Genomic DNA, 52,304 nt, shown 5'->3' with positions numbered 1-52,304 from the left:
AGCCGTGGCGCGCTGATCAGCCCGGCCCATGCCGGAGAGCACGGCGACTAATGCCGCCAGCTACACCACGCCGCGGGACACGATCCAGGCGCATAGCTCAAACATTTCGTCCGGGAGAATAATGCCGGAGGCCCTAACCTTGGCATTCCATCAACAATACCCAATAGCCCTCCTGATCGAAGCGCATCTAAACACCTCCATTTCAGGCGTTAGTCGAGCCCGCATTGATCAGGGTCACCCTTCTTGGTTCGCAGGAGGAGGCGGTCGCCCCTCTACAATGGCTTCTTCAAGTGTCGCCCGTTCAGGGCCGACGGAAAAAGGGCGCACAAGGCGCGCCCTTCATTTCGATCGGCTATCAGCAGCGCCTTCACCTTTCGTTGTTAGAAGCGGTAGGTGACACCTGCGCCTATCAACCAGGGATCGAGCTCCGCCTTTCCCGTCTGCTTCGCGCCGTCCACTGTGACGTCGAAGTCTGGCTTGAGGAAAAGCTTCTTCACATCGAAATTGACGCCCCAATGCTGATCCACCATGTAGTCGAACCCGACCTGCAGCGCGGTGCCGAACGTGTTATTAACCTTGAGAGCATCGGCACTGCCGGCATGCTGGTTATAGAATATCGTGTAGTTCACGCCGGCGCCGACATAGGGCTTGAAAGCGCCGAAATTGGCAAGATGATACTGCAATGTGAGCGTGGGCGGCAGAAGCCAAACCTTGCCGACATTGCCCAGCGCGCCGATCGCTCCTTGGCCCTCAATGTTGGCATAGGTGGTGCCGAGGATAAGCTCCGTGGCGATGTTGTCCGTGAAGTAATAGGAGATATCGAGTTCGGGCGTCACAGTGTTCGAATATGAAAGGCCGGAGCCGGGCACTGCATTGACGTAGCCCGAATCCTCAGTAATGACCCCCAACGCGCGCAGGCGGACCTGCCAAGGATTTGGCCATTCCGTGACCGCGGCTCCAGCCTGCTGGACGCTCGCGGCTTGCGCAAGCTCGGCCGCCACGGCCTGCTGTCCCATCAGAATCAGGACGATCGCCGCTGTTACGCCCCGCGCCACGCCCATTCGCTTTCTCGCCATGATATTCTCTCCTTGCTCTTCAGAAATGATGCACTGAACTACGAAACTCTTGCAAAGTGCGTGAGATTGGCGGAGCGCTCTCAGTCCTTGCCGCAGCGCGTTTGCGGATAGTCTTGCACGTGTCGTGCCAAACGAGAAAATCATTTCACAACAATGACATGGCTCTGACTGCCGTGTGCCTCATGTCGACTTTGTCGCAGACCCGACAACGAGTGCAGCCGTGACCGCCCTGATAGAACCTCCTGTGCGAGCTCGGTGGGCACTGCGGAATAACAGTGAAGCTCACCGCCAACTGGCCGAGCTTCATCTACGTCGGCGACGGGGCGATTGACACCACGACGTCGCCGGTGTCGAGCACGGCACGGCCTGAGGAGCTCCGCGGCGGCGATCATCGAATGACTGCGTTTACGAGGGCTCCCATTCCTGGCCGACCGGTAGGCGCGCGAAAGACTGCTGCCTCATCCCTCCGCCTGGATTGAGCCGCAGGGATGGAATGGCGTCGTGCTTTGGACCGGCAGAATGGTCCTAACCAATTCTGTTCCGGCTATCTGTACAGAGATTCATCGATGCGCTTAGGCCGGGCATCCGCCCATCCGCGACCATCTGAGCATGAGCATCGATCCTTCACCACCATAGAGAATTGCTTCCCCATGAGAGAGGCCTCGCGGCGGACATGAGTTTGCGTCACTCTTCATGTCGAGGCCTCCGAGGATATAGGGATCGAGCCAGTGCAACAGCACGATAGGGCAGGAGCTGGGAGCTCTTGCAACTGCTGAGCTCGATGGACACGGCACATCGTGATCTGTCCGGCAGAGACGCAGGGTTCTGCACTGTCCGTTCATGAAGACTGTGCTGGTCTCCATAAGAGAAGTATTCTGATGCAGAGGGTGCCCGATTAGCTATTCGGAAAAAGGCGACATCCGAAGTGCAAATCGGGCGCCCCCCCTGAAGCGTCCCCCTCAATGTCGGATTTCGGACAGGATCGTAAATCCGCCAACCCTTTGTTTAATAAAGTTTCCTTCTCTGGCACGGCCTATGCATGGGACTCTGCGAACGCATCAGCGAGACGCCGTCCATGATCATGCGCACCGAAAATGCCGTCGCCGTAGTGAACACCGCGCTCTCGCCTGCCATCAAGCCGCCGAAAGGCCGGCGCGTCACGGTCGGGCCGGCGATTGGGCCGGCTTCAAACACCTTAATGGGCCTGCAAAGCGTCTCGCGTGACGGCGACGCCATCCAGACCAACGGAAAGACATACGTCGTTGCCCCACGTCGCCGGCATGACCCCTCGATTTCACCGCGCTGGAATGCTCCGGTCTACATTCGACGACCGAACGCGCTGGACAAATTCTCGCAAACCCGGTCGGGACCGGTGCTCCGAACGTCCGCGAGGGGGGGGCAGCGGCTGCGGCCGATATTCGCCGCGAACAAGCCGCCTAGTGGGAAAACTCTATAGGAGGAAGCAGTGGAGTTATCTTGCGTTGGGGTCGGTGCTGGCCCGTCCAATTTGAGCCTTGCGTGTCAGCTACACGAACAAGTTGGGAAAGGTGCGGTGTTCCTGGATCGGCAGGTCGACTTCCGCTGGCATCCAGGCAGTGCATTCGATTCCTCGGAGCTCCAGGTCAGCCACTTCAAGGACTTGGTCACTCTAGTGAATCCGCGATCAGCCTACACTTTCGTCAACTTCCTGCACGAGAACGGGCGTCTGTATCACTTCCTGAACGCACAGTTCGAAGCCGTGCTTAGAGTGGAGTTCGAACAATACCTGAACTGGGTCTTCCACAGGAACCCACTTGTGCGTGGCGGCGAGACAGTGCGCGAAATCCGCTTTGACGGCGAGTTTCGGGTGCGGACGGATAAGGCGGTTCTCGGCGCCAGAGACGTCGTGGTCGGCATTGGCAAGCAGGCGCAAATTCCGCCTCAGTTCCAGGGCTGGACTGGACGCAACCTGTTCCACTCATCTGTTTTACTGCACATCCACCCTGAGGTGCGGAGAAAGCATGTCTGCGTGGTCGGCGGAGGACAGTCGGGAGCCGAGGTGATGTTGCATCTTATCAGCCTGCCGAAAGAACGGCGGCCTGCCTCGATCAATTGGGTCTCGCAGCGCGAAAATTATCTGCCTCTGGACAACAGCCCGTTTACAAACGAGTTGTTCATGCCCTGCTTTTCGGATCGTTTCGCGGCCATGAGCGAGTCGCAGCGTAAGCTGCTCCTGCGGCGTTTCGTGCTTGCCTCGGACGGCATTTCAGAAAGCACGTTGCGGGCGATCTATCAGGCGCTCTACCGCCACGCATTTTTCGAGCCAAACCGATCCGACATCACACTGCGGCCGGGCTGCACCGTCTCGCACTGCATCAACGCCGGCGCGGGTCACAGGCTAACCCTGCAGCACGGCATGGTCGAGGTCGAAGAAGTCAGGGCTGATATCGTCGTGCTGGCCACCGGTTACGAGAACGCGATCCCAGACTTCTTGGAACCTATCGCGCACCGGCTGGAGCATATCGACAATGAATTAGCTATTCGCGAGGATTTTTCGGTGAGCTGGGACGGACCGCGTGACAGACGCATCTTCGTACAAAACGCGAGCCTCGGGCAGCGCGGCCTGGCCGATCCGAACCTAAGCCTGCTGGCCTGGCGCGCGCGCCGCATCCTCGATAGCCTTCTTGGGCGCGCGCCATGCGCGAACCCCGAGCATCCTGGCTTCATCAGCCATACGTCGATCGAGAGCTGGCCCACCCCCGTAGCCGAAGAAATGGGCAGCGGGATATGACTCGTAAACTTCTGATCATCGGCGGTGGCATCCTGGGAATGATGTCCGCCTCCGCTGCGAAGGCCGGAGGCTTCTCCGAAATCATCGTGACCGAACAAGTTCTTGGACCAAGCGGCGCATCGCATTATTCTGGGGGCGTGCATTTCCCCTACCATTGTCAAGGCCGTACCAGGTCGCGCACTCGAAAGAGCGCCGTGGTCTTGGGGGCCATGGCTGGGTCGGCGGTCAGCGGATGGTGCCGGCCTTTAACGATGCGTGTCGTGGCTGGACCGGGTGAGGCGGTTGATCCGGCCCAGTTTACCGAAGCCCTGGACCCGGCTGAGCATGACATAGGCAGTCACGCGCCGAGCTTCTGCGGACAAAATCCGTCGGAGCGGTACGCACTTAGCATCGCCGTCCCACATGCGTGGGCGTCTCCGTGGACCGCAACTAGCCAGCGCCCGACTGCCCTAATTGGGTCCGACCAACCAGTCTTTCCAACAGGAGGCTTTTCGCATGTTGACTGATACACAAAGAGACAAGTGGCAGAAAGACGGATACGTCAGGCTCGAAAGCTTCTTTGCGCCAGCGGCTCAGGAAGATATCTCTAATTTTGTCGAAGATGTGTCACGCTGGGATGTCAGCGATGATAAATGGCTCATGTGGTTCGAGAAGACGACGGACAATCGAAAGATCATATCCAAGATCGAGAATTTTCTCGACTTACATGATCCATTGCTTCTTTTGCTCTTAGAAGATCAGCGCATAAAGTCAGCAGTCGATGATTTGCTTGGAGAAGATTCGCGCAGGCTCAAGGAGTTGCTTATTTTCCACTACCCCGACAGCGGCGGCTATCTCCCGCATCAGGACATTTATCACATTCCACACAAACTCCCCGACCGGATGGTCCATGCGGTGGTTGCCATAGGCATCGACGATTCCGACCCGGAAAACGGCGGGCTTTTCTTCAGCCCCGGCAACCACAAAAAGGGGGTCTTTCCCATGGATGCCGGTGGGGTGATCTATCCTCAAGTCGCCGAAACGTTCTCCTGGGAACCCGTGGTATGGAAGGCTGGCGACATCTTCATCTTCGACAATTACGCACCGCACTACTCACGACCCAACAAAAGCAATCCTTCTCGGCGGACACTCTACTTGGTGTTCCAGCGTGCCTCAACCAGTGGGCCGACCCGCGCTGAATATAACGTGCTTAAGCGCGCCCTTAACCCGCCCGAGGGCAAAGTGGCCGATCTCGAGAATCTCAAGCCCCCAAATGGCATCTTCTATCGCGATTGAGCTCACGCAGCCAGGCGGAGGCATGCACACGAACTGATCGACCGCGCTCAAAAATGCGCGGACGGTATGGCGGTCTGATTTGCGGGCTCGCGGAGCATCGGACGCTTTGGAAAGTGGATTGTGGAGGTGGTCGCAGGCGGTCTTCTGTGTGCCTACAGCCCGACTAGCGCCCCCTTGGTCGCCCGCCTGCCGGCCCAGAGCTGCACTATCCTGGCCGGGCCGCCAACGGGTCGGGCTGCCGTTTCTCTCCATGAAGTGCACTTGAGGCTGTTCGTTGGCAGCCGAAGGTCCGTCCCACTCTTCAACAGCTTAGGTTCGTTGTCATGCGCAAATACACGTTTTCTCGAACGGAGCTGTCGCGGGCGTTCGGCATCGACACGGCCACGCTTGGAACGGGCAGCGCTCGCACCGGGTTTTCGTTTGGAAAGGTTGGACCGGGGGTCACATCCGAGCCCCATCGGCACGACGAAGTCGAGGCCTTCGTGGTCCTGTCTGGTGCGGGCAAGGTCACCACCGACCTTGGGGAAATCTCGGTCGAGGCCGGCGACGTCGTCCTGTTCCATCCTTTTGAAGCGCATGTGCTGCGCAATGACGGGAACAAAGACCTGGATTTCGTCGATGTCTACTGGCGAGACGGCGAGGCCGCCCTTGATGCCGCTGCAAAGACCACGGCTCCACGCGGGCCGACCTTCGTCTTCTCCGCGCCGCCAACGCCAAATGGCGATCTGCATCTGGGGCATCTTTCTGGCCCCTATTTCGGCGCCGACGTCTATACCCGTTTCCTGCGCATGAAAGGAGTCGAGGCGTATCACCTGACCGGAAGCGACGATTACCAGAGCTACGTCGCGACACGCGCCGCTAACGATCAATACACGCCTGCAAACGTGGCGCGCTACTACTCCGACGAGATTCGCGCCACGCTTGCACTTCTCGATTGTGACGTCCACAGCTTCCAAGCCACAATGGGCGATGACGGTTACCGCGAATTTCAAGCCGCGTGTTTCCGAACTCTTCTGAGCAGCACGGCGGTAGATCTGCGCCAGAGCCCTGCGCTTTTCGATGCTGTGACAGGCCACTATCTTTATGAGCCGGATGTTAGAGGCCTCTGCCCCGATTGCGGCGGCTCCGCCGCCGGCAACATCTGCGAGGAATGCGGCGCCCCAAACCTTTGCCATGACCTGGGTGCAGCGCGGTCACGGCAGTCTGCCGAAGCGCCGCTGGTCGGCTCCCTCCGCCGTCCGGAACTTGTCCTGGACCGCTGCTACGACAATATCGACCGGCATCTAAGGGCATCAGGCGTCCCGCTACGCATCTTGGATCTCTTCGCGCGCCTACGCCAACGCGGCGAATTTTCAGTGCCCATTACCCACCCCTCGGACTGGGGCCTGCCGGCCGAAGGGTTCCCGGGGCAAGTGATCTGGGTCTGGCCGGAGATGGCCTTCGGTTTTCTTTACGCAATCCAGGCGCTCGGCCGCTCGCTGGGTCGCGACTGGAAGGCGGAGGTGCCCGGCAGCGATTGGCAGATTGTCCATTTCTTCGGCTTCGACAATTCCTTCTACCACGCGCTACTCTACCCTGCTCTTTACGCCGAGGTCTTCCCCCACTGGACGCCGCGCATCCACTATCACGTCAACGAGTTCTACCTGCTCGACGGCAAGAAGTTCTCAACCAGCTGCCGCCATGCGGTCTGGGGCAAGGAGGTTCTGAGCCCAAAGACAGTCGACGTCGTGCGCCTCCATTTGGGCCTGACACGCCCGGAAGGGGAGCGGACGGATTTCACGCTGGACGGGCTGCGCCGCACCGAGAAGGAGGTCTTCCAAGGCATTTGGCTGAACTGGCTTGATGCGTTGGACCAGGAAATCAAGCAGGATTTTGCCGGCCGTATACCCGATGCAGGCGACTGGAGCCCAGTCGACCGCGCCTTCTTTGCTCGGATAGAGATCTATCGCGCGGCGATGGAACGGGCATATTCGGACGAAGGCTTCTCGGTCCGGCACGCGGCCGCTCAGGCCTGCGATTTCGTGCGCGATTGCGTGATCTACCGTCGGGCGCGAGACTATGCGGCTGCGCGATGTTTCTATCCAGCCCGTAATCGAACTTCGCTAGCCCTTCAGACGACGGCCGCTGCGATCATGGCACCGACAGTCGCTCCGTTAATGCCCCGATTCGCCAGAACGCTGGCGCGAGGCATCGATGGCGTCTCAACCGAAACATGGCCCCGGTCCGTCCAGCGCCTCGCACCCGGGACGCGCTTTGATCTCAGACCCGTGTTGGTGTTCTACGCCAAGTCCGGCAATCCTCACCTCGATGAGGAGGAAGCACTATGAGCCCAAAGCAGCACCAGTGAGCTGTCCCAATCTCGACCAGATCTGCGCGGCAACCAAATCCGACCATGCCAAATATGCTGTCACTGGGGCGACCAAGCCGCCATCAAACGGTAGATACTAGATTAGCTGACCTGAACCAGCGCGTCGTCGACAACCCTGGCCCGCGGCTTCGAGGACCGCTCGGCCGATCGCTCCCCAGCCCTTGCTGTTCGTGCCGCAATGCCGTGTGGGCTCGACTGCGCTGAACCAACCTCTGCGGCATCGGAATTCCGTCCTCCAGCGGGTCAAGGCTGTCATGCGATTCGACCCGCTTGGTCAACCTGGCGCCTGGAACGTGCGCCGATCACCAATGTGAATGCGAATGCCTGCGTGATGCTATCTTCTATTCTGTCCGGGACTGTACCAGCGCGGCATTCAGCCGAAGAACAACTGAAACTGACAATCGGAATGTAGCAGCTTCAAATTGGGGTTCGAAAGCGGGATTGCTCACAACCAGCGTTCACGATCCAGCATGGTGCACAAGCTTCCAATCAGACCCGCGCAACGCACAGCCCTTCGCCTGAAGTATTCGGCGAGGGCCGCCAAATCGCAAGCGTATCCTCCTTAACATTCACGAGGTCTTCGCCGTCGCGGGAGAGATAGATCCCTAAATTATTTGGGTGCTCCTCAGGATTGCGTGTTTGCTCGGGTATGACCGCCCTAATCGAGGAGCGATTCTACAATTCACATGTTTGGAGATCGCTCGCTAGGTACTCCGCCTGTGACCCTGCAAGCCGATGCTTCAGATGCCGCCCATGCAGAGATATTTCATTTCGAGGTAATCCTCGAGCCCATGGCGGGATCCCTCCCGCCCGATGCCGGACTGTTTTATCCCACCGAACGGCGCCGCTTCCGAAGACATCCGGCCGGTATTTACCCCGACCATTCCATATTCCAAGGCCTCGGCGACACGCCAGACACGCTTCAGGTTGGAGGCATAAAAATAGGCCGCGAGGCCGTAGATCGTTTCATTGGCGTCACGCACGACCTGATCCGCATCGTTGAAGCGAATAATCGGTGCGAGCGGCCCGAATGTCTCTTCTTGCGCCACGGTCATCTCGCTGGTGACACCGGTCAGGACCGTTGGTTGGAAAAACGTGCCATTCGTGCCGACGCGTTTGCCCCCGCATCGAATTGCGCCGCCTTTAGCTACGGCATCGGCAATATGGGATTCAATCTTGGCCAAAGCCTGCTTGTCGATGAGAGGCCCGATGTCCACTCCGGGAGCGAAACCGTCACCAACTTGAAGTTGGCGAGCCCGTTCCACGAATTTCTCGACGAACTCGTCGTGAACGCCCGACTGGAGGTAAAGGCGGTTCGCTGAAACGCAGGTCTGGCCGGCATTGCGGTACTTCGCTTGGATCGCACCGTCAACCGCGGCATCGATATCGGCATCATCGAAGACGATGAAAGGTGCATTGCCGCCGAGCTCTAGGCTGACTTTTTTGATCTGGGCCGAGCACTGGCGCATCAGTAAGCGCCCTATCTTAGTAGACCCGGTGAAGCTGATCTTGCGGACCTTGGGATTTGTGCAAAGTTCGCGGCCGACCGCGTCACCTTCGGATGCGTAGATCAGGTTGACGACGCCTTCGGGAAAGCCTGCCTGATGGGCGAGGGCGAACATTGCTCCAGCCACGAGCGGCGTCTGTTCAGCGGGCTTGAGGACGATCGTGCAGCCCGCCGCCAAGGCTGGCGAGATTTTGCGCGCCACCATAGAGGCCGGGAAATTCCATGGCGTTATCGTGCCAACGACCCCGATGGGCTGCTTGATCACCAGCATTCGGCGGTCCGTCGATGGTGCGGAGATCGTCTCGCCATAGACGCGATTTGCCTCCTCGGCGTACCATTGCAGATACGCCGCAGCATGCGATATCTCCGACTTGGCCTCGGCAAGCGGCTTGCCCATCTCCGCAGTGAGAATTGCAGCGAGATCGTCGGCGTGGTCGATGATCAACTGATGCCATCGCCATAGAACGTCGCTGCGCTCACGTGCCGTAAACCCTGCCCATCCAGGCTGCGCGACATAAGCCTTGTCGATCGCAACGCATGTCTCCTCGACATCCATGTCGGGTAGTTCTGCCAGCAGTTCGCCGGTCGACGGGTTGAGGACCTCGAAAGTCCGCTCGCTCATCCGCGTGCCAAGTGCCGGCAGGCGATCAATGGGGCCAAACAGGTCAGGGGATCTCAGGTGACGGATCATCGGCAGGCACAGGGGCAATATCCGATTCCTCCTCAACGCAGCAGGTGTATATAGCAGGTGCGGTGTGTATTCCGGACGTAAAGGTTCCTTATAGGGCCTCGGCCATACAGTTAGCAGACCACGGTACCCAAGTGGGAGGGAGAATACGCTACAGGACGCCTAGCGGTTCTACCAGTCGGGCTCGACCGGTCGGTTGTGCGGTGGCAGGTCCGGCCCGCGCGCAACCCTGCCATAGGTCTTCGCGGCCAGCGCCTTCACCGTCTCAGGCTCTGCGTCGGCCGGCCACCACCAGCACGGCGTTGTTCGGTCGGCGGTATTCGTTGCAGATCGTGAACCCCTCGGTGCCATCTCCTGCGTCCAGCCGTTCACCGGAATGCGGTAGGGCTGATTCGGCCGCAACTTCGCGTTGACCTTCCCGTCCAGCAGTTCGTCACTGTGCGCCAACGGCGCTCCTCCAGGATCGCGTTTCGCTCGCTCTCGATATCATGGTCGTTTAGCGGCCTCGAAGCCCATCATCTCGCCCAAAGCGAGTTGGCGGTGAGGGCGTGATTGTAGCCGCTGACTGAGACGGCTCCGTCGAACTCGCTGTCGGCGCGGTTGGGCGTCGCCCTGAAGATCAGACGCTCGAGGGAAGGGGCAAGTTCGGGTTTGCCCGGTGGCTCGTCGGCGCTGCGGACCTTGTGCCAGATCAGCATATGAGTGAAGATTTGCGCGGGTCATGTCGACCGCTCCATGACATCATCGAGCAGGAAATCCGTAATCTTGCCGCCTTCGGTGGCGGCCAGAGCCGGAGCGGTCGTCGCCAGGGCCAGGGCGGTGGCAGTGAACGCACCGGGGGCAGCGCCGAGCCAAATGAATCATGGGCCAGGGCTCACTCGAGCCTCATCTTGGGATGGGCCCAGGAGACCGGCGGCGGTGTTCTTGGGGAGGTGGTCAGCCAGAAGATCAACTATGAGATCGAGCAGGATCGCCGCACTGGCAAGTCCTCCGCTGGCAGCCTCAGCAAAGCTGGTTGAAATTTTCTCCTGCGAAGTCGCAAGAGTGGGCGTGTAGGCCCGGAAGTGCTCACTGCCGCTCGAAAGGGACGAGCAAAAGTGAGGGCAGCAGATTGCTGCATGGGTCGCGAATTCCTCATGAAACAAGTTGTTGGAAAGGAAGGCGGGGTTGGCCCCGCCTTTTTTATGCGACGCCCAAGCCGACGGCTGCAACGCTGCAGAAGGAATTTCAATTGCCGCAATCAAGCCGCGACCCTCTTGCGAGTTCGCTTCGTCGGCACCGGCGCTTCCGGCTCTTTCGGCGCTTTCGGTTTGCGGCCGAGCCCCATCGTTTTCGCCAGTGACGAACGCTTCGCGGCGTAGTTCGGCGCCACCATGGGATAATCCACCGGCAGGCCCCATTTGGCCCGATATTCACCCGGCGTCAGCCCATAGTGGGTCGACAGATGGCGCTTTAAAGATTTAAATTTCTTCCCGTCTTCAAGGGAGATGATGTAGTCCGGTGTCACCGACTTCCTGATCGGGACTGCAGGCGTAAGGGCAACCGGCTCTTGTGCAGAGATACCTCCGGCCGTCGCTCTCAGAGCCGCATGCACTTGGCCGATGAGGGCAGGGAGATCCCCCACCGGGATCGGATTGTTGGACACGTAGGCCGACACGACGTCGGCGGCAAGCTCAATGAGGGTGTCGACGTTTTTTCCGGCTTCTTCTGTCATGAAACTCTCCAGGCGGTGAAACATAGTCAGCGAAGCGTCGCTTCATAGGGCCGGTTGCCGCTGAAAGCAACAATGTCTCTGACTGCGTTATTGCCAATGCTCGTCCAGAAGCGACATCGATGCGCCATATTTCGCGGCGTGACCGCTGAGCCACTCGTTGTTGGCGACCCTGCCGAGGTGCGTGGCGCGTGCCGCTCTAACTTAGCGCCGAAGTTGCTAGTAGCCTCGAGGCTAAGCGCGCTGTTTTTGTCTCGCTTTGCTTCTTTGGACTGTGAAATCGAGCGATAGTGGTCGCTTGATGGTGGGCGTCAGGGACGATCGAACAAACGTTCATTGGCAATGGCCAAAGTGATGTAAGTTCATCGCCGGTGAGCCGCTCTTGCAAAGGGGCTGGGAACCGCCGCTGATAAACCTAGGACATCAATGTATTTCGAGGCGTTTCTTAGCCGGTCCTGGAGAGGCGGCAATGGCTGCGGATGACACCTGTTCCACGATATCAAACAGGGCGGCGACCGGCAGCTTCTCGCATCTGGAGCGGCTTCTCGCAAGTTGGCGCCGCGCCGAGAGGCCGGGCAAGGACAGCGAGCCGCCTGCATCAATCATACGCATCAACCAGCCAGCGACGCGTCCTCATACAGAATGCCGCGACCGGCCGTGTGATCTCGCGGATATCGCCGCGGCCCTCTGGATCAAGCCTCGGGATGTGCTTACGATCAACCAGGCCAGAAAGGTCGACGTCCTAAAGCAGGGAGTTTGCCACTATGCGCAGGCTTGCCATGCCCTTACGCGGCATTTTGCGGGGCCTGTGAGTTGGGCAAGCTCGGCACTTCGATCGGCGTGGCGTCACCCGGCTCATCGCCATCACGCGTTTCGGTCTGGTCCTACGCCGTGACGTTGACTCCGTTCGCGATGCCATTGAACTGCCGTGGAGAACGGCCGAGGCGGAAGGGCTGATCAACCGCCTGAAGACGATCAAACGTACCATTAGGCAGCTCCGGCTGCGAACTCCTTAGGCACGCATGCTGCCACTCAGCCGGCCTGATCACCACACGAAGCGAGGAAGAACCTGGTCAAGTTAAAAGCGACAATTGCCTCGACAGCAGGTCCCGGAAGGTTTATGCTGCCCGATGTTACCGCAATCCTGAATGGCGATTGAGTACCTTCACGCGTGAAGGGAGTGGAACTGCTTTGTCGGCCAAATTGTTGACGGAACGCCCGGCGCCCATTGTTGCTACATGTCTAGATTCTTGGGGCGTTTTGGATGATGCAATCCACCACCTCACTCCAAAGGGCAGTGGAATCTGGAACAATGTCGCTTTTGTACGCACGACATCCTTCGTGCCCGATTGGCATATTGTCTTTAACTCTGCTTCTCTTTTTGGGCTCCCTGTTGATATCGAGGCGAGCCCCAACAGGACAATTTTTGCAATCGGCGAACCGCCGACGAAAGCTCATCGTGCATTTCATGAAGGGCAGGGGAAAAATACTATCGTCCTGACGTCTGACGCAGAGCTGGTTGCTCGGCAGAATGCAGCGCGCCGATTCGTTTTGTCTCCACCGATCACTCGGTCTTGGTCTGTAAACAAGACATATGACCAACTTCTGGTCAGCGAAGTCGTGGATAAGCCACTTCGGCTCTCATGGATTACCAGTAACATCGCCCTGCTTAAAGGACATCGGTATCGGCTGGCGTTTCTGGAACGGCTAAGAAAGGAGCTCGATTTTGACCTGTTCGGCCGAGGTTTTCGGCTGATTGGAGATAAATGGAACGCACTCGCACCTTATCGTTACAGTATAGCGTTCGAGAATACTCGTGCTGATTACTATTTTACAGAGAAGCTTATGGACTGCTTCGTCGCTGAAACAATGCCGATCTATTACGGCAGCCCGGCAATCACGAGGTTCTTCCCTTCGGACTCTATGGTTCTGATTGACCCAGAGGACAAGAACGTAATCCAAAAAATTCAAGAAATCATCAACTCAGACCTCTGGAAGGAACGTCGCGGCGCAATAAGAGAGGCGAAGCGGCTAGTCCTCGAGAAATACAATACGTTTGCTTATCTCGCGGGCTTCATCGAAAGCGTTCAGGATAAACCCTTACCGCCAGAAATTATACACATCGAATCGCCTGAAGTTGATTTTGCAACAGACGAATGAATTAATCCAACGCTCGCTTCGCGTGCCCGGCGGTTGGTGGTCTGGCGAGATCGGTGCGGAGCGCTCGGCGGAGAATGCCTGCTGCGCAGACGGGCCGGCACGGGCGCACAAGGTCATGCGCCCCCGGCTGCCGCTGATCAGACGAACTGGGGAAGGCCAGGAACGGAATTGAGGACCTCGTCCACGAGTTCGTCGCCGGCATGTTCCTTGGCGCAGGCGATCGTCTCGTTGGCGAGGGCGGCGATCTTTGCCATGCTGAGACCCTCACCCATCAATTGCTGCCCGAGCCCCATAAGGCCGCCACCCTCTGGGTCGTCGCCATGATACTTCGCTACTAATTCCGAAGCTCCCGGAATGGCCTCGATCATGCGCGCGCCGGGACCGTCGGCCGCGTGGCTCCGCAGGAAACCCAGCATTAACCCAACGGCCTTCTCTGCGAGAGCCGGGCCGATGCCGGCACCAGTGGCGATGCGCGGTAAGATTTCTTCCATGCAGGGTCTCTCTCTCTTTGATTAGGTTTACAAGTGGCCGGTCCGGCGCCCCGCGCCCTTGGCCGAACCACAATGGAACTCCACTAAATAGGCCAGCGGAAGTGCTATTGCGCCTAAAACCGCCTCTGTCAACGCAAGCTGCGTCGGAAGTGCGTGTTTCGCAAACCGAAGATCATTGCAATTCACTTCAGTACGCATTGGCAACCGCACAGTTTGCGTTGGCTCGCTTATGGGCCAATGCCCCCCGCCCGTCAAATGATGACGACAACGTGGTCGGCGCCTAGGATCTGTGGATCAAGGTGAGGCAGTTACAGCGGGTGGACCTGCTCAAGCGCGGCGCCGTCGACACAAAGGGCTAGATTGGCGATACTGCGCGTGTTGGCCATGTCTTTCCTGGCGTGATGGGATGTTCGTAGAAGCGGAGCTATATGCCGGTGTGACGGTCCACCAAGGCGGAACGCCTATTCCGATACGAGATCCATACTGTCGTATAGACCGTCGCTGCTTAGGTGTTGAAACCGCCATCGCTGGTGACATCACAATGTGCAGTCGGCGGGTGTCGACAAGGCCGATTGCGTAATCAGCAGGTCAGGAGGAACGAATGAACCCTGACGTTTCAGAAGCTCACTTTTCGCAAGGCGTGCAGCGCACATCGTGCAAGAGATTGCCAGTCTTGCGGATGCTGTCGACTTTCTCAACCTTGGCTGGAAGATCGCAGTGACCGAATCTACGAAGCCGCCCTCAGGGCGTGCTTTGATGCATACAACCGGTTGCCGACCAGGGATACCCCTCCTCCCTGAAGTCCAATCGAGAAGAGCGATCCTTCCAAGAGGGTCCAGCTCAGCTGCGAAAACAGGTGTGAGACCCCTCAAGCTGATCTAGCTCAGGGCGTTCATGAGCCGCAGATCGCATAATGGCTGCGTGGACGACGCAGGAAGACCAATTATGAAAATCCTATTCAGTACGATGGCTGTCACCTTGCTGGCACCCACCGCCTTTGCTGCGGATTCGATCCCCACCGACCTCAGAGATACGGCATTGGCCACCTTCACGGCTTTGCCATCCACCACGCCGACAGTCGCCAACAACCCGATCACCCCGGAAAAGATCGCTCTCGGCAAGGCACTGTTCTTCGATCCACGCGTCTCGGCGTCAGGCGTCTTGTCGTGCAATTCATGCCACAACCTGGCCACCGGCGGCGACGACAATCACGAAACCTCGATTGGCCATGGTTGGCAGAAGGGACAGCGCAACGCGCCGACTGTACTGAACGCTGTCTTCAACATCGCCCAGTTCTGGGATGGTCGTGCCGAAGACCTGAAGGCTCAGGCGAAGGGACCGGTCCAAGCCGGGATCGAAATGGCCAATACACCGAGCCAACTCATCGCCACTCTCAAGTCCATGCCGCAATATGTCGAGTGGTTCGATGCAGCTTTTCCGGCTGAAGCCGATCGGGTCACCTTCGACAACTTCGCCAAGGCGATCGAAGCCTTCGAGGCGACACTGGTCACACCTGCCCCGTTCGACAGCTTCCTGAATGGTGATGAGGTTGCCATGACTTCCGAACAGAAACAGGGCCTGGTGCTTTTCATGGACAAAGGCTGCTCGTCCTGCCATGCCGGCATCAACGTTGGTGGGCAAGCCTATTACCCATTCGGCCTCGTGGAACGGCCCAGCGCCGAAGTCCTGCCGGACAAAGACAAGGGCCGATTTGAGGTCACCAATGCAGCCGACGATTCCTATGTCTTCCGCGTGGCGCCGCTGCGCAACGTTGCACTCACCGCGCCATACTTTCATACGGGCAAGGTTTGGGATCTGAAACAGGCCGTCGCCATTATGGGGACCACCCAGCTCGGCGTAGTACTGGCGGACGAAGAAGTTGACCTGCTTGTTGCCTTCCTCAACTCGCTGACCGGAGAGGCACCTGACGTCGCCTATCCCATCTTACCCTCAGAAACGGCGACAACGCCCCGGCCTGTAACGCAGATCTCAGGAAAATAAGGGCCAACTGGCTGCGGACTCGCAATCGAAAATGATTGGCGATTTTTACTTGGCGACACGAATTGCGACGTCCATCTCCGCGGGACGCTAGCGATACCCGGACCCTGCCACCTCGCCCGTAGTCTGCGCGATCAACTGGGGGCGGACAGACGCAGCACCATATATTGTCGCTGCCTGAGCGAACGCGCCAAGCAGTCTACTTTGAGAAACGACGCGTGTCCGATTTGTTCGAGGCGCGGGGCCTGTATGTCCCCAAGGAACGATATTATAGCGTAGTGCCACATTTATATTTCTGCGGGATTAAGACACGTGCCGTAGGGAAATTGCACATTTGCGCCGAGTGGCTCATTTCCAAGAGTGTGATCGGTTTGGCATATTCCCGGCCGACATCCGCCAGCCGGCAACTCCCCACACGGTGAGGAAGAGAAGCCTCACGCCTGCACTTTCTGCCGGAGCGCGCGTGCTGCAGCGACCATGTTAATGAGGGCAGGGCGGACCTCCTCCCATTTGCGTGTTTTGAGGCCACAGTCCGGGTTTATCCACAGTTGGCCGTCGGACAGTCGCTCGCGGGCAAGCATGACTAAGTCCGAAATCTCGCCGACTTCCGGGACGCGTGGTGAGTGAATATCATAGACGCCAGGACCGATTTCGTTCGGATATTTGGAGCTCGTGAAGGCGTCCAACAGTTCCATCTTCGAGCGCGACGTCTCAATCGAAATGACATCCGCATCCATTCCAGCGATCGCGTGAATGATCTCGTTGAACTCCGAATAGCACATGTGGGTATGAATTTGAGTCGCGTCCTTTACACCCGTTGAAGCGATCCGGAAACATTCGACAGCCCAGTCGAGATAGACTTTCCAGTCAGATTGGCGCAGTGGCAATCCTTCGCGAAACGCGGCCTCATCGATCTGGACCATCCTTGCGCCGGATCTTTCGAGATCCGTCACTTCGTCGCGGATGGCGAGCGCGATCTGGCGGCAGGCTTCGGAGCGGGGTACGTCGTCGCGAACAAAAGACCAGTTGAGAATGGTGACTGGGCCTGTGAGCATTCCCTTCACGGGCTTTTCCGTAAGCGACTGGGCGAATTGCCACCAGCGCACTGTCATCGGATTGCGCCTCGATACGTCGCCGAAAATGATGGGGGGACGCACGTAGCGCGACCCATAGCTTTGTACCCAGGCATGTTGGGTGAGCGCGAAGCCGGACAACTGCTCGCCGAAATGCTGTACCATGTCGTTTCGCTCGAACTCACCATGCACCAGCACGTCCAGCCCGATCTCTTCCTGCCAGCGAATTGCAGCCTCGATCTCCTTCTTCAGGAACGTCTCATAGTCGACATAGCTCAGCTGGCCCTTCGCATGAGCGGCCCGCGCCTTGCGTACCTGCGGCGTCTGCGGGAAGGACCCGATGGTCGTCGTCGGGAACGGCGGCAGCCCGAGTGAGCCGGCCTGGACTCTGGAGCGCTCGCCAAAAGCGCTCTCTCGTCGCTTCGCGCTGTCCTCAATGCTAGCGATCCGCCCCTGAACAAGCGGGTCATGGATCCTCGTGGATGTCACGCGCGTGGCGGCAGCCTCGGCAGACGCTTTCAACGCGCCTGCCACCGCATCCCTGCCTTGGGACAGGGCCCGGGCCAGCAAGACCAGCTCGTCGGTCTTCTGGGCCGCGAAGGCGAGCCACGACCTGATGTCCGCGTCGAGTTCCGTCTCCATGCGCAGATCAATCGGCACATGCAGCATCGAGCAAGAAGGCGCGATCTCGACGCGGTCCAAGGGCCAGCCGGCGACGATCGGTTTGATGCGGTCGAGAATGGCGGGCAGGTTCGCACGCCAGACGTTGCGGCCATCGATCAAGCCAAGCGAGAGCACCAGATCCTTCGGAGCGAGCCGAGCCACCGTTTCCAGCTGCTCGGGAGCGCGCACGAGATCAATATGCAGGCCGGCCAGGGGCAGAGAAATCGCGGTTTCGAGATTGTCTCCCAGCGACCCGAAATACGTAGCCAGCATGATCTTCAGCTCGGGCGCGGCTTTCGACAGCTGGCCATAGGCGAATTCGAACGCAGCTCGTTCGTTCGGGTTCAGATCGAGGACAAGCGCTGGCTCATCGATCTGCACCCAGTCGGCTCCCGACAGCTTCAGCCTCTCCAGAAGCTGCTCGTAAACCGGCAGCAGCCGCGGTAGGAGCGCGATGGGACCGAACCCCTCGGCAGGCGATTTCGCCAGCTTGAGGAAGGTGATGGGTCCAAGGATGACTGGGCGTGTGTGAATGCCGAGAGCTTTAGCCTCGAGGAAGTAATCGACCGGCTTCGATGACGAGAGGGCGAACGTCTGATCATCATCGAGTTCCGGCACAATGTAGTGGTAGTTGGTGTCAAACCACTTGGTCATTTCCATCGCGGTTACACCAGGTCCATGAGCCTCCTCCTGGTAACCAGCGTGTCCACAATCCTCCGTCTGACCCTGGTTGCCGCGCGCCATTGCGAAGTAGATGTCAAGTGGGACCTCGCCGCTATTCCAGCCGTAACGGGATGGAACGGCCCCGACCATGGCTGCGGTGTCGAGCACATGGTCGTAAAGCGAGAAGTCGTTCGACGGGATTTTCGACACGCCGCGATCGCGCTGCTCTTCCCAGCTAGCGGCACGGAGCGCCTTCGACGTCGTGAGAAGGTCGCCAGCGGACGATGTTCCGGACCAGTAGCTTTCAAGCGCGAATTTCAGTTCTCGCCGACGACCGAAGCGCGGCACGCCGAGCGTTGCTACAGGAATTTGCTGAGAGACAGTCATGTCATACCCCGATGATTGGGGCGTCGGTGACAAGGAAGGCGCTAGCAGGCCGGCATCAACGCCGGGTTGCAGCGGCCACCGAGACACCCCGCCCGTGGACGTAATTCGCGTGGCAGGTCTCCTGGCTCGCGGGGTCATAGCCTCTACCCGTCTTCCTGAGGGTATTCGCCTCAGTGACGTGTGTTGGCTCGCCGCTAACAGTTGCGGGGGCAGCGCCGGCATCGCACCGGCTTCCCTCTTAGCTCCGCTGCGGCAGCGCCGCACGCGAGAACCACGACACGCAGACAATCACAGCAGTTCGCTCTTTTGTCAATGACGCATAACGAAATGTTTATGTCGTTATGTGATCGCGCTTTTACGCCTTTGTCTAGCATTGTGAAATATTCAGTCTGCTGCCCGCATTCGGCATCGTGGGACGTGATCGCAAGTCAGGTCCGACGGACGCCGCGAGTTCTCCGTTACCTCAGGAACCTTACTGGCCTTCCCCAAGCTGAGCTTCTGGAAAATGCTGGTGACGATCTGGATGACGGTGAATGCCGTCATGGCAAGCACGCTTTGCACCGCTCCTCCAGCGAGCTTCACGGCAGCAGCATGGGTCAGTTCTCCGAAGCGAATGGCTGTCGCTATCAGCGAGCTTTGACAAAGTTCCGCCACTGCGGTCATCGCGTCAGTAGGGCGGCTGGTTAGTTGCCCGCGCATCTACAGCAACCCAGCCCCTTCCGCCTCGCGGCGCAAATTCTGCCTTGGCCTTGGGCCGATCTGCTGGATCACCAGGCCGGCCGCCAGCGAGCCAAGGTCGCCGCAGGTCTTGAGGTTGCGGCCCTGCGTGTAGCCATGCAGGAAACCGGCGGCGTAGAGGTCGCCGGCGCCGGTGGTGTCGACCAACTCCTTGATGGCGGTCGCCTCGATGACCACGGTCTCGTCGCCGCGCACGATCACCGAGCCTTTTTCGGAACGGGTGACGGCGGCAATCTTGCAGTCCTTGCGGATCTGAGCCAGCGCCTCGTCGAAGGATTTTGTCTGGTAGAGCGACTTGATCTCGTGGCTGTTGGCAAAGACGATGTCGACAGTGCCCGAGCGCATCAGCTCGAGGAACTCGTCCCGGTAGCGGTCGACGCAGAACGAATCCGACAACGTCATCGACACTTCGCGTCCGGCCTCGTGTGCGAGCTTCGCCGTCTGCCGGATCGCCTCCTTGGCGCGCGGCGGATCCCACAGATAGCCCTCGAAATAGGTAACCTTGGCGCCGGATGCCTTGTCGGCCTCGACATCCTCAGGGCCAAGCTCGACGCAGGCGCCGAGATAGGTGTTCATCGAGCGCTCGCCGTCGGGCGTGACGAAGATCATAGAGCGCGCCGTCGGCGGCTCGCCCTTGAGCGGCCTGGTGTCGAAGGCGACACCCTGTGCATGGATATCGTGCGCATAGATTTCGCCCAGCGCATCGTTGGAGACCTTGCCGAAGAAGGCGGCGCGTCCGCCGAAGCTGGCTACGCCGGCCGCCGTGTTGCCGGCACTGCCGCCGGAGGCCTCGATCGCCGGGCCCATGCGGCTGTAGAGCAGTTCGGCGCGGCGCGTGTCGATCAGGTTCATCGCGCCCTTGATGATGCCGTTGATCTCGAGGAATGCCTCGTCGCACTGGGCGATGATGTCGACAATGGCATTGCCGATGCAAAGCACGTCATAATCCGGCATCAATGTCTCCGCCAAAAAACCCGAGCCGGCTTCTCGCCACGCCTGCCAGGCGCGGGTCTGCCCGGTGGAAATGGGCTTTCCGCTTGCCGATCCGTTCGCCGGCGGCTCTCACGGGGCGGCGAGTCCTGCCTCGCGACGCAATTCGTCCGCCCTGTCTGTCTTCTCCCAGGTGAAATCAGGCTCTTCACGGCCGAAATGGCCATAGGTCGCTGTATTGAGATATATAGGGCGTAAGAGATCAAGCATCTTGATAATGCCTTTCGGTCTGAGATCGAACAACTCAAGAATGAGGCGCTCGATCCTGCTTTCCTCAACCCTGGCTGTCCCGAACGTGTTGACCATGACGGAAACCGGACTGGCCACGCCGATTGCGTAAGCAAGCTGCACCTCGCACACGTCCGCAAGTCCGCTAGCGACGATGTTCTTTGCGACATAGCGGGCTGCATAGGCAGCCGAGCGGTCAACCTTGGACGGGTCCTTGCCCGAGAAGGCGCCGCCGCCATGACGACCCATCCCGCCATAGGAATCGACGATGATCTTGCGTCCAGTGAGACCGCAGTCGCCGCGCGGCCCGCCGACTACGAACCGCCCCGTCGGGTTGACCAGAATTCTGATGCCTTCCGTCTCCAGGTGGGTCGGCAGGACAGGCTTTATGATTTCCTCAATGACGCCCTCGCGGACAGTCTCTTGCGAGACCTGCTCGTCATGTTGCGTCGACACGACGATGGTATCCAGGGCGACCGGGCGCAACCCCTCATAGCGCACTGAGACTTGGGATTTCATGTCAGGACGCAACCAGCCAAGCTGTTGTGCCTTCCGGACATACGCCTGCCGTTTCGTCAAGCGATGAGCGAGTTGGATCGGCAAAGGCATCAGGGTATCGGTTTCGCGGCATGCGTAGCCGAACATGAGGCCCTGATCTCCCGCTCCCTGCTGGAGGTCTTGCCCTCTTCCCTCGTCAACGCCTTGGCTGATGTCGGGCGACTGCTCGGTGAGGGCATGAACGACGGAGCAACGCCGGCCGTCAAAGCCGACGGCTTCGTCGTCGTACCCAATGTCGAGAATCGTATCGCGCGCAACTTGGCTGTAATCCACCTGGGCATCGCTGGTGATCTCGCCAGCCAGAACGACTATCCCTGATTTTACCAACGCTTCACAGGCGACGCGCGCCTTGGGATCTGTGCGGAGGATGGCATCGAGGATGGCATCCGAGATGTTGTCGGCCAACTTATCCGGGTGCCCCGCGCCAACCGATTCGGAAGAGAACACGAACTGCCTAGCCATGAATACCTCGCTTCGGATGTTGGATGTGGTATGGGCATTTTGCTTGGCCCACCTTACTTGTCGGAGATGCCCGGGACCTCGAACGCAGCGCACAAGTCGGCAACGTCTCTTCGCACGCAGGCATGGAGATCTTCGTCGTCTGGCCGCTGGAGGACGGAGTCAATGAAGCCAGCAATTTGCACCATTTCCACATCGCGCATGCCCATTGACGTCACTGCTGGCGCCCCCAGGCGAATTCCGCTTGTGACCGCCGGATGCCGCGGGTCGCCAGGCACCATATTAAAGTTTGTGATGATTCCTGCCTTTGCTAGTCGCTCGGCATAGGCCTTGCCCGATAGTGGCCGATCGCGAAGATCAAGGATCAGCATGTGATTGTCCGTCCCCCCGGTAACCAGGTCATAACCTCGCTCAAGCAGTGCATGTGCCAGAGCCTTGGCATTCTTGACCGTCTGTTGGCCGTAGCTTCGGAAGGACGGGTTCCCGGCTTCGTGCAAGGCAACCGCTAGCGCAGCGATGGCATTCATGTGAGGTCCGCCTTGCAGGTGAGGGAAGACCGCCCGGTCTATTCGTCTGGCGAGATTGTATTTGCTCTTTGTATGATACAGGGCCTGATAGCGATCTTCGTTCCTTGACAAAATGAAGCCACCGCGGGGACCGCGGATCGACTTGTGGGACGTGCTGCTGACCACGTCGCAATGGCCCACGGGATTCGGGTGCGCTCCCGCGGCAATCAGGCCGCTGATGTGCGCAATGTCGGCTACGAGATAGGAGTTCGCTTCCAGGGCAATTTCTGCCATTGCCGCGTAGTCAAAGACACGCGGGTAAGCGGTTCCGCCGACCCAAATGAGCCGCGGCCGTTCCCGCTTGGCTGTCTCACGCAAGCGGTCATAGTCAATCTGCTGTGTCTTTTCATCTAGTCCATAGGGCACGCGTTGATAGTCAGTTCCGGAAAAGTTGATGGCCCAACCATGAGTCAGATGGCCCCCTTCCGGAAGGGGCAAGCCCATGACTTTGTCACCGGGACTCAAAAGCGCACGATAGACAGCCTGGTTGGCCGGCGAGCCGGAATAAGGCTGGACGTTGGCATGCTCGCTGCCAAATAGCGTTTTCAGGCGCTCAATGGCCAGATCCTCAAGCTCATCAACGATCTCGTTTCCAGCGTAGTAGCGCGCGCCGGGGTACCCCTCGGCGTACTTGTTCGTGAAAATCGAGCCGTTCGCTTCCAGCACGGCCGAGGACGCAAAGTTCTCTGAGGCGATGAGCTTGAGGGTCGTCCGCTCCTGCCGCTCCTGTCTCAGAAGCAGCTCGTGGACGCGGCAATCAACCGCGGCTAAGGAAGACCGCCCGTGGGTATCCGGCTGTGCGATCGCGCCGTCTGCGGAGTTGTCCATGGTAGCTTCGCGCTCCAATCGGATTGACCTATTTCACGATCAAGCACGCGGTCCCTTTCGGCCGCGTGTCTCGTACCGCTTCGAGCCGCTGCAGGTCCTGTTTATGATAGCCGTCGCGATGGGGCAGGAGATCGACCAATAATTGAACCAGCCCGCCGTCGTTGGATCCTGCGTTGAGATGGTACGAGCGCCACGGAGGCTGTTCGTTGCAGCAAAGAAAGTCGGCTCTGGCGAGCAGCCGGACGTGTCGCGCAACCCGCTCTCGACACACGCTCAGAATCTCCGCTAGCTCGCAGACAGTTAGGTCCGCATGCGCACAAAGGCCCAGGATTCGAAGGCGGTCAGGATGCGCTGCCATGCGTAGGCGACTAACCAGTGTCATCATGGCTCAGGACCAAGTCCTACCGAATTTCTCATTCGCGTCCTCCACAGAAGTCGCAGCTTTTGAAGGTTGTCCAACGACCGGACAAATCTCGGTGGCTGTGGCGACTGCCGATATCGCCCTGTCGAACAACAAAGGGCGTCCTTTTGCCTTTAGCCGAAATTGCAAGCAGTTCGGCCAGTCGAAGACAAGCGGGGCCACGGTTTGGAACCACTGACCTCAGACGTTGCAATAAGCCTACCATTCACAGCGAGCCGGAGTTGCTAAGAGTCTATGAATTTCCTTGAAGGATCTGTTGCAACGTTTGCCCAGCCTGGCCTGCTCCCGGTTTGCAGCGGTCATGGTCAGGCGGTCCATCGCCTCTGCGAGCACGATCAGGAATTTGCCCTGCATCGCATCGCTGATCAGCTCCTGAAGGTCGGGACGCAACAGCGACCCGCCGCAGATCGCGCGGTGGGTATTGCTGTCGACGACTGTCCAGCCTTGCTTTTCAGCACGCAAGCAGCAGAGCCGCAACTGATCCTCGATCGAGGCGTCTCGGTGATTGTCAGTTGAGTAGCGAGCGCCAAGCGCGACCTTCATGAGGCGGCCCCTTACTCCGGGACGCGGTCTCGCGTCTGGCTATCCGTTTCGGCTTGAACGAAATCCCGTGCGGCCTGTCGTGCCAGCAGCCGGACCAGATTGACGAAGCGTCGATCGGGCTTCGGCGACGCAGACACAGCCGATTCGCGGGCCGCGCCGGCGACCACACGAAGCTTTTCGGCTGTTGCCGTTTCGGCGCGCTATGATCGCGTTCCTGTCCTGACGCGAAATACTCCGTTTCGCGACAATGATGCCAAGTCAGTGCTTCGACAAGCTGGAATTCTATCAATAGCGCGCGTCGCGCAGGAGCCAGTGCTGGCCGATGACGGGGCACCTTGTGCTCCGAAGAAGCCATGGCTATATATCCGGATAGAGAACGGAGGCACGCGATGGGCAACACTGCACAGAAGAGAGCCATCGAGAATTATCGCTCTCGCCTGGCTGAGCGCGGCATCGCGCGGTTCGAGATCCAGGCGTTCGACGCAGACCGCGATCTGCTGCGAACTCTTGCCCGAAAATTAACGGAGAGCGGGCCGGATGCCCGACAGCTTCGTCGGACCATACAGCAAGCCGTGGCGGGTGAGCCACCGAAAGCGGGCAGCATTCTCGCCGCCTTGCGTCGCTCGCCTCTGGTTGGCTCCAATCTCGACCTCAGCCGGCCGCGCGAAGAGGGGCGCAAGATCGACCTGTGACGCGCTACCTTCTTCATACCAATATCATCAGCAACGTCATAAAGCCGGAGCCTTCGGCCTCGTTGCTGGCCTGGATGGGCGCGCAGAAGGACGAAGACCTCTTCATTGCTTCGCTTACTGTCGCCGAAATTCGCCGAGGGATCCTAGAGAAGCCGAAGGGGAAAAAGCGCAGCAGCCTTGAAACTTGGTTCGAGGGCTCCGAAGGCCCGCAAGCGCTGTTCGCTGGCCGCGTGCTATCGTTCGACGAGAAAGCTGGCCTCCTGTGGGCGCGGCTGATGGCCAACGGCAAAGCCAGAGGCCGTTCGCGGAGCGCCCTAGACACAATCATTGCCGCTGTAGCCGAAGCCAACGAGTGTGTCGTAGTGACCGACAATGAAAAGGACTTCGAGGACGTTCAGATAATCAACCCGCTCCGTAGCTCTGGAAGCCAAGCGGGTGATGATAGCTCCAACGGTCCGGCCGATTCAATTTGAGGATTTCAGCGGCACGGAGTCCGAACGTCTCGTGTTCGCCTACCTTTAGCGATGGCTGGATTGATCTTGCTTAGTTCGGCCAGGGCGTCTCTTCCAGTTCCGCTTTAATGCCATCCCGGTTCATCTAGTCAGCTCGATCTACCAACAGTTCGCTCGCACGAGCGCCGCGGACAAGGCGCGATCGCAGGGACTGCGCGATACGCGTGTCGAGCTCGTCCATCTTACACTCGATCTCGTCTTCGAAGGCCCTCTCGCCAAACGCCACTGTAGTCCATCCCGCGTGCGCCTCGGGGGCCTTCTCATCGAGGGTTTCTCGCCACTGGTCTGGCGCGCTACCAATGGCAAGTTCGCCCGCTGGGAACTCGTCGGTGCACTCCCAGCTCTGGGCATCCACATCAACTGCGGAGCTCTTCATAGCCGTGTTCTGCCTTTAGCTGGCAGCTCTCGAGCTCGACGAGCAGCCGATCAGCGACACCCGCGACCTCAAGTTCGACCCGGTTGACTCGATAACACCCTATTGGCAGATTCAGTCGGGGAGGATCTGCCCACTCCGATCACAAGCCGATCTTTCGACCCCGTAGTCGGGAATTCTCCATGGACCTTCGTGAAGAAGGAATGCAGCGCCGAAAGCCGAAGCGCTTCCGATACATCGAAGCCCCTTCCGAGTCGGAGCCCCGATTAGGCATTCCTGCCACTCTATCTAGCCGACCCCGTTGCCGATCGGTGCGCACTGGTCGCCTACATCGCCCCGGCACGTGAAGATCGTCTCTGCTGACGCTCGTTGACAATTCAGGCCGCCTCCGGCTGGCGTTTGATCAGCGTCAGCGTCAACCAGCGCGCGGTCAGCGCCGGCTTTTTCGAGCCCTCGATCTCAATCGTCACGCCCAGCGCCGTCTGCACCCAGCCCGACGGCCTGACCTTGACGTCGGCCAGTACGAAACGGGTGCGGATGCGAGATCCGGTTTTCACCGGCGCCAGGAAGCGCAGCGATTCGAAGCCATAGTTGACACCCATCTTGCAGTTTTCGAGCGGCCGCATGGTCTCGAAAGTCATCGCCGACAAAAGCGAAAGCGACAGGAAGCCATGTGCGATGGTGCCGCCGAACGGCGTCTCGCGCTTGGCGCGCTCCGGATCGCAGTGGATGAACTGGTGGTCATCGGTGGCCTCGGCGAACTGGTCGATCATCCGCTGCGAGACCACCCGCCACGGCGACACGCCGACTTCCTTGCCGACGCTGGCCAGAAGCTCGTCGAGACTGATCGGTTCCAAGCTAATGTCCTCCATTTCAACCGTCCGAAGCGCGAGCGGCTTCATTCCGAACAGTGTCAGCCCATGCTGCACCGACTGCCGGCCATCCATCGGCAGGATGGCGCCGGTGAGATGACTGCCGTCACGGCTGCACAAATAGAACGTTCCGCCGGCAATCTCATTCGGCGCACGATGCAGCCGATCCGAACATGGCCGCAGACGGGCTGGCTTGTACCTCGGTCGCGGTGCGCGTCCTACAGGCCACCGAAAGCAGCTCGTCTTGCTACCGGTGAACATTCCGCCGGCGCCGCTATGCGGTATTGTCGCAGATTGATAAAATCAATTGTCTGGATAGGAACCATCCGTGTTTCGAATTTGGAGGAGTCCAGCAGACGGGATGGCTTGTGGTCCTTGTTGAACCGCGCCGGCCTCATTCACCAGTAGCACTGAGCCGGCAAGAAGCCCAGGTCAATGACATTGGGTGTCGACTCGGCAAAGCGGCATCAGATGCTACTTCATGATGCGGGATGGCGCTTGCTTCAAGAACCGCTCGGCCTGACGTGGAAGCCAGCACCGGATCTGGATTGTCGGTATGCGCGGATATCGCGCAGCACAGCGGCAACCGCAGCGACGATCGGATCTCAGCCGTTGCGAGCATGCCGATCTTGGTGGCGGCCACTCTGTTAGGCTGAAGCGTAGCGCGCATCTGATCCGCCACCGGACGGGGTTGCGTAACTTGGATTTCCAGGCGTGTTCATGGGTTTGCACCGTCAGCGCGCTGACAGCAAGGCAGGTGCGCACGCCACTGGAAGCGATCGTCTCGATCTCGCGGGCAATTCCAGCCCCACCGCTGGAGTCTGACCCGACAGCAACGAGCACATGCGGTTCTCGCATCAGCGCCACTGCTCTGTCTTTCGATCCATTCTCGCGTGCGCGCTTCTGGGGCGTCGTTCAGCGCAAAGTCGGTGACCACGGCTGCGCTTTCCGCGCCAGCCTCGAAAACGCCTTCGAGACGGTCAGGTTGATGCCGCCGATGGAGACCAATGGGATCGGCGCGACCTGGTGCTTCCACTCGCTGATGCGCTCGAGTCCTTGCGACGCCCATTCATCTTCTTGAGGCTAGTTGGATAGCCTGGGCCGAGCGCCACTTACTCCGGCTCGGCCACTGGCGCCGTTTCCAGTTCGGTGCGATCGTGGATCGACAGGCCGAGCTTCAATCCGACGTATTTCATCGTCAGCATCGGCGGCAGCCAAATCCCTTTGACCAAGATGGACGAAGTCGCAGCCTTCCTCGATTGCCGTGCGCCAATGTCGTTGACGCTCACTTGGCAACCATGGACCGCGCAGGCGTCGTTCGCGCGGCGGATTTCCGTCTGCAGTCCTTTCTCGTCCATATCCTTTATCCGGAGCTGCACCAGACTGACGCCGAGCGGCACCAGCCGGTCAATCCAGCCCGCACGTCCACGACTTCATGAGAAGACGGCCCTGCCGATCGTCGGTGGGTAGCGCGGTTCGAGCATTCCCGAGCTGAAAGCCTCACGGCCGGCATCGACCGCTTTGCCGAACGCACGCGCCACGCCGACCGGATCGGCCGCCCTCGGGACCGCCGTGTTCAGGAGCACGGCGTCAAACCCGAGCTCCATGACGGTCGCCGCGTACGACGGCCGTCCGAGCCGTGCATCCACAATCAACGGAATGTATGGGGAATGTCCGTGCATCAACTGGACCTCGGAGCTCAACGCTTCATCGCATTAGAATGAGCGTTCGAAACGCAGGATACCGCCGACACTGCTCTTCTTGTTGGCATTGGGCCAGTTCACTTCGGAAGCTTTCACCTTTCCGACGGCGGAGCCTCCGTAGCGGTCATAGTCGAGTTCAGCCGTAACTGTGAAATCTGGAAGGAACGCATAGGCGACGTTCGCAGCGACACCATAGTTCTTGAGCTGATCACCCGAGAGCTGAAGGTTGAACGAAGCTGACTCGGTGAGCTCGTAAGCGGCGCCAGCCCAGAAAGCCCAGTTCCCGCCCCAAGGTTTATAGAAACCGCGACCATGAGCGTCTACCGAATTCGTCGAGCCGTAGTTGAGCTGGCCATGGGAACCGTAGCCGAACATTCCGGATAGCAACAGTTCGTTGGTGACATTGATGTCGACACGGACCTTGGCGGCCACCGATTCGTAGTTGCTATCATAAGCTGCAACGCCGGTGATCGCTCCCCAGCCATGTGCGTATTTCAAGCCGCCTACCATGTGGGGAGCGTAGCTGTCGATTGTGCCGACCAGGTCCGAGCCTTGTTCCAGCGAAACCACGGCCGAAAAGCCGTTCCCTGCGTCCAAGTAGTACTGAACCACATTGGCATCGAAAGCGCCGTACGGAGCCGGCGTCTGGTTCAGTACATCACCCGCGCAGCCAATAAACATGTCGAAAGCCGACCGGTCCTTACCAACTCGCAGGCCACCAAGCTGAATCCAGGCGACAGTCAGGCTGCTGCCTCCGTTCAAGGCATAGGATCGAGAACTGTCCGAAACCGATGTCTGGTGGCTGCCGAAGTTCACGCGGGTTTCGGTGTAGGTCTTCAACGTCCCGCGTTCGGTCTCCTGGCCGGTCCAGGTTTTCAATGTGAAGCGTGTGTTGTTTTGCCACGCGCTCAGATGCTCACCAGTCCTCACATCCGAGGTTCTTGAATGGTCAAACAATCCGACGTTGTAACGGACAGAGCCGCCGATTCGCAGGCAGGTCTCGGTGCCTGAAATGTAGACGTAGCCCGAGCCGTAGACGTTGCAGATCTTGACGTACTCAGTCGGGTCAGGCTCGGCGGCGGTGGTGACGGCGCGAGCGTTGGAAACGGCAATCAGTGCCGCAGTTGAGCCGAGGAGGAGGCTCCTAATGGTCATTGTCGATCTCCGCTTTATAATAAAGTGATGGACGAGAGTGGTTCTGTGAACAACTTTGAAACGCGCGCAGTTTTGCTGCGCCGTCAGCTAAGCCCTGAAGGAAGGCCAACAATGTAATCTGGTCATTGTTGTCGAATATTTGTTTTAGCTGCCGATAACATAATTGCGGCCGAAATGGAGGTATGCCAAATTTTGTACAATCATCACAGTCAACTCAGCTGGTAGAGGTAGGCGTCACAAAGGGTCCTGCATCCGACCGCAAATGACGTGCCAGCCTGACGACCAGCTGCGGCTTGAAGCTCAATTGTGCGGGCGGACCTTGGTTCGCACTTCCTTGTTTTTGCCTTGCGGATCCACCCAAGCGCGAACGGCAAACGTTTCGGCTACAGTTCGACTGTTCGCTTCGCGACAGTTTCGTTCATGGGACAGCATTGTTTGTGGTGAGCCCGACGATGAGGCATCATGCGGCGGCACCGCTCGGCACCACGCCCTCATTTTGGCGAGCTGATGGTCAACAACTACGCGCTGCAGCCTTGCACCAAAGCCAGTAGGGCGCTGCCTTGCCATTGCGGCGGACAGGACTGTCGCGCCGAGCAGGTTCTCGTCCTGAAAGCGGCGCGCCACAGCTAATGCATCTTGCCAGCAATTCAAACGACGAGCTCATCGACATGGCAGAGTTCACTAAGGGGGCCGGCACTATCTGGCGAGCAAAATCTGGTCCCAAGCCCGTATGTCTCGCCCATTGCGGCAGCTGCGCTCAGCAGAATCTCCGAGGCGCAGGTGAAGGGAAGGGATGGGATAGTCGAACAAAAGGGGCGTGTGAGGGTCTGACGGATCACCATCATCAGTTGGTGACCAGGTGCTCAGACCATCGCTGTCCAGCCTAAGACTGAACGGCGCCCATTGCTAAAAAGATCTAGATTCGAGCCCAAACGGAACGGACTGACATAGCGCAAGGACCCAGGCGGGCGCGGTGGGTAGGGTTGGTTGTTATCAGTATGGGATTGTGCCTTTGCAGACCACGAAATATCGAGAGGCCCGGCTGCCTTGGTACACTATCTATCCCACTGTGTCGGAGTTCTCTGCGGCGGTCGGGGCCGAGGCTTATCAGGAATGGCTCGGGAACTTGCCGGCTGATGATCCGGTGTCACTCTATCTGCACGTTCCGTTCTGCCGATCAGCGTGCTGGTATTGCGGCTTCCCCACAACCATCACCCGCCATGATGCGCCCATCCTCAACTATCTGGCGGCGCTGCGTGACGAGATCCGTCTGGTTTCGGAGCGAGTGCCGCAGAGGCTGCCCGTGAGCGACATACATTTCGGCGGCGGAACGCCGTCTCTCATCGGACCCGCCGAGTTCCTCGCTTTGATGGAGTTCCTGCGACGCCGCTTCGCCATCTCGAAAACAGCTACGGTCGCCATCGAGATCGATCCACGCACGCTCACGCCCGAGATGGCGGAAGCCTTGGGAGCGGCCGGCGTGAACCGCGCGAGCCTGGGCGTACAGAGCTTCGATCCCATTGTTCAAAAAGCGGTCAACCGAATCCAGAGCGAGGCCCAGACATCGGCTGCCGTGGAAATGCTGCGCCGGCATGGAGTAAACCGGATCAACTTTGACCTCATCTACGGCCTGCCGCGTCAAACGGTGGAGTCGTGCGTCGAGACGGCGAGAGCGGCGGTCGCCATGCGCCCCGACCGGCTTGCCTTGTTCGGCTACTCGCACATCCCATCACAAATAAAGAATCAGCGCCTCATCGATGCGGAATTTCTTCCCGACAGCGCTGCCCGCGCTGAACAGTATGCGGCTGTCGCCGTGACGCTGATTGCCGCCGGCTACCGAGAGATTGGGCTCGACCATTTCGCCTTGCCGCAGGACGAGCTCGCGCTGGCACAGGAAACAGGTCGCCTGCGACGTAACTCGTTGGGCTACTCGGCCGACACCTGCAGAACTCTGATGGGGTTCGGCGCGTCCGCGATCGGCCGCATGGGCGAAGGGTACGTCCAAAACGAAGTTACACGGGATTTCTACATCCAGCACATCGCAGCTGGCCGACTGGCGACATCGAAGGGCCATCGCCTCACAGACGACGACCGCGTGCGAGCCGCAATCATCGAGCGATTAATGTGCCATTTCGAGGCTGACGTGCCGGCAATCTGTGCCGCCCACGGATCTGATCCGATCCGTCTTCTCGATTCAGCTGAGCGCTTGGCGATGCTGGCCGAGGACGGAATTGTGGACTGCGAAAACGGTTCTGTCCGCGTACGGCGGGAGCATCGCTTTGGGATTCGCGCTGTCGCTGCCGCATTCGATGCTTTCTCGATAAACAGGGCCTGATGTATACCCCCCCAAGTGAGGGCAAGCACACAACGCGGGAGCTAACACAGGGAGTATCTTTTGCCCGAGAGAACGAGCCGCCCATCCTGTGGTGCTGGGTTGCGTCACAATCGGCACTCGGCCGCAGGATTTGCGGCGGCGTGGGCGCCAAAATCTTGACTCGACTATCGCGAGGGCAAGATCGGAGACTGGCCTGGCGCTGCTATGGCTGACGCTGCATGACCGCTATTGGCCTGAAAGGGCCGCGTGGTCGAGCATGGTGTCGGCAGGGATCGCCTCGTTTCTCGTCCTCCTCAGATGACGCCTCAGAGACATCCATACCGCTGAAGGCCAGCAAATTTGTAGGTCGAGGCCACCTCTTGTCCTGGTTCCTACCCAACTGTTCCGCTGCTGAGCGAAATCCTTCAACTCCAAATCGGCCGAGCGTTTTTCCTCCTATTGCGTTGGTGCGTAAGGTTCGAACGAGATCCTCTGGGACTGCACCTCCCAGGTGTCGATCATGTTCGGCACACAAGGACAGGGCGGCATTGCTGCCGCCCTGTCCGCTGTAAGTGATAGGGCCTGGATTAAAAATCCATACCGCCCATCCCGCCCATGCCGCCCATGCCACCGCCGGGCATACCACCAGGCATGCCGCCGCCAGCCGACTCCTTCTTGGGAGCCTCCGCGATCATGGCTTCGGTGGTGACGAGCAGGCCGGCGACCGAAGCCGCGTCCTGGAGAGCGGTGCGAACGACCTTGACCGGGTCGACGATGCCCATGGCGATCATGTCGCCATACTCGCCGGTCTGGGCGTTGTAGCCGTAGGTCGCGCCCTTGTTGTCGAGGATCTTGCCGGCGACGATCGAAGCTTCAGCACCTGCGTTCGAAGCGATCTGACGGGCCGGAGCCTGCAGTGCACGACGAACGATGTTGATGCCGGCAGCCTGGTCGGCATTGACGCCGGTGACCTTGATGTTGGCCGAAGCGCGCAGCAGTGCGACGCCGCCGCCTGCAACGATGCCTTCTTCCACGGCCGCGCGGGTCGCGTTGAGGGCGTCATCGACGCGGTCCTTCTTTTCCTTGACTTCGACTTCCGTCGCGCCGCCGACACGGATCACCGCAACGCCGCCGGCGAGCTTCGCCAGACGTTCCTGCAGCTTCTCCTTGTCGTAGTCCGACGTGGTCTCTTCGATCTGCTGCTTGATCTGGGCAACGCGGCCCTGGATCTCGTCCTTCTTGCCGGCGCCGTCGACAATGGTGGTGTTCTCCTTGGAGATCGACACCTTCTTGGCGCGGCCGAGCATGTTGAGGCCGACGTTCTCGAGCTTGATGCCGAGGTCTTCCGAGATGACCTGGCCACCGGTGAGGATGGCGATGTCTTCCAGCATGGCCTTGCGGCGATCACCGAAGCCGGGCGCCTTGACGGCGGCGATCTTCAGGCCGCCACGCAGCTTGTTGACGACCAGCGTGGCCAGAGCCTCGCCTTCGACGTCTTCCGAGATGATGAGCAGCGGCTTGGAGGTCTGCACGACGGCTTCGAGAACCGGCAGCATGGCCTGGAGGTTGGACAGCTTCTTCTCATGCAGGAGGATGTAGACGTCCTCGAGCTCGGCAACCATCTTGTCGGCGTTGGTGACGAAGTAGGGCGAGAGATAGCCGCGGTCGAACTGCATGCCTTCGACGACTTCCAGCTCGGTCTCGGCGGTCTTGGCTTCTTCAACCGTGATGACACCTTCATTGCCGACCTTCTGCATCGCTTCGGCGATCATCTTGCCGACCGACTCGTCGCCATTGCCGGCGATCGTGCCGACCTGGGCAACTTCCTCGGAGGTCTTGATCTTCTTGGCAGCGTTGCCGAGAGCCGCGACGACTTCGGTCACGGCCAGGTCGATGCCGCGCTTCAGGTCCATCGGGTTCATGCCGGCGGCAACGGCCTTGTTACCTTCCTGGACGATCGACTGCGCCAGAACGGTCGCGGTCGTGGTGCCATCACCGGCGATGTCGTTGGTCTTCGAAGCAACTTCGCGGATCATCTGCGCGCCCATGTTTTCGAACTTGTCGGAAAGTTCGATTTCCTTGGCGACGGTGACGCCGTCCTTGGTGATGCGCGGTGCGCCGAACGACTTGTCGATGACGACGTTGCGGCCCTTGGGACCGAGCGTGACCTTCACCGCGTCGGCGAGGATGTTGATGCCGTGAAGCATGCGCTCGCGGGCATCGCGGGAGAATTTTACGTCTTTAGCAGCCATTTTTTAGCTCCTGGCAGGGGCTTGCGATCAAGCCCGAAATTCAGTTGACGGTGAGGCCGATAATCAGCCGATGATGCCCATAATGTCGGATTCCTTCATGATCAGAAGGTCTTCGCCATTGAGCTTGACTTCGGTGCCCGACCACTTGCCGAACAGGATGCGGTCGCCGGCCTTGACGTCCAGCGGGACCAGCTTGCCGGCTTCGTCGCGAGCACCTGAACCGACGGCGATGATCTCGCCTTCCTGCGGCTTTTCCTTCGCCGTATCCGGGATGATGATCCCGCCGGCGGTCTTGGATTCGGATTCGACCCGGCGTACGACCACGCGGTCATGCAGCGGCCGGAAATTCGACTTTGCCATTTTTGGATTTCCTTGGTGCGGATGTTGAACGGTGCTCCGTTGCCGGAGCATGCCTAGCACTCAGCCGAAGCGAGTGCTAACGGGGCAATGAGATAAGCCGCAGGCTCCTGCTAGTCAAGACGGAAGAGCAAAGAGCAAAGAGAAAAGAGAAGACAGCAAAGAGCAGCCAGAAAAGAGCGTGTAAGCATCGAGCCTTTTATGTGAACAATGTCGGGTATCCGACATATGTGGGGCGGCTCACCCTTTGTAATTGAGCTTTATTCAGATGGTACGGTTGGTGCAACGGGTGTTGCATTTGAACTCATCCAGAGGCTCGCACGGGTCGTGCTGCGTCAGCTTGGTCATGTCGAGCTTCAGAAGGCCATTTTGGCATTGGTTCTGTTGCACCTATTGCCATTCATGACCAGTCCTGCGCGCGTGAGCCGGCCGACTAGATTCCAACCACGAGAGCGCCGCCGCTGAGACCCGCACCGGCCGCCGCCAGAAGGATTTTCTCTCCTGGCTGGAATGGCTTCATCTGGTTGGCGAGCGAGAGCGACAGCGGGACCGTCGCGGCCGAAGAGTTGCCGTATTCGGCAATCGTCTTGACAATTGCTTGGTCAGCAATGCCGAGGTTTCTTCCGACCGCGCCGAAAATCCGAGTATTGGCCTGATGCGGCACAAACCGGCCGACATTGTGTGGCCGCACTCCCGCAGCGGCTAGCGCGGTTGTCGAGCAATCGGTCATCATCTCGACGGCCTTTGCGAATATTTCGGGCCCGTCGGTCATCGTCATCCGGGTCTGCCCGAGGTCGAGGTCGCCATGGAACGGCGTGTTGCTTCCTCCTGCGGGAATCTGGATCAGCCCGTAGCGCGAGCCGTCCGAAGCCACCGAGGCACCGAGAATGCCCCGATCAGCATCATCGCACTGACCGATCACCAGGGCGCCGGCGGCATCGGCGAACAAGACTGAGCTCGCGCGCTCGGCTGGATTGATGCGGCGGCTGAGAATGTTGGCGGCGATGACCAGCGCTGGTTTGCCATGCAGGCGGGTGAACCCGTCCGCAAACATGAGCGCATAGATGAAGCCAGCGCAGGCGCCGGTCAGATCGACCGCGCCTGCGCGGCCAAGGCCAAGCTTGTGTGCGACCAGCGGCGCGCTGGGCGGCAGAAGATGGTCGGGCGTCGAGGTGGCAAGCAACAGCAGACCGATGTCGTGGCGCGCAATACCGGCGTTCACCAGCGCCATGTCGCCAGCCCGGGTGGCAAGACCCGACAGCGTGTCTTCGTCCGTTGCCCAGAAGCGCGAACGGATTCCGGTACGCCTTTCGATCCAGCCCGGCTCGAGGCCGAGATTGCTCTCGATCTCGGCATTGGCCACCTTGCGCCCAGGCACGTGATGGCCAAGTCCGAGAATGCGCGACGACTTGCTCATGGCCTGGACCCGAAGCGTTCCCCGGCCTCCTCGATGGCGTCATAGACTCGTTCGAGCTCGTCGTCTGCGATGCAATAGGGTGGCAGAAGGTAGAGGACATTGCCGAGCGGGCGCACAAGCAGGCCGCGCTCGAGGAAGAAAGCGCGCAGCTTCGGACCAATCTCGGCGAGATAACCTGCGGAACCGGTTCGCAGGTCGAGCGCCGCGATCGTTCCCGTGGCTCGACAGCCGGCAAAATATGGATTGTCCCGAAAGCGTTGCAGCCCGACGGCCTGCATCACGCTCAAGGCCGTGATCCGCTCGGCCACTGGCTCGTCGCGCCAGATCTCGACATTGGCGAGTGCTGCCGCACAGGCAATCGGATTGGCGGTGTAGGAGCTCGAATGGAAAAACGTCTTCTTCCGGTCCTCGGAATAGTGCGCCCGGAAGATGGCATCGGTGACAAGCGTTACGGCCAGCGGGATGGTGCCGCCGGTCAAGCCTTTGGAGGTGCACAGGATATCTGGAGAAATCGATGCCTGCTCGCAGGCGAACATGGTTCCGGTGCGTCCCCAGCCGGTCATCACCTCGTCGGCGATCAGCAGCGTGCCGGAGGCCTCAGTGATCTTCTTCAATTCGGCCAGAACCGATGCTGGATACATCAGCATGCCGCCGGCGCCCAGCACCAGCGGCTCAACGATCAAGGCTGCGGCTCGTCGATCGCGGGTCACAGCCTGGAAACGATCCAGCGTCTCCTGCTCGTGCCCCGCGGCCGGAAAGGGGATGATGTCGACCTCGAACAGCAAGGGTTCGTAGGCGGCGTTGAACACGCCACGCGCACCGACGCTCATCGTTCCGATCGTGTCACCATGATAGCTGTGCTCCATGACGACGATGCGCGAGCGCGGCGCGCCGATGTTGCGGAAATAACCGAGCGCCATCTTCAGCGCGACTTCGACTGAGGTCGAGCCACTGTCGGAATAGAACACCCAGTCGAGTCCAGCGGGAGCGAGGCCGACAAGCGCCTTGGCCAAGCGCTCTGCCGGCTCGTGCGTGAAGCCCGCAAAGATAATCTGGTCGAGGCTCGACGCGGTTGTCTCGATTGCCTTCATGATCCGGGGATGACGATGGCCATGTGTGACGACCCACCAGGAGGAGATGGCGTCCAGGATGCGGGCGCCGTCGGCCCTGTGGAGATAGGCGCCCTCAGTCAGGACGATTTCTGGGATCGCAGGCTCGAGCGCGTGCTGGGTGAAGGGATGCCACACATGAGACTGCGACATCAGTCACCTCCAGCAATCGAGGCGAAGGCGAAGCCGGCAACCATTGCGTCCCTCAGTGTTTTGCCCGTCAGCACATCCAGGTGCGGCAGCCTGCCGAGCTGCGGCGCACCGCTGAATTCCACGATGGTCCGTTGCGTATCGGCCATCTCATCGCCGATGAAAGCGATGCCCGCCAACGGGATGGAGCGGGCGCGGAGCGCCTCGACCGAGAGCAAGGTGTGGTTGATGGTGCCGAGCGTGGTGCGGGCGCACAGAATAACGGGCAGCCGCCATTCAGCGAAGATGTCGATGAACCTTGTGCGCCGGTTGAGCGGCACCATCAGGCCGCCGGAGCCTTCGATGACGAGCGGCGTCGGTAGGACGGGAAAAGCAAGATCGGCAGCCTTGATCGCCACGCCGTCGATCTCGGCCGAACGATGCGGCGACAGCGGGCTCCGCAAGCGGTAGGCTTCCGGCAGCACGCGCTCTGAGGGCAAGCCGGCAAGCCGCGCGACCACCTCGCTGTCGGTCTCGCCGTCGAGGCCCGATTGCACCGGTTTCCAGTAAAAGCCGTCCAGCAAACCGGCGAGCCCAGCCGCAAACACGGTCTTGCCAACTCCGGTATCCGTTCCGGTGATGACAATGCGTTGGGTCATATCGCCTCCGGTGATGTTTGGGCCAACACCTCGACCAGCGCCTCGACCATGGCGGAAATGTCGGCTTCGCCAATATTGAGCGTCAGTGAGATGCGCAGCCGCGACGTGCCCTCGGGCACGGTCGGAGGACGAACGCCGCGTATGTCGAAGCCGCGGGCCTGCAGGCGCGCCGCCACTGCCATGGTGCGCCTGACATCGCCGATTACTAAGGGCTGGATCTGAGAGCCACTTGGTGTCACACCCCAGCGATTGACCAACCGGCCGGCGCTGGCGACGCGTTCATGCAGCTGAACACGCCGCATAGGCTCGTCGGCCAGCATTGCGAGTGCCTCGCGCGCCACGACCGCCATCAGTGGCGATGGCGCGGTCGCGTAGATGAATGGCCGGCAACGGTTGATCAGATATTCGCACAGTGCCCTCGGCCCGGTCACGAGCCCACCAGATGCGCCGAGCGCCTTGCCGCAGGTGTGGAGCACTATGATGTTGTCGCGGCCCTCGAAAGCGGCGGCGAGCCCCCGGCCGTCCGGTCCCCAGACGCCGGTGGCATGCGCCTCATCAATGACGATGAATGCGCCGTGCCGATCGGCAAGCGCGACCAGGCTCTCCAAAGGCGCGCAGTCGCCATCCATGCTGTAAAGGCTTTCCACCGCGATCCAGACGCATCCCATGCCGCCTGCGACGCGCCAACGTGTAATCGCATCCTCGACAGCGGTGGCGTCGTTGTGCGCGGCCAGCACGAACTGTGCGCGCCCGGCCTGCGCACCCTCATGCATGCTGGCATGGGCGAGCTCATCGAGGACCAAAAGATCGCCCTTCTGCGGCAGGGCGCTCAGCAGAGCGAAGTTGGCGATGTAGCCGCTGCCGAAGAACAGCGCGCGGTCGGCTCCAAAGAATGCCGCCGCGTCTGCCTCGAGCTGCTCGTGTTCCGGTGCATTGCCGCGCAACAGCCGGGACCCGGTGGCGCCAACCGGCGTGCCCCGCGCAATCGCCGCCACAACCGCATCGCCAAGTCTTCTGGACGCGGCCAGCCCGAGATAGTCGTTCGACGAAAAGTCCAGCCCGGCGCGGGGCGAAAGCGTCCGCAGCCGGTCCTTGCGCGCTAGGCCCTGCAAGGTCGCATCATAACGGGCAAGAGGCGCCCCGTTCATTGCGCCTCGAGTTCCATCGGATCGATGCCAAGGCGCCGGAACAGCAGGGTATCCTTGTCCTCACCTGGATTGTCCGCCGTCAGCAGCGTGTCGCCGAAGAAGATTGAGTTGGCGCCGGCAAAATAGCACAGCGCCTGCATCTCGTCGGTCATCGCGGTGCGGCCGGCGGACAGACGGACATGCGATTTCGGCATCATGATGCGCGCCAGCGCGATCACGCGCACGAATTCGATCGGCTCAATGGGCTTGGCGTCTGCAAGCGGCGTGCCGGCGATCGGGATCAGCATGTTGATCGGAACGCTTTGCGGATGTTCCGGCAGATTGGCCAGCGTCACCAGCATGTCGATCCGGTCCACCGGCTCCTCGCCCATGCCGACAATGCCTCCACAGCAGACCTTGATGCCGGATTTGCGAACGTGCTCGAGCGTCTCGAGCCGCTCGGCAAAGCTCCGCGTACCGATGATCTCGCTATAGTAGCGTTCTGACGTATCGATGTTGTGGTTGTAGTAGTCGAGACCCGCCTGCTTCAGTCGCACGGCTTGCTCAAGATCGAGCATGCCGAGTGTCATGCAGGTCTCCAGGCCCAGCGCCTTGACGCCTTCGACCATCGCCACCACCGCATCCATGTCGCGCGCCTTGGGGTTTCGCCAGGCCGCGCCCATGCAATAACGGGTGGCGCCGGCATCACGCGCCTTGGTCGCTTCGGCGATGACGCGCCTGACTTCCATCAGCTTGGACGCCTCCAACCCGGTTTCGTGACGCGCCGACTGGCTGCAATAGCCACAATCCTCCGGGCATCCTCCGGTCTTGATGCTGAGCAGCCGGCTGAGCTGGACCTTGTTTGGATCGAAATTCTGGCGGTGCACCGTTTGCGCCAAGAAGAGGAGATTGTTGAAGGGGGCATGGAAAAGTGCCTGAGCCTTCTCCAAGGTCCACGCTCCAGGGTCAGGCGGGTCAGGGGATTGAGCCGGTGGCGATGTCTGCGTTGAACTTGCCGTTTGCATCTCCATGCTGTTCCTCCGGTATGACTTGCGGGTCTTTGCTATCTGACTATGATGATCGGAAAGGACAGTTGACCCAATCCTGTTCGTTACTCAGACAATCATGAGCCCCGATGGTCGAGGCCGATATCCAGGATCGGCGCGCTGTGGATGAGTCGGCCGACCGAAATCAGATCAACGCCGGTCGCGGCAACCGCTCGCGCTGTATGCGACGTGATCCCGCCAGAAGCCTCGGTGATAGCGCGGCCACCGACCATTGCGACGGCGCGGCGAAGATCGGGGAGGGACATGTTGTCGAGCAGAACCGCATCGGGAGCGAAGCCAAGTACCTCCTCCAACTGGGCCAGAGTATCGACTTCGACTTCGATCTTGACGAGATGACCGGCCGCTCTTCGTGCTCGCTCGAGCGCTGGCCGGACGCCGCCTGCGATGGCGATGTGGTTGTCCTTGATCAAAATTGCATCGTCCAGGCCGAAGCGGTGATTGGACCCGCCACCTGCGCGCACGGCATACTTTTCGACTGCCCGCAATCCGGGCGTTGTCTTGCGGGTGCAGACGATCTTCGCGCCATATCCACGAACCGCAGCGACGATCGATGCCGTTGCTGTGGCGATGCCGCTCAGATGGCACAAAAAATTGAGTGCCGTCCTTTCCGCTGTGAGAATGGCTCGGGCCGGGCCAACCACTGATGCAATGACCTCTCCATCCACGACATTGCAGCCGTCTGCCCGCTCCACGGAGATTTCGACACCAGGATCAATCATGCCGAAAGCGAGCATCGCCAGATCGATGCCGGCGACAACTCCGGACTGTCGCGCCACCAACACGGTTCCCGCTTGGTATTCCTTCGGGACGATGGCGTCCGTGGTCAAGTCGCCGGCTCTGCCAAGGTCTTCAAGAAGAGATGCCCGGACAAGCGGCTCAAGCAGGACCGTGGGGAGCGGTGAGAGCATCATCACTTTGCACCTTCGGAGCTTGGCGAGTGTCCGAGTTCCCGCGCAGCCGCCAAGGCGGCTTCGAGCGTGATTTCGGACCGTCGGGCGGCAGTCGCATGATGAGGAAAATCTGTCCGGTAATGAGCGCCGCGGCTTTCTTCGCGCAACAAGGCGGCAACAGCAATCATTAGCCCGACAGCCGCCGGATCCGAGACCGCATCCTTGCTTTCGGCGAGCGGCAATAAGGCACGCGCGGCTGCTTTCAACCCTTGACCATCCCGGACGATGCCGAGTGCGCGCGACAGAAAAACGCGCACGGCTATCGGAGCGGGCGGTGGGTAGACGTTCGCAAACGCAGGCCTTGTTCTGCGCGCAGGCGTTCCGGCGACGCTTTCAGCGACCCAGCGGGCGCACACGATTGCCTCGGTCAAGGAATTGCTGGCGAGCCTGTTGGCGCCATGCAGTCCTGTCGAAGCGACTTCGCCGCAGGCCCACAGCCCCTTGACGGAGGTCCTGCCCGAGCAGTCCACGGCAACGCCACCCATGTGGTAGTGTTGGGCCGGACGAATGGGGATGAGATCGCGCGCGGGATTGATGCCCGCTCCAAGGCAGGCTGATGCGATTGTCGGGAAATGTCGAGCGAATGCCGGGCCTGGCCGTTGTCGGGCATCGAGAAAAACATGGTGGCCGTCCGCAAGATGGTTCCACACGGCGCGGGCCAAGACATCGCGAGGCGCAAGTTCCGCCCCTGGCACGCTCTGGAGAAAAGCCTGGCCGGTTTCATCGATCAGGGCAGCACCTTCGCCTCGCACAGCCTCGCTGACCAGCGCCATAGGGCGTTCTGGGCCGTCAAGGGCGGTCGGGTGGAACTGGATGAATTCGAGGTCGGCTAGGACAGCTCCAGCGCGGGCCGCAAGCGCAAGACCTTGTCCGCAACTGCCCCAAGGGTTCGTGGTGTCGAGAAACAGTCCCCCGATGCCACCGGTGGCGAGGACGACCCGCCGTGAGCCGAAGAAGAAAGGTGCGATCGAACAGCTCGCCCAGACGCCTCGGATCGCATTCTCTCGCACGGCGAGCCGGCGCGCTTCCACGCCCTCCACGACAACTATCGACGGAGTGGAACGCACAGCCGCGATCAGCGCACGCATGATCTCACGCCCGGTGCCGTCCCCATGCGCATGAACGATGCGACGTCGGCTGTGTGCGGCCTCCAATCCGAGGCACAGTGATCCTTCCGGCGTGCGGTCAAAGCGAACCCCAAAGCCCGCAAGCCCCTCTATGGCCTTGGGCGCGGCTTGGAGGATGCGGCTCGCCACGTCTCTGTCGCAGAGACCATCCCCTGCGGCAACCGTATCGGCCAGGTGCATTGCCGGATCGTCGTCTTCGCCGAAACTTGCAGCCAGGCCCCCCTGGGCCCAGGTGCTCGAGTTGTCAGCTCCCAGCAGCGACCTTGACAGAAGAAGCACCGGCTCCGGCGACAGTTGAAGCGCGGTCATCAGTCCGGCGATGCCGCCGCCGATGATGATGGGCCGCCCGAAGAAGCTGCGGAGGTCGGCGCTCAAACTGCCAGCATCCGTTCGACCGCTAGCCGCGCGCGCCCGGCGATCCCAGGTTCGACGGTTACGACATGGTGGTTCTGCTCGAGCGCCGTGCGGATGTTGGCAAGCGTGATCCGCTTCATATGCGGGCACAAATTGCAGGGCCGGATGAACTCGACCTCTGGGTGCGCTAACGCGACGTTGTCGCTCATTGAGCATTCCGTCATCAGCACGACACGTGGCGGCCTTTGCCTTTCGACATAGTCGGACATGGCAGCCGTCGAGCCGGAAAAATCTGCTTCAGCCACGACGTCGGGCGGGCATTCGGGATGGGCGAGCACGACCACGCCGGGATGGCTTTCGCGCAACTCGCGGATGTCGGCCGGTGTAAAGCGCTCATGCACCTCGCAACGCCCTTTCCAGGCGATGATCTGCACATCTGTCTGGGCGGCGATATTCTGGGCCAGATATTCGTCCGGCAACATGATCACCCGGGGAACCCCAAGGGATTCGACGACCGCCTTGGCGTTGCCGGATGTACAGCAGATATCCGACTCGGCCTTCACTTCGGCGGACGTATTTACATAAGTGATGATCGGAACGCCGGGATAACGCTGGCGCATCAAGCGCACGTCTTCTGCCGTGATTGAGTCCGCCAACGAGCAACCGGCGCTGAGATCCGGAATGAGCACGGTCTTGCCCGGATTAAGGAGCTTGGCCGTTTCGGCCATGAAATGGACGCCGGCCAGCACGATGACTTGCGCCTCGACCGTCGCAGCCGTGCGGGCTAGTGCCAAGCTGTCGCCGACGATGTCGGCCACGCAGTGGAAGATCTCTGGCGTCTGATAGTTGTGCGCCAGGATGATCGCGTTGCGCTCGCGCTTCAGCGCAAGGATCGCCTCGATATCCTCGGCGAAAGTCGGCCATTCGATCGGCGGGATCACTCGTCGGACGCGCTCGTAGAGCAACGCGGCCGTAGGCAGCATGGCGCCCATAGACCCCCTCCCTCTTATACTCTAACTGAAAATAACCAGCATATACTTGCTGTGAGTATAAGGGATGTCAACCCCGCGCCAGCGGCAATTTTGTCCCGGCGATGAGCCTATCGTCGAGAACGGCGTGGCGGAAACGGAAAAGCTTCGCTGGCCGGCCGCCGGTCTCAGTGGTGGCCTCTCCGGTCTCCTCGACCAGCTCCTGCTGTTCGATCAGTCGGCGAAAGTTCGGCTTGTGGATGAGCCTGCCGGCGAGCGCCTCCACGGTTCGCTGCAGCTGCAAAAGCGTGAAGACCGGCGGCATCAGCTCAAAGACGACTGGGCGGTATTTGATCTTGGAGCGCAGCCGCGCAATGCCGGTCGCCACGATGCGGCGATGATCGGCGACCATGGACTTGCTGGGCACCAGCGGCGGGGGTCCTGCGTCCCGCCCTCTTACGGCCTCTTGGACCAGGCCTGCTTCGTAGACTAACTCATAGCGTTGAAGCGTGAGTTCCTCGTTCCAAAGGCGGTCGTCGAAGCCAAAGGCTATCGTCGCCCGCTGCCAGCGTTCACGTCGCGTGGCCGAATCGCCAACGCCGTTTGCCCATTCGATCAGGCGCGGCCGCAGAACGTCCAGCACGACCGCAGGCGTGCCGGAGCGGTGGTCCTCCCATGGAAAATATTCATACCAACTCTGCCATCCGCACTTGGGCGAGCCCGCTGCCTGTTCCTTGCGCGTCAATGCGAGATAGCTGATGGAGATGACGCGCTGCTGGCGCTCGGCGCCGATGCGATCCCGATCCGCGAACGTGTAGAGTTGCTCAATGTACCCCAGCCGATGGCCGGTTTGCTGCTCGACCCACCCCCTCAAGCCGGATTGCAGCGATCGGTGCTCAAGCGCAAAGGGACCGGAGGGCAAGGTGTCCGCCTGGCCGATGGTGAGGACACAGGGTTGACTGCCGTTTACGGCGACCACAAAGGCGATCAAGTCCACTTTGACGTTGTCGGCCTTGCCGGCGGCTCTGTGTTTCCTGAGTCCTATTGCCTGATCGTCCATTATTTGGCCAGCTTCGGGGGCACCTTAATCGATTTAGTGTAAGCGTGCCAATTGGCACGTCAACACCCCGCAGCTGCATGGCCATTTTTTTGCTCTTCGCACCTGCACAAAAATGTGCCAAAGGCGACAGCCGCAGCTGGTAACGTAGGGGAAGGAGGGTCCCATGAGCGCTTATGGTGACACCAGGGCGATCACACCGCCGGATATTCGTTCGCGCAAAGGTGGGACGCCGCTCGTCTGCCTTACCGCCTACACCACCCCAGTCGCCCGGCTTGTCGATCCCCATTGTGATGTGGTGCTGGTCGGCGACAGCGTCGGCATGGTTCTCCACGGCCTGCCCTCGACGCTCGGTGTCACGCTGGAGATGATGATCACGCACGGCCAGGCGGTGCGCCGTGGCATCAAGCAGGCGCTGATGGTGGTCGACCTGCCGTTCGGTTCCTACGAGGAAAGCCCAGAGCAGGCTTTCCGCAATGCCGCGCGCGTCATGGCCGAGACCGGCTGCACGGCCGTCAAGCTCGAAGGCGGCGAAGCGATGGCAGAGACGATCGGCTTCCTCGCCGCACGCGGCGTGCCCGTCATGGCCCATGTCGGATTGACGCCGCAGGCCATCAACACCATCGGTGGCTACCGCGTACAGGGCAGGGGCGGGGATGCCGAGCGCATCAGGCGCGACGCAATTGCGGTGGGCGAAGCGGGCGCCTTTGCGGTCGTCCTGGAGAAGGTTCCTGAGGCGCTCGCCCGCCGGATCACCAAGGAGGTGGCGACCCCGACCATTGGCATCGGTGCCTCGGCAGCCTGTGACGGCCAGATTCTCGTCGTGGACGACATGCTGGGCCTCTTCGGCGACTTCCGGCCCAAGTTCGTCAAGCGCTATGCTGAACTCCGGGAGGCGGCTGCGGCTGCGATCGCTTCCTATGCGCGCGAGGTGAAGGAGCGCCAGTTTCCCGCCGCAGAGCACGTGTTTGCCGATGCGCCCAAGCCCGCCGACACGGACGCCACCAAGAGCGGAGAAGCAGCGTGAGCGTGCCGATCGTCAGGAGCGTTGACCAGCTTCGCGAAAGCGTCGCCGCATGGCGCTGCGAAGGTGTGAGGATAGCCCTGGTGCCAACGATGGGCGTCCTGCATGAGGGCCATCTCAGCCTGGTGCGCGCTGCACTCGAGAAGGCAGACCGTGTGATAGTGACGCTCTTCGTCAACCCGAAGCAATTCAACAGCCAGGCCGATCTTGCCGCGTATCCCCGCACCGAGAACGAGGATGCCGCCAAACTGGCACCGGTTGGCGCGCACCTGCTTTATGCGCCAGATGCAGAGGAGATGTATCCGGCGGGCTTCGCCACCACCGTTTCGGTTTGCGGTGTCAGCGAAGGCCTGTGCGGTACATTCCGGCCGGGGCATTTCGACGGCGTGGCGACCGTCGTCGCCAAGCTCTTCCTGCAGACCAGCGCTGACTTCGGCTTCTTTGGCGAAAAGGACTTTCAGCAAATTCACCTGGTCAGGCGCATGGCCCGGGATCTCGATATTCCAATCACCATTGTTGCCTGTCCGACAGTCCGTGAAGCCGACGGTCTTGCGCTATCATCGCGCAATGTGCGGCTCTCGCCAGCGGAACGCGCTGTTGCTCCCAAGCTATCATCAGTCCTGCTCAAGACGGCTGAGCGGCTTGAGCGCGGCTCACCCATCATGCCAACGCTTGCAGAATCTCGCGCAGCAATTCTGACTGCAGGCTATCGCGAGGTCGAATACCTGGAACTTCGCGATGAGGCAGATCTGCAGCCGATAACAAGCCTCGATCGACCGGCACGGTTGCTTGCCGCCGCCTGGCTCGGCGGCACACGGCTCATAGACAACGTCAGACTATTTCGGATTGGTTCAACAGATTAGCCACGTTCTCGGCACGCGCCGTATTCGTCCGGGATCATCTAAAACAAGGTCTCTGCCTGGCATTGAGCGTTACGGAGGTTACGCACAGGACACATGCATCGCGTGTTTGAGAACTTCGTCGAGCAACTGTCTGCAAGTGTTGATGCTGCCGATCTCTGTGAGGCAATGGCCTCCGCTGCAGCCGGCTTCGACTTCCCGCTATTCGCCTATTTCACCTACCCGTCAGCCTCCGGCGACGCCCCCCAATTGATTTCAAACTATCCTTCATCCTGGACGTCACGTTATCTGCAACAGCGGTACCACAGTCTCGATCCGGTCATCCTGCGCGGGCTGCAAGGCTGGGATACATTCGATTGGGGTGTGGATCGCGCTCGGCACGGTCTGCCGAATTCGCAGCAACAAATTCTAGAGAGTGCGGCTGAGTTTGGCATCTGCGGCGGCCTGACGATGTCCATGCATGATCATCTCGGCCGGTTTGCTGCCCTGACCTTTGCTTCCGACGAGTCCCGTCCGCCTCTGTTGCGGTCACTGGCACGTTACGAAAAAGCATTGCAGCTGGTGGCCATCAACTTTCATATCCATGTCCGGCGAAGGCTCGCCGATCATCGCGTGGTGGATGGTGTAACGCTCACCCCGCGGGAGTTCGAGTGTCTGAAATGGGCGGCGCGCGGCAAGTCGGCTTGGGATACTAGCCAGCTTCTCGGCGTCTCAAAGCGCACCGTGACCTTTCATCTGGAAAACGCCAAGGCAAAGTTTGGCGTTCGAACGATCAACCAAGCCGTTGCACGAATGGCTGCCTCCGGCCCGACGAGATCCTGATTCTCAGCCACGATACCTGTAAACCTCTACAGGCTGCATCGCTGTCAGCTTTGCCCTTCGATGGCGGGAACACATCCCACATGGAGGCGACCATGATGCAACTGATAGCACCAGACTTTTACAGTGATTTTGCAGGCGAGCTCAAAGAGATGCACGGGCTCAGGTTTCGGGTGTTCAAGGAAAGGCTCGATTGGGAAGTTGATACCGAAGACCAGATGGAATCCGATCCGTTTGATGCTCTCAAGCCTGTCTATCTGCTCCTCAAAGGATCCGACTGGCGAATTCGCGGTTGCGTGCGTCTTTTGCCCAGCACCGGACCCACAATGTTGCGCGACACCTTCCCGGTGCTGCTGGGTGCTGACGTCGTGCCCTCGACCAGCGACATATGGGAGAGCAGTCGTTTCGCGCTCGATCTTCCTCCGTCGGCGCCCAAGGCAGCGGGCGGGCTGGCTCAGGCGACCTACGAGCTCTTCGCGGGCATGATCGAGTTCGGCTTGGCCAAGGATCTGACCCGGATCGTAACGGTGACGGACACGCGCATGGAGCGGATCCTCCGCCTTGCTACGTGGCCATTGTCGCGCATCGGAGAACCCAAGTGCGTCGGCAAAACGGAGGCGGTGGCTGGGTTTCTCGAGATTTCCCACGCGAGCCTTTTGCGCATCCGCAGCAGGGGACGTCTGAGCGGACCGGTACTGTGGCAACCGGTTCTAGGCCCGTCAGCATAGCGCCATGGTGGACACCTGTGCCATGAAGGATGCTGGTTTGCCCAAGGAAGCGACGGTCGGCCTTGTATGCTGGCCGGACTGGCGTCGCCAGGACGCTTACCACTACGCCAGACGATTGCCACGCACTGGCTGGGCCTGGGAGTTTCTTCGGCGCAATCCACAATTCCAGCGCGACCACGCCAAAATGGCACCGTCCGCCTGCTTCGTCGGAACCCAGGCCGACATGAAGATAATCGAGTTGACGACAGAATCAGCTTTCCTAAGACAATGGAGCCTCCTTTTTCGCGGACGCGCCACAGTCGGACGCTACATCGGCGAGGGTCTTTTGGGATCCGCGCGATTGCGCCTGTATTCTACGAGCGGCCGCGGAGCCGCTGGGGCTCGACCACGATTTTGAACCGCTTCACCTTTCTTCGCTCTCATGCTGCAAGGACATCCTGCTGACAGCTGCGGGCATGCAGCACGTGCTGCTGAGGGAGAACTGCCGGAGTCTGCAGATCGCCGTTTCCGGTGCGTCCGTCCTCCGCCCGTTGCGGCTATATGTCGACGCAATCCTTCAGCCGCAGCACCTCAAGTTCCATGTCGCTGCCCTTCAGTTCCTGAACGACATCAATGATTGCCGCCGCGTGTCAGCTGCTTGCTTTCCGCCGGAACACCGCGGAGCGCGTCTGCGTATTGTACTGCAGGCTTTGGATGGCTCGCTGGCGGGAGCATCTCATCAGGAGGTCGCCATTGCCTTGTTCGGGAGACGCCGTGTCGAAGAAGATTGGCGTCATCCAGGCGGCCATCTTCGCGATCAGGTACGTCGCGCCATCCAACGCGGCCGCTACCTGATGGGCGGCGGCTACAGACAGTTCCTGAGGTAATTGGAGTGGTTGCGATTGTCTTATACGAACGAGCAACCTCCATTTTCTCACTGCAATGGTGCGTTGCACAAAACGTGGCAAGCGCCTAGTTCTTCCGCGGCGAATCGGGTTTCGGCGAAACACCGGGACCCAACTTCGTCGATAAGTGCATTCATGACCTGAGGACCCCGATGACCGTTATGAACTCCGACAAAGCCGGCGCTGCAAGCCTTGAGACAATCGCGCGAAACGGCAGCATGCTGCGTCGCATAGCCGTACGCATTCCGACCTACCTGTCGGATATTCGCGAGAACCCGGCGTGGCTGCCCATGTTCATGTTGGCGCGCACCATGCCGGCACGGAGAATGCACTGGCGTGGTGCAAAGCCGGTCCGAAGGCCGCAAAGAGCCCAGGACACGATGTTTGCCGGTGTCAATTGCCACGACGTTGTCGACGCGCTGCGGATGGATGGGCTTTTTCCCGGCCTTGTCCTGCCTGCAATGGTGGCTGAAGATGTAGCCGCATTCGCCAGGTGCACACCTTGTTTCGGCAATTTCGATCGCCGACTCGAGTTCATGCCGGCGGAGCATGCGGAGGCTGAGGCGCGATTTGGCCGTCCGTTGCTCAGCGGCCATTATTTCGAGCGCATTCTGGGCTGTAAGTCGGCCGTTGCCATCCAAAACGATCCGCTGCTCATGGATATCGCGGCGCACTATCTCGGCGGCCAGGCGACGCTGATCACGACGCGCGTCTGGTGGAGCTTCCCGACCGGCCAGGCGTCGGACGCGGACAAGAACCTGGCTTCGCTCGGCAAATACCACTTCGACCTGGACGACTGGCGGATGCTGAAGTTCTTTTTCTATCTGGTGCCCGTCGACGAGGGGACCGGCCCGCATATCTATGTTCGCGGCAGCCATGATCGCCGCGCCCTCAAGCACCAATTTACGCTTGTCGTCGGCCATCCAGCGCAAGAGATTCTGGACGTCTACGGCAAGCAGAGTCCGGTCACGCTGACCGGCAAGGCCGGTTTCGGTTTCGTCGAGGATCCGTTCGGGTTCCATATGGGCACCGTGCCGTCGCACAGGCCACGGCTGATGATGGAAGTTGGCTTCGGCGTTTCTCCTCCATCGCGCCGCCGCTTCCATGGCGAGCCTGTGATCCGCTGATTTCGAAAAGTCCCGAAACAGCCTTCCCGTTGTGAGGGAAAGATAAGGCTATGCCGCCAATCGATCTGTTCCGGGCCAAAAGCGGTTGTCTGCACATGCCCTGAACTTGGCTGGTGCAATGAGTCTCGCCATTGCTCCAGCCAGCGCATCAGTGCCTGTTTAATCGAGGTTAGATGGCAGTGCGCCCAAGAGATCCTCCTCGATATCGCCTGCCGCGCGAAGCCTCAGATGCTCTTCGAAAACCTCCTTTACGGACCAAGTCGTCTCGGGTCTCCTTTGAGTGGCCGGAAGGTGGTGCACAGCCGTATCGTGCTTCGGGATCCTGAACGAAGGCGAGGGGCGGTTTGTTCCTCGCGGGGCGCATGCAGCGGTGCCGGCATGACAGCTTCGTCTTGGATCCCGATGCTCGGCAACGTCGGCGGTGAAGGCTCTGTCTAGGCGGCTTACGTGACTCCAATGCAGGAGATCGACCATCTCCTGTCGAGCACATTCGTTGGCGATCACCGTCGCGGCGCTACGGACGCCGCGGCGCCTGCGATCAATGCAGTTTGCCGACTAGCCGAGCGTATTCGGCTTCAGCCCTGCCATATGACCCATCTGCCAGCGCAATTAGACGCGCGCGATCAAGAATGACTACCTCTCCTCGCATTGAGCGTATCAGACCTTGGCCCTCCAAGGTTTGCAGCGCTATGGTGACGCCGGGCCGCCTGACACCGAGCATAACTGATAAGAACTCGTGCGTAATCGCAAAGCTGTTCCCCTCGACGCGATCATCACACATCACCAGCCATCTTGAGAGCCTATCGACGATGTTCATCCGGGCATTGCTGAGCGCGGTGAAGCTTGCCTGGAGGTGAAAGTAGTGAACGTAGCGGAGCAGAAAACTTCGCAGGGTTGGGCTTGTCAAAAGCGCCTTGGTGAAGAGGCCCGCGTCGATAACAAAGGCTCGGGCTTCTAATTGGACGTAACAATCGTGCGTTGACCGGTCATCGCCCATGATAAGCGCTGAGCCGGTCATACCCTCACAACCTATGATTCCGATCTCAGCTTCAATACCAGGCCGCAGTTCGCCCACCACTGACCCGAGACCGCTCTCGAAGAAGTACACGGTTCTGATTGGAGACCCCGCCACTTCGAGATGCGTCTTCAGTCCAAGGGAGACGCTTTCCAAATGAGGTTGCAGCAAGGCCAAATCTGCCGAGCACATTCGAAGCAGCAGCGAATTGCGATAGATGGAATTTTGGCCTGTGTCGCATTGCGCGGCAGTGTGATTTTGTGAACTGGAATCTGTCATAGCTCCCTCTCCCTATTGGGGCGGAAGCATGTTGATCGCTCACAGCCGACGGACGCCCTTAGAGTTGCCGTCGATGGCACACTGTACGCCTGCGGACCGCGGATGTCCCATTTATAAATAACTGCGTTGATCGGCGCGAGCCAAGGTTTGGCGCACCCGCTCTAACGCCGCATTCAAATGCTCCAGAAATTCGTCATCGCTTTTGGTCGCCAAGCCGACTTGTCGAGCGCGAGTTACAATGCGCTCCTGGAGTGAAACCGCTGTCTCGTAGTGGTCGACGATCATCTGAAATGAAGCGCTCATTGGGGAGGATTCAAAGAGCTGTGCCATTGTGGCAATGTAGTTCCACGATGATGAGAGTCCATGCGGCCGCCGCTTGGGTAACAATCGTACAATATACCCAAGACTGGCCGCGCTCTTTGGTTAGCCTCCAGTAGCCTTGCGAGGCGCAGCTTCTCGTCGCCCTTCTCCTCGTGACCCGGCCGACCGGTCCCGGCTTCAGCCATTCCGCCTTGTCCTTCTTATGCTCCTTCGGGACCGGGACGCCGACCTCGCCCTGCACACGATCCCATAGCGTTTGCCTCTTGTCGGCCTTGAAGGCTAACATCGCCCGCCCTTGTAGGACCGCTTTTCAGCCATGATCACCTCGGGGGGCTGAACGAAGCGCGTGCTTGTCGACTCTGTCGGTCGTCGCAGACGCTTACGGAGGCCTCACCGAAGAGGGCGATGCGCACTCCGGCTCGACGACGGCTGTCGAAAATCAGACTGATGTGGATGCACTACCATCGATCGGCACTAAGATTCTCGACCTCGGCAATAAGCTCCTCTGTACAGCAAGCGACCTTCCTGCCTCGCAATATCAAAAGTCAAACCCCGCCGCAGATGCATATGCCTGGCAGCACGCGTCGGTCTTTGGCCACGCATCTGCCAAACCGAAATCAAGTAGCCCGCCAGCGCGCGACCCTCAACGCGATCTTGATCATTGCAGTCGGGCAATAACTCATCTCTTTGGAGCTTGGTGGTGATATATAGGCGCCCAAGCCAGCGCTAATATTGCATGGAGCTAAAATGCCCGCTAAGATTTCTTGGGTGTTAGCTGGCGGGTATTTGATGGGGTTTGGTCGTCTAGGCGCGGTCGCTCTGGTTCTGGCGTTATTCATCAGCAGCGCTCATGGCCAAGAATCCTGCGACCCTAACTACACAGGCGCCTGTG

The 52,304-nt window shown here is 60.0% G+C and carries 45 protein-coding genes, 2 pseudogenes and 1 riboswitch (1 of these 48 cut by a window edge); of the genes and pseudogenes, 17 read left to right on the top strand and 30 right to left on the bottom strand.

All coding sequences use genetic code 11. The features are described 5' to 3' along the window. Positions 1–380: 380 nt before the first annotated feature. Positions 381–1,076, bottom strand: a complete 696-nt coding sequence (locus NKJ78_RS18560) for an OmpW/AlkL family protein (protein WP_502901624.1) — start codon at positions 1,074–1,076, stop codon at positions 381–383. A 1,465-nt stretch (positions 1,077–2,541) separates the two neighbouring features. Between NKJ78_RS18560 and NKJ78_RS18555 the strand changes: the two genes are divergently transcribed. From NKJ78_RS18555 to NKJ78_RS18545, 3 genes are all read left to right on the top strand, one after another. After that, entirely contained in the window at positions 2,542–3,846 is a 1,305-nt protein-coding gene (locus NKJ78_RS18555) for a lysine N(6)-hydroxylase/L-ornithine N(5)-oxygenase family protein (protein ID WP_352562597.1), read from the top strand. 495 nt (positions 3,847–4,341) lie between these two features. Further along, positions 4,342–5,121 carry a phytanoyl-CoA dioxygenase family protein gene (locus tag NKJ78_RS18550; protein WP_352562596.1) on the top strand — a complete coding sequence of 260 codons (780 nt, stop codon included), beginning with the start codon at positions 4,342–4,344 and terminating at the stop codon, positions 5,119–5,121. 323 nt (positions 5,122–5,444) lie between these two features. Next, entirely contained in the window at positions 5,445–7,448 is a 2,004-nt protein-coding gene (locus NKJ78_RS18545) for a class I tRNA ligase family protein (RefSeq protein ID WP_352562595.1), read from the top strand. 781 nt (positions 7,449–8,229) lie between these two features. Here NKJ78_RS18545 and NKJ78_RS18540 read toward each other — a convergent pair. From NKJ78_RS18540 to NKJ78_RS18530, 3 genes are all read right to left on the bottom strand, one after another. Continuing rightward, on the bottom strand, positions 8,230–9,687 hold the full coding sequence (locus NKJ78_RS18540) for an NAD-dependent succinate-semialdehyde dehydrogenase (protein WP_502901626.1): 1,458 nt from the start codon (positions 9,685–9,687) through the stop codon (positions 8,230–8,232). 168 nt (positions 9,688–9,855) lie between these two features. After that, positions 9,856–10,131 (bottom strand): hypothetical protein, encoded by a 276-nt coding sequence (locus tag NKJ78_RS18535; protein WP_352562593.1) that lies wholly within the window; start codon positions 10,129–10,131, stop codon positions 9,856–9,858. A 68-nt stretch (positions 10,132–10,199) separates the two neighbouring features. Beyond that, positions 10,200–10,382 (bottom strand): hypothetical protein, encoded by a 183-nt coding sequence (locus tag NKJ78_RS18530; protein ID WP_352562592.1) that lies wholly within the window; start codon positions 10,380–10,382, stop codon positions 10,200–10,202. A gap of 243 nt (positions 10,383–10,625) precedes the next feature. Here NKJ78_RS18530 and NKJ78_RS18525 point away from each other — a divergent pair. Then, positions 10,626–10,703, top strand: a pseudogene (locus tag NKJ78_RS18525) (cold-shock protein); the annotation flags it as partial. 221 nt (positions 10,704–10,924) lie between these two features. Here the strand turns inward: NKJ78_RS18525 and NKJ78_RS18520 are convergent. Then, on the bottom strand, positions 10,925–11,398 hold the full coding sequence (locus NKJ78_RS18520) for a Ros/MucR family transcriptional regulator (RefSeq protein WP_352562591.1): 474 nt from the start codon (positions 11,396–11,398) through the stop codon (positions 10,925–10,927). 1,152 nt (positions 11,399–12,550) lie between these two features. Between NKJ78_RS18520 and NKJ78_RS18515 the strand changes: the two genes are divergently transcribed. After that, positions 12,551–13,555: a glycosyltransferase family 10 domain-containing protein gene (locus NKJ78_RS18515; RefSeq protein WP_352562590.1), complete on the top strand. Its 1,005-nt coding sequence runs from the start codon at positions 12,551–12,553 to the stop codon at positions 13,553–13,555. A gap of 137 nt (positions 13,556–13,692) precedes the next feature. Here NKJ78_RS18515 and NKJ78_RS18510 read toward each other — a convergent pair whose 3' ends face one another. After that, positions 13,693–14,046, bottom strand: a complete 354-nt coding sequence (locus NKJ78_RS18510; RefSeq protein ID WP_023690586.1) for a hypothetical protein — start codon at positions 14,044–14,046, stop codon at positions 13,693–13,695. Positions 14,047–14,991: 945 nt separating this feature from the next. Here NKJ78_RS18510 and NKJ78_RS18505 point away from each other — a divergent pair. Next, positions 14,992–16,047: a cytochrome-c peroxidase gene (locus tag NKJ78_RS18505; protein ID WP_352562589.1), complete on the top strand. Its 1,056-nt coding sequence runs from the start codon at positions 14,992–14,994 to the stop codon at positions 16,045–16,047. A gap of 431 nt (positions 16,048–16,478) precedes the next feature. Here NKJ78_RS18505 and metE read toward each other — a convergent pair whose 3' ends face one another. The 5 genes from metE to NKJ78_RS18475 form a co-directional block, all read right to left on the bottom strand. Further along, positions 16,479–18,830: a 5-methyltetrahydropteroyltriglutamate--homocysteine S-methyltransferase gene (gene metE / locus NKJ78_RS18500; RefSeq protein WP_352499285.1), complete on the bottom strand. Its 2,352-nt coding sequence runs from the start codon at positions 18,828–18,830 to the stop codon at positions 16,479–16,481. A gap of 94 nt (positions 18,831–18,924) precedes the next feature. Continuing rightward, positions 18,925–19,121: riboswitch (cobalamin riboswitch) on the bottom strand. 408 nt (positions 19,122–19,529) lie between these two features. Next, on the bottom strand, positions 19,530–20,522 hold the full coding sequence (locus NKJ78_RS18495) for an adenosine kinase (RefSeq protein WP_023697198.1): 993 nt from the start codon (positions 20,520–20,522) through the stop codon (positions 19,530–19,532). Positions 20,523–20,630: 108 nt separating this feature from the next. Further along, complete coding sequence (gene metK, locus NKJ78_RS18490) at positions 20,631–21,806, bottom strand: methionine adenosyltransferase (RefSeq protein WP_352562588.1); 1,176 nt, start codon at positions 21,804–21,806, stop codon at positions 20,631–20,633. Positions 21,807–21,859: 53 nt separating this feature from the next. After that, positions 21,860–23,197: a serine hydroxymethyltransferase gene (gene glyA, locus NKJ78_RS18485; RefSeq protein WP_352562587.1), complete on the bottom strand. Its 1,338-nt coding sequence runs from the start codon at positions 23,195–23,197 to the stop codon at positions 21,860–21,862. Between the two features lie 619 nt (positions 23,198–23,816). Continuing rightward, positions 23,817–24,161: a recombinase family protein gene (locus NKJ78_RS18475; protein WP_352562586.1), complete on the bottom strand. Its 345-nt coding sequence runs from the start codon at positions 24,159–24,161 to the stop codon at positions 23,817–23,819. Between the two features lie 389 nt (positions 24,162–24,550). On the opposite strand from NKJ78_RS18475, the gene NKJ78_RS18470 reads away from it, so the two are divergent. Next, a complete protein-coding gene (locus tag NKJ78_RS18470; protein WP_023671839.1) occupies positions 24,551–24,853 on the top strand; it encodes a hypothetical protein in 303 nt (100 codons plus the stop codon). Beyond that, complete coding sequence (locus NKJ78_RS18465) at positions 24,850–25,326, top strand: type II toxin-antitoxin system VapC family toxin (RefSeq protein ID WP_352562585.1); 477 nt, start codon at positions 24,850–24,852, stop codon at positions 25,324–25,326. Before NKJ78_RS18470 ends, NKJ78_RS18465 begins: the two co-directional genes overlap by 4 nt. A gap of 789 nt (positions 25,327–26,115) precedes the next feature. On the opposite strand, the gene NKJ78_RS18460 is transcribed toward NKJ78_RS18465, so the two are convergent. Then, entirely contained in the window at positions 26,116–26,610 is a 495-nt protein-coding gene (locus tag NKJ78_RS18460; RefSeq protein ID WP_031198898.1) for a MaoC family dehydratase, read from the bottom strand. 394 nt (positions 26,611–27,004) lie between these two features. Further along, positions 27,005–27,280, bottom strand: a complete 276-nt coding sequence (locus tag NKJ78_RS18455; RefSeq protein ID WP_280803210.1) for a hypothetical protein — start codon at positions 27,278–27,280, stop codon at positions 27,005–27,007. Here NKJ78_RS18455 and NKJ78_RS30825 point away from each other — a divergent pair. Beyond that, positions 27,167–27,691 (top strand): hypothetical protein, encoded by a 525-nt coding sequence (locus tag NKJ78_RS30825; protein ID WP_502901627.1) that lies wholly within the window; start codon positions 27,167–27,169, stop codon positions 27,689–27,691. The genes NKJ78_RS18455 and NKJ78_RS30825 overlap by 114 nt on opposite strands. Before the next feature lie 31 nt (positions 27,692–27,722). Here the strand turns inward: NKJ78_RS30825 and NKJ78_RS30820 are convergent, their stop codons facing one another. The 3 genes and pseudogenes from NKJ78_RS30820 to NKJ78_RS18440 all read right to left on the bottom strand — a co-directional run bounded on the left by NKJ78_RS30820 (position 27,723) and on the right by NKJ78_RS18440 (position 29,468). Beyond that, positions 27,723–28,010: a beta/alpha barrel domain-containing protein gene (locus tag NKJ78_RS30820; protein ID WP_023822887.1), complete on the bottom strand. Its 288-nt coding sequence runs from the start codon at positions 28,008–28,010 to the stop codon at positions 27,723–27,725. A gap of 33 nt (positions 28,011–28,043) precedes the next feature. Then, positions 28,044–28,307: pseudogene (locus NKJ78_RS18445) on the bottom strand (thiazole synthase); the annotation flags it as partial. 18 nt (positions 28,308–28,325) lie between these two features. Then, entirely contained in the window at positions 28,326–29,468 is a 1,143-nt protein-coding gene (locus NKJ78_RS18440; protein ID WP_352562584.1) for a porin, read from the bottom strand. A 1,012-nt stretch (positions 29,469–30,480) separates the two neighbouring features. On the opposite strand from NKJ78_RS18440, the gene hemN reads away from it, so the two are divergent. Next, positions 30,481–31,803 (top strand): oxygen-independent coproporphyrinogen III oxidase, encoded by a 1,323-nt coding sequence (gene hemN, locus NKJ78_RS18435; RefSeq protein WP_352519486.1) that lies wholly within the window; start codon positions 30,481–30,483, stop codon positions 31,801–31,803. Positions 31,804–32,369: 566 nt separating this feature from the next. Here the strand turns inward: hemN and groL are convergent. The 11 genes from groL to NKJ78_RS18380 form a co-directional block, all read right to left on the bottom strand. Then, positions 32,370–34,034, bottom strand: a complete 1,665-nt coding sequence (groL, locus tag NKJ78_RS18430; RefSeq protein ID WP_352447897.1) for a chaperonin GroEL — start codon at positions 34,032–34,034, stop codon at positions 32,370–32,372. A gap of 63 nt (positions 34,035–34,097) precedes the next feature. Further along, complete coding sequence (gene groES, locus NKJ78_RS18425) at positions 34,098–34,394, bottom strand: co-chaperone GroES (protein ID WP_019863563.1); 297 nt, start codon at positions 34,392–34,394, stop codon at positions 34,098–34,100. 430 nt (positions 34,395–34,824) lie between these two features. Continuing rightward, positions 34,825–35,808, bottom strand: coding sequence for a 3-oxopimeloyl-[acyl-carrier-protein] synthase BioZ (bioZ, locus tag NKJ78_RS18420; RefSeq protein ID WP_352445627.1), 984 nt, complete (start codon positions 35,806–35,808; stop codon positions 34,825–34,827). Next, the gene (locus NKJ78_RS18415) at positions 35,805–37,070 is read right to left on the bottom strand and encodes an adenosylmethionine--8-amino-7-oxononanoate transaminase (RefSeq protein ID WP_352562583.1); all 1,266 of its coding nucleotides are present in this window, start codon (positions 37,068–37,070) and stop codon (positions 35,805–35,807) included. Before NKJ78_RS18415 ends, bioZ begins: the two co-directional genes overlap by 4 nt. Next, positions 37,070–37,705, bottom strand: a complete 636-nt coding sequence (gene bioD, locus NKJ78_RS18410; protein ID WP_352447895.1) for a dethiobiotin synthase — start codon at positions 37,703–37,705, stop codon at positions 37,070–37,072. The genes NKJ78_RS18415 and bioD overlap by 1 nt, the downstream gene beginning before the upstream one ends. Beyond that, positions 37,702–38,853: an 8-amino-7-oxononanoate synthase gene (locus tag NKJ78_RS18405; protein WP_352445632.1), complete on the bottom strand. Its 1,152-nt coding sequence runs from the start codon at positions 38,851–38,853 to the stop codon at positions 37,702–37,704. The genes bioD and NKJ78_RS18405 overlap by 4 nt, the downstream gene beginning before the upstream one ends. After that, a complete protein-coding gene (gene bioB / locus NKJ78_RS18400; protein ID WP_502901625.1) occupies positions 38,850–39,857 on the bottom strand; it encodes a biotin synthase BioB in 1,008 nt (335 codons plus the stop codon). Before bioB ends, NKJ78_RS18405 begins: the two co-directional genes overlap by 4 nt. Positions 39,858–39,955: 98 nt before the next feature. Then, positions 39,956–40,810, bottom strand: a complete 855-nt coding sequence (nadC, locus tag NKJ78_RS18395; protein WP_023807057.1) for a carboxylating nicotinate-nucleotide diphosphorylase — start codon at positions 40,808–40,810, stop codon at positions 39,956–39,958. Then, entirely contained in the window at positions 40,810–42,351 is a 1,542-nt protein-coding gene (locus NKJ78_RS18390) for an L-aspartate oxidase (RefSeq protein WP_352447923.1), read from the bottom strand. Before NKJ78_RS18390 ends, nadC begins: the two co-directional genes overlap by 1 nt. Further along, on the bottom strand, positions 42,348–43,322 hold the full coding sequence (nadA, locus tag NKJ78_RS18385) for a quinolinate synthase NadA (protein WP_352562581.1): 975 nt from the start codon (positions 43,320–43,322) through the stop codon (positions 42,348–42,350). The genes NKJ78_RS18390 and nadA overlap by 4 nt, the downstream gene beginning before the upstream one ends. 67 nt (positions 43,323–43,389) lie before the next feature. Beyond that, positions 43,390–44,358, bottom strand: a complete 969-nt coding sequence (locus tag NKJ78_RS18380; protein ID WP_023807054.1) for an NUDIX hydrolase — start codon at positions 44,356–44,358, stop codon at positions 43,390–43,392. A gap of 163 nt (positions 44,359–44,521) precedes the next feature. On the opposite strand from NKJ78_RS18380, the gene panB reads away from it, so the two are divergent. From panB to NKJ78_RS18345, 7 genes are all read left to right on the top strand, one after another. Then, positions 44,522–45,382, top strand: a complete 861-nt coding sequence (gene panB, locus NKJ78_RS18375; RefSeq protein ID WP_023707031.1) for a 3-methyl-2-oxobutanoate hydroxymethyltransferase — start codon at positions 44,522–44,524, stop codon at positions 45,380–45,382. Beyond that, positions 45,379–46,242: a pantoate--beta-alanine ligase gene (panC, locus tag NKJ78_RS18370; protein WP_023808077.1), complete on the top strand. Its 864-nt coding sequence runs from the start codon at positions 45,379–45,381 to the stop codon at positions 46,240–46,242. Before panB ends, panC begins: the two co-directional genes overlap by 4 nt. Before the next feature lie 93 nt (positions 46,243–46,335). Beyond that, on the top strand, positions 46,336–47,061 hold the full coding sequence (locus NKJ78_RS18365; protein WP_352461170.1) for a LuxR family transcriptional regulator: 726 nt from the start codon (positions 46,336–46,338) through the stop codon (positions 47,059–47,061). Between the two features lie 92 nt (positions 47,062–47,153). After that, positions 47,154–47,786, top strand: coding sequence for an acyl-homoserine-lactone synthase (locus NKJ78_RS18360; protein WP_352522164.1), 633 nt, complete (start codon positions 47,154–47,156; stop codon positions 47,784–47,786). 4 nt (positions 47,787–47,790) lie between these two features. Beyond that, complete coding sequence (locus NKJ78_RS18355) at positions 47,791–48,183, top strand: transcriptional regulator domain-containing protein (protein WP_352562580.1); 393 nt, start codon at positions 47,791–47,793, stop codon at positions 48,181–48,183. Positions 48,184–48,241: 58 nt separating this feature from the next. Then, entirely contained in the window at positions 48,242–48,652 is a 411-nt protein-coding gene (locus NKJ78_RS18350; protein ID WP_023673629.1) for a DUF2285 domain-containing protein, read from the top strand. 170 nt (positions 48,653–48,822) lie between these two features. Next, on the top strand, positions 48,823–49,797 hold the full coding sequence (locus tag NKJ78_RS18345) for a hypothetical protein (RefSeq protein WP_023708080.1): 975 nt from the start codon (positions 48,823–48,825) through the stop codon (positions 49,795–49,797). A gap of 538 nt (positions 49,798–50,335) precedes the next feature. Here NKJ78_RS18345 and NKJ78_RS18340 read toward each other — a convergent pair. The 3 genes from NKJ78_RS18340 to NKJ78_RS18330 all read right to left on the bottom strand — a co-directional run. After that, positions 50,336–51,091, bottom strand: a complete 756-nt coding sequence (locus tag NKJ78_RS18340) for a Crp/Fnr family transcriptional regulator (protein ID WP_352562579.1) — start codon at positions 51,089–51,091, stop codon at positions 50,336–50,338. 111 nt (positions 51,092–51,202) lie between these two features. Then, positions 51,203–51,421 carry a hypothetical protein gene (locus NKJ78_RS18335; RefSeq protein WP_352562578.1) on the bottom strand — a complete coding sequence of 73 codons (219 nt, stop codon included), beginning with the start codon at positions 51,419–51,421 and terminating at the stop codon, positions 51,203–51,205. Positions 51,422–52,243: 822 nt separating this feature from the next. Beyond that, a protein-coding gene (locus NKJ78_RS18330) for a hypothetical protein (protein WP_023807047.1) crosses the window boundary here: on the bottom strand, positions 52,244–52,304 show its 3' portion. It continues 227 nt past the right edge of the window; the window shows 61 of its 288 coding nt (coding positions 228–288); the start codon falls outside the window, past its right edge; the stop codon is at positions 52,244–52,246.

This window comes from Mesorhizobium sp. M0037 (genome assembly GCF_040323635.1).
Classification (GTDB): Bacteria; Pseudomonadota; Alphaproteobacteria; order Rhizobiales; family Rhizobiaceae; genus Mesorhizobium.
This window is presented reverse-complemented; position numbering and strand designations above follow the sequence as displayed.

Bases quoted from the DNA above. Each gene is read 5' to 3' on its own strand.
- NKJ78_RS18560 (WP_502901624.1), bottom strand. From the start codon at position 1,076: ATGGCGAGAAAGCGAATGGGCGTGGCGCGGGGCGTAACAGCGGCGATC.
- NKJ78_RS18550 (WP_352562596.1), top strand. From the start codon at position 4,342: ATGTTGACTGATACACAAAGAGACAAGTGGCAGAAAGACGGATACGTC.
- NKJ78_RS18545 (WP_352562595.1), top strand. From the start codon at position 5,445: ATGCGCAAATACACGTTTTCTCGAACGGAGCTGTCGCGGGCGTTCGGC.
- NKJ78_RS18540 (WP_502901626.1), bottom strand. From the start codon at position 9,687: ATGATCCGTCACCTGAGATCCCCTGACCTGTTTGGCCCCATTGATCGC.
- NKJ78_RS18530 (WP_352562592.1), bottom strand. From the start codon at position 10,382: ATGCTGATCTGGCACAAGGTCCGCAGCGCCGACGAGCCACCGGGCAAA.
- NKJ78_RS18520 (WP_352562591.1), bottom strand. From the start codon at position 11,398: ATGACAGAAGAAGCCGGAAAAAACGTCGACACCCTCATTGAGCTTGCC.
- NKJ78_RS18510 (WP_023690586.1), bottom strand. From the start codon at position 14,046: ATGGAAGAAATCTTACCGCGCATCGCCACTGGTGCCGGCATCGGCCCG.
- NKJ78_RS18505 (WP_352562589.1), top strand. From the start codon at position 14,992: ATGAAAATCCTATTCAGTACGATGGCTGTCACCTTGCTGGCACCCACC.
- metE (WP_352499285.1), bottom strand. From the start codon at position 18,830: ATGACTGTCTCTCAGCAAATTCCTGTAGCAACGCTCGGCGTGCCGCGC.
- NKJ78_RS18495 (WP_023697198.1), bottom strand. From the start codon at position 20,522: ATGCCGGATTATGACGTGCTTTGCATCGGCAATGCCATTGTCGACATC.
- metK (WP_352562588.1), bottom strand. From the start codon at position 21,806: ATGGCTAGGCAGTTCGTGTTCTCTTCCGAATCGGTTGGCGCGGGGCAC.
- glyA (WP_352562587.1), bottom strand. From the start codon at position 23,197: ATGGACAACTCCGCAGACGGCGCGATCGCACAGCCGGATACCCACGGG.
- NKJ78_RS18475 (WP_352562586.1), bottom strand. From the start codon at position 24,161: ATGAAGGTCGCGCTTGGCGCTCGCTACTCAACTGACAATCACCGAGAC.
- NKJ78_RS18470 (WP_023671839.1), top strand. From the start codon at position 24,551: ATGGGCAACACTGCACAGAAGAGAGCCATCGAGAATTATCGCTCTCGC.
- NKJ78_RS18460 (WP_031198898.1), bottom strand. From the start codon at position 26,610: ATGGAGGACATTAGCTTGGAACCGATCAGTCTCGACGAGCTTCTGGCC.
- NKJ78_RS30825 (WP_502901627.1), top strand. From the start codon at position 27,167: ATGCGCGGATATCGCGCAGCACAGCGGCAACCGCAGCGACGATCGGAT.
- NKJ78_RS18455 (WP_280803210.1), bottom strand. From the start codon at position 27,280: ATGCGCGCTACGCTTCAGCCTAACAGAGTGGCCGCCACCAAGATCGGC.
- NKJ78_RS18440 (WP_352562584.1), bottom strand. From the start codon at position 29,468: ATGACCATTAGGAGCCTCCTCCTCGGCTCAACTGCGGCACTGATTGCC.
- groL (WP_352447897.1), bottom strand. From the start codon at position 34,034: ATGGCTGCTAAAGACGTAAAATTCTCCCGCGATGCCCGCGAGCGCATG.
- groES (WP_019863563.1), bottom strand. From the start codon at position 34,394: ATGGCAAAGTCGAATTTCCGGCCGCTGCATGACCGCGTGGTCGTACGC.
- bioZ (WP_352445627.1), bottom strand. From the start codon at position 35,808: ATGAGCAAGTCGTCGCGCATTCTCGGACTTGGCCATCACGTGCCTGGG.
- NKJ78_RS18415 (WP_352562583.1), bottom strand. From the start codon at position 37,070: ATGTCGCAGTCTCATGTGTGGCATCCCTTCACCCAGCACGCGCTCGAG.
- bioD (WP_352447895.1), bottom strand. From the start codon at position 37,705: ATGACCCAACGCATTGTCATCACCGGAACGGATACCGGAGTTGGCAAG.
- NKJ78_RS18405 (WP_352445632.1), bottom strand. From the start codon at position 38,853: ATGAACGGGGCGCCTCTTGCCCGTTATGATGCGACCTTGCAGGGCCTA.
- bioB (WP_502901625.1), bottom strand. From the start codon at position 39,857: ATGCAAACGGCAAGTTCAACGCAGACATCGCCACCGGCTCAATCCCCT.
- nadC (WP_023807057.1), bottom strand. From the start codon at position 40,810: ATGATGCTCTCACCGCTCCCCACGGTCCTGCTTGAGCCGCTTGTCCGG.
- nadA (WP_352562581.1), bottom strand. From the start codon at position 43,322: ATGGGCGCCATGCTGCCTACGGCCGCGTTGCTCTACGAGCGCGTCCGA.
- NKJ78_RS18380 (WP_023807054.1), bottom strand. From the start codon at position 44,358: ATGGACGATCAGGCAATAGGACTCAGGAAACACAGAGCCGCCGGCAAG.
- panB (WP_023707031.1), top strand. From the start codon at position 44,522: ATGAGCGCTTATGGTGACACCAGGGCGATCACACCGCCGGATATTCGT.
- NKJ78_RS18365 (WP_352461170.1), top strand. From the start codon at position 46,336: ATGCATCGCGTGTTTGAGAACTTCGTCGAGCAACTGTCTGCAAGTGTT.
- NKJ78_RS18360 (WP_352522164.1), top strand. From the start codon at position 47,154: ATGATGCAACTGATAGCACCAGACTTTTACAGTGATTTTGCAGGCGAG.
- NKJ78_RS18355 (WP_352562580.1), top strand. From the start codon at position 47,791: ATGGTGGACACCTGTGCCATGAAGGATGCTGGTTTGCCCAAGGAAGCG.
- NKJ78_RS18350 (WP_023673629.1), top strand. From the start codon at position 48,242: ATGCAGCACGTGCTGCTGAGGGAGAACTGCCGGAGTCTGCAGATCGCC.
- NKJ78_RS18345 (WP_023708080.1), top strand. From the start codon at position 48,823: ATGACCGTTATGAACTCCGACAAAGCCGGCGCTGCAAGCCTTGAGACA.
- NKJ78_RS18340 (WP_352562579.1), bottom strand. From the start codon at position 51,091: ATGACAGATTCCAGTTCACAAAATCACACTGCCGCGCAATGCGACACA.
- NKJ78_RS18335 (WP_352562578.1), bottom strand. From the start codon at position 51,421: ATGGCACAGCTCTTTGAATCCTCCCCAATGAGCGCTTCATTTCAGATG.